At 71.9% G+C, this 56021-nt stretch carries 54 protein-coding genes (1 of these 54 only partly in view); 31 read left to right on the plus strand and 23 right to left on the minus strand.

The genetic code is table 11. The features are described from left to right. Positions 1-112: 112 nt before the first annotated feature. From AC0682_RS19280 to AC0682_RS19290, 3 genes are all read right to left on the minus strand, one after another. Positions 113-1630 carry an ABC transporter substrate-binding protein gene (locus AC0682_RS19280; protein ID WP_478534114.1) on the minus strand — a complete coding sequence of 506 codons (1518 nt, stop codon included), beginning with the start codon at positions 1628-1630 and terminating at the stop codon, positions 113-115. Positions 1631-1713: 83 nt separating this feature from the next. Next, positions 1714-2988, minus strand: coding sequence for an ATP-grasp domain-containing protein (locus AC0682_RS19285; protein ID WP_478534116.1), 1275 nt, complete (start codon positions 2986-2988; stop codon positions 1714-1716). After that, a complete protein-coding gene (locus AC0682_RS19290) occupies positions 2988-4316 on the minus strand; it encodes an ATP-grasp domain-containing protein (protein WP_478534118.1) in 1329 nt (442 codons plus the stop codon). Before AC0682_RS19290 ends, AC0682_RS19285 begins: the two co-directional genes overlap by 1 nt. A 230-nt stretch (positions 4317-4546) precedes the next feature. Between AC0682_RS19290 and AC0682_RS19295 the strand changes: the two genes are divergently transcribed. The 6 genes from AC0682_RS19295 (at position 4547) to AC0682_RS19320 (ending at position 9100) form a co-directional block, all read left to right on the plus strand. Continuing rightward, positions 4547-5845: an MDR family MFS transporter gene (locus tag AC0682_RS19295; RefSeq protein WP_478534120.1), complete on the plus strand. Its 1299-nt coding sequence runs from the start codon at positions 4547-4549 to the stop codon at positions 5843-5845. A gap of 105 nt (positions 5846-5950) precedes the next feature. Beyond that, positions 5951-6580, plus strand: a complete 630-nt coding sequence (locus AC0682_RS19300) for a DinB family protein (protein WP_478534122.1) — start codon at positions 5951-5953, stop codon at positions 6578-6580. 90 nt (positions 6581-6670) lie between these two features. Continuing rightward, entirely contained in the window at positions 6671-7444 is a 774-nt protein-coding gene (locus AC0682_RS19305) for a 2OG-Fe dioxygenase family protein (protein ID WP_478534124.1), read from the plus strand. Then, the gene (locus tag AC0682_RS19310; RefSeq protein WP_478534126.1) at positions 7444-7947 is read left to right on the plus strand and encodes a GNAT family N-acetyltransferase; all 504 of its coding nucleotides are present in this window, start codon (positions 7444-7446) and stop codon (positions 7945-7947) included. The genes AC0682_RS19305 and AC0682_RS19310 overlap by 1 nt, the downstream gene beginning before the upstream one ends. Further along, positions 7935-8777 (plus strand): AzlC family ABC transporter permease, encoded by an 843-nt coding sequence (locus tag AC0682_RS19315; RefSeq protein WP_478534127.1) that lies wholly within the window; start codon positions 7935-7937, stop codon positions 8775-8777. The genes AC0682_RS19310 and AC0682_RS19315 overlap by 13 nt, the downstream gene beginning before the upstream one ends. Then, on the plus strand, positions 8774-9100 hold the full coding sequence (locus AC0682_RS19320; protein ID WP_478534129.1) for an AzlD domain-containing protein: 327 nt from the start codon (positions 8774-8776) through the stop codon (positions 9098-9100). Before AC0682_RS19315 ends, AC0682_RS19320 begins: the two co-directional genes overlap by 4 nt. Here AC0682_RS19320 and AC0682_RS19325 read toward each other — a convergent pair. The 5 genes from AC0682_RS19325 to AC0682_RS19345 all read right to left on the minus strand — a co-directional run bounded on the left by AC0682_RS19325 (position 9090) and on the right by AC0682_RS19345 (position 12825). Further along, positions 9090-9470, minus strand: a complete 381-nt coding sequence (locus AC0682_RS19325; RefSeq protein WP_478534131.1) for a hypothetical protein — start codon at positions 9468-9470, stop codon at positions 9090-9092. The two genes, AC0682_RS19320 and AC0682_RS19325, sit on opposite strands and share 11 nt — an antisense overlap. Before the next feature lie 117 nt (positions 9471-9587). Further along, positions 9588-10199 carry a PspA-associated protein PspAB gene (gene pspAB / locus AC0682_RS19330; RefSeq protein WP_478534133.1) on the minus strand — a complete coding sequence of 204 codons (612 nt, stop codon included), beginning with the start codon at positions 10197-10199 and terminating at the stop codon, positions 9588-9590. A 23-nt stretch (positions 10200-10222) separates the two neighbouring features. Beyond that, positions 10223-11131, minus strand: coding sequence for a zinc metalloprotease HtpX (htpX, locus tag AC0682_RS19335; RefSeq protein WP_478534135.1), 909 nt, complete (start codon positions 11129-11131; stop codon positions 10223-10225). An 80-nt stretch (positions 11132-11211) separates the two neighbouring features. Next, on the minus strand, positions 11212-11919 hold the full coding sequence (locus tag AC0682_RS19340; protein WP_478534137.1) for a pyridoxine/pyridoxamine 5'-phosphate oxidase: 708 nt from the start codon (positions 11917-11919) through the stop codon (positions 11212-11214). A 258-nt stretch (positions 11920-12177) separates the two neighbouring features. Further along, positions 12178-12825, minus strand: a complete 648-nt coding sequence (locus AC0682_RS19345) for a TetR family transcriptional regulator (RefSeq protein WP_254811957.1) — start codon at positions 12823-12825, stop codon at positions 12178-12180. Between the two features lie 431 nt (positions 12826-13256). On the opposite strand from AC0682_RS19345, the gene AC0682_RS19350 reads away from it, so the two are divergent. Together AC0682_RS19350 and afsK are read left to right on the plus strand one after the other, a co-directional pair. Continuing rightward, positions 13257-14066, plus strand: coding sequence for a VOC family protein (locus AC0682_RS19350; RefSeq protein WP_478534139.1), 810 nt, complete (start codon positions 13257-13259; stop codon positions 14064-14066). A gap of 240 nt (positions 14067-14306) precedes the next feature. Further along, complete coding sequence (gene afsK / locus AC0682_RS19355; protein ID WP_478534141.1) at positions 14307-16790, plus strand: protein serine/threonine kinase AfsK; 2484 nt, start codon at positions 14307-14309, stop codon at positions 16788-16790. Positions 16791-16935: 145 nt separating this feature from the next. Here the strand turns inward: afsK and AC0682_RS19360 are convergent, their stop codons facing one another. The 5 genes from AC0682_RS19360 to AC0682_RS19380 form a co-directional block, all read right to left on the minus strand. Next, a complete protein-coding gene (locus AC0682_RS19360) occupies positions 16936-17634 on the minus strand; it encodes a hypothetical protein (protein WP_478534143.1) in 699 nt (232 codons plus the stop codon). Between the two features lie 566 nt (positions 17635-18200). Then, positions 18201-18380, minus strand: a complete 180-nt coding sequence (locus AC0682_RS19365; RefSeq protein WP_478534144.1) for a hypothetical protein — start codon at positions 18378-18380, stop codon at positions 18201-18203. A gap of 266 nt (positions 18381-18646) precedes the next feature. Then, positions 18647-21604, minus strand: a complete 2958-nt coding sequence (gene afsR / locus AC0682_RS19370) for an SARP-family global regulator AfsR (protein ID WP_478534146.1) — start codon at positions 21602-21604, stop codon at positions 18647-18649. Positions 21605-21978: 374 nt separating this feature from the next. Next, on the minus strand, positions 21979-22806 hold the full coding sequence (locus tag AC0682_RS19375; RefSeq protein WP_478534148.1) for a MerR family transcriptional regulator: 828 nt from the start codon (positions 22804-22806) through the stop codon (positions 21979-21981). Between the two features lie 160 nt (positions 22807-22966). After that, on the minus strand, positions 22967-23170 hold the full coding sequence (locus AC0682_RS19380) for a cold-shock protein (protein WP_023587141.1): 204 nt from the start codon (positions 23168-23170) through the stop codon (positions 22967-22969). Between the two features lie 341 nt (positions 23171-23511). Between AC0682_RS19380 and AC0682_RS19385 the strand changes: the two genes are divergently transcribed. The 4 genes from AC0682_RS19385 (at position 23512) to AC0682_RS19400 (ending at position 28592) form a co-directional block, all read left to right on the plus strand. Continuing rightward, a complete protein-coding gene (locus AC0682_RS19385; RefSeq protein WP_478534151.1) occupies positions 23512-24405 on the plus strand; it encodes a menaquinone biosynthetic enzyme MqnA/MqnD family protein in 894 nt (297 codons plus the stop codon). Between the two features lie 257 nt (positions 24406-24662). Continuing rightward, positions 24663-26603 (plus strand): serine/threonine-protein kinase, encoded by a 1941-nt coding sequence (locus tag AC0682_RS19390; RefSeq protein WP_478534153.1) that lies wholly within the window; start codon positions 24663-24665, stop codon positions 26601-26603. Positions 26604-26674: 71 nt separating this feature from the next. Next, the gene (gene mqnC / locus AC0682_RS19395; RefSeq protein ID WP_478534155.1) at positions 26675-27874 is read left to right on the plus strand and encodes a cyclic dehypoxanthinyl futalosine synthase; all 1200 of its coding nucleotides are present in this window, start codon (positions 26675-26677) and stop codon (positions 27872-27874) included. Between the two features lie 7 nt (positions 27875-27881). Continuing rightward, the gene (locus AC0682_RS19400) at positions 27882-28592 is read left to right on the plus strand and encodes an imidazolonepropionase-like domain-containing protein (protein WP_478534157.1); all 711 of its coding nucleotides are present in this window, start codon (positions 27882-27884) and stop codon (positions 28590-28592) included. A gap of 47 nt (positions 28593-28639) precedes the next feature. Here AC0682_RS19400 and AC0682_RS19405 read toward each other — a convergent pair whose 3' ends face one another. From AC0682_RS19405 to AC0682_RS19415, 3 genes are read right to left on the minus strand one after another with little or no spacing between them, the layout of a single operon-like run. Beyond that, entirely contained in the window at positions 28640-29629 is a 990-nt protein-coding gene (locus AC0682_RS19405) for a DUF3152 domain-containing protein (RefSeq protein ID WP_478534159.1), read from the minus strand. Beyond that, positions 29626-30243 carry a hypothetical protein gene (locus AC0682_RS19410; RefSeq protein WP_478534161.1) on the minus strand — a complete coding sequence of 206 codons (618 nt, stop codon included), beginning with the start codon at positions 30241-30243 and terminating at the stop codon, positions 29626-29628. Before AC0682_RS19410 ends, AC0682_RS19405 begins: the two co-directional genes overlap by 4 nt. A 9-nt stretch (positions 30244-30252) precedes the next feature. After that, a complete protein-coding gene (locus AC0682_RS19415; protein WP_478534163.1) occupies positions 30253-30792 on the minus strand; it encodes a SigE family RNA polymerase sigma factor in 540 nt (179 codons plus the stop codon). 403 nt (positions 30793-31195) lie between these two features. Between AC0682_RS19415 and AC0682_RS19420 the strand changes: the two genes are divergently transcribed. After that, the gene (locus tag AC0682_RS19420; RefSeq protein WP_478534165.1) at positions 31196-31888 is read left to right on the plus strand and encodes a demethylmenaquinone methyltransferase; all 693 of its coding nucleotides are present in this window, start codon (positions 31196-31198) and stop codon (positions 31886-31888) included. A gap of 106 nt (positions 31889-31994) precedes the next feature. On the opposite strand, the gene AC0682_RS19425 is transcribed toward AC0682_RS19420, so the two are convergent. Next, positions 31995-32528 (minus strand): GNAT family N-acetyltransferase, encoded by a 534-nt coding sequence (locus tag AC0682_RS19425; RefSeq protein ID WP_478534167.1) that lies wholly within the window; start codon positions 32526-32528, stop codon positions 31995-31997. Between the two features lie 97 nt (positions 32529-32625). Between AC0682_RS19425 and AC0682_RS19430 the strand changes: the two genes are divergently transcribed. Further along, positions 32626-33909: a geranylgeranyl reductase family protein gene (locus AC0682_RS19430; RefSeq protein ID WP_478534169.1), complete on the plus strand. Its 1284-nt coding sequence runs from the start codon at positions 32626-32628 to the stop codon at positions 33907-33909. A gap of 51 nt (positions 33910-33960) precedes the next feature. Here AC0682_RS19430 and AC0682_RS19435 read toward each other — a convergent pair whose 3' ends face one another. Then, on the minus strand, positions 33961-34551 hold the full coding sequence (locus AC0682_RS19435; RefSeq protein WP_478534247.1) for a CGNR zinc finger domain-containing protein: 591 nt from the start codon (positions 34549-34551) through the stop codon (positions 33961-33963). A 140-nt stretch (positions 34552-34691) separates the two neighbouring features. On the opposite strand from AC0682_RS19435, the gene AC0682_RS19440 reads away from it, so the two are divergent. The 3 genes from AC0682_RS19440 (at position 34692) to AC0682_RS19450 (ending at position 37477) form a co-directional block, all read left to right on the plus strand. Further along, entirely contained in the window at positions 34692-35429 is a 738-nt protein-coding gene (locus AC0682_RS19440) for a metallophosphoesterase (protein ID WP_478534171.1), read from the plus strand. Positions 35430-35602: 173 nt separating this feature from the next. Then, positions 35603-35809 (plus strand): hypothetical protein, encoded by a 207-nt coding sequence (locus AC0682_RS19445; protein WP_478534173.1) that lies wholly within the window; start codon positions 35603-35605, stop codon positions 35807-35809. A 423-nt stretch (positions 35810-36232) separates the two neighbouring features. After that, positions 36233-37477: a Cmx/CmrA family chloramphenicol efflux MFS transporter gene (locus tag AC0682_RS19450; RefSeq protein WP_478534249.1), complete on the plus strand. Its 1245-nt coding sequence runs from the start codon at positions 36233-36235 to the stop codon at positions 37475-37477. Here AC0682_RS19450 and AC0682_RS19455 read toward each other — a convergent pair. The 3 genes from AC0682_RS19455 to AC0682_RS19465 form a co-directional block, all read right to left on the minus strand. Next, positions 37404-37829: a hypothetical protein gene (locus AC0682_RS19455; protein WP_478534174.1), complete on the minus strand. Its 426-nt coding sequence runs from the start codon at positions 37827-37829 to the stop codon at positions 37404-37406. The two genes, AC0682_RS19450 and AC0682_RS19455, sit on opposite strands and share 74 nt — an antisense overlap. Before the next feature lie 192 nt (positions 37830-38021). Beyond that, entirely contained in the window at positions 38022-38219 is a 198-nt protein-coding gene (locus AC0682_RS19460; protein WP_112490581.1) for a DUF397 domain-containing protein, read from the minus strand. 11 nt (positions 38220-38230) lie between these two features. Continuing rightward, positions 38231-39085 (minus strand): helix-turn-helix domain-containing protein, encoded by an 855-nt coding sequence (locus AC0682_RS19465; protein WP_478534175.1) that lies wholly within the window; start codon positions 39083-39085, stop codon positions 38231-38233. Between the two features lie 268 nt (positions 39086-39353). On the opposite strand from AC0682_RS19465, the gene AC0682_RS19470 reads away from it, so the two are divergent. Then, positions 39354-39842: an ATP-binding protein gene (locus AC0682_RS19470; RefSeq protein WP_478534176.1), complete on the plus strand. Its 489-nt coding sequence runs from the start codon at positions 39354-39356 to the stop codon at positions 39840-39842. An 84-nt stretch (positions 39843-39926) separates the two neighbouring features. On the opposite strand, the gene AC0682_RS19475 is transcribed toward AC0682_RS19470, so the two are convergent. Continuing rightward, entirely contained in the window at positions 39927-40412 is a 486-nt protein-coding gene (locus AC0682_RS19475; RefSeq protein ID WP_478534178.1) for a MarR family winged helix-turn-helix transcriptional regulator, read from the minus strand. A gap of 740 nt (positions 40413-41152) precedes the next feature. Continuing rightward, positions 41153-42031: a C40 family peptidase gene (locus AC0682_RS19480; RefSeq protein ID WP_478534180.1), complete on the minus strand. Its 879-nt coding sequence runs from the start codon at positions 42029-42031 to the stop codon at positions 41153-41155. Between the two features lie 830 nt (positions 42032-42861). On the opposite strand from AC0682_RS19480, the gene AC0682_RS19485 reads away from it, so the two are divergent. The 13 genes in view from AC0682_RS19485 to AC0682_RS19545 are tightly spaced (at most 29 nt apart) and all read left to right on the plus strand, a layout consistent with a single transcriptional unit that may run on beyond the window. After that, positions 42862-43221: an NADH-quinone oxidoreductase subunit A gene (locus AC0682_RS19485; protein ID WP_018490714.1), complete on the plus strand. Its 360-nt coding sequence runs from the start codon at positions 42862-42864 to the stop codon at positions 43219-43221. A gap of 18 nt (positions 43222-43239) precedes the next feature. Beyond that, on the plus strand, positions 43240-43794 hold the full coding sequence (locus AC0682_RS19490) for a NuoB/complex I 20 kDa subunit family protein (RefSeq protein WP_018490715.1): 555 nt from the start codon (positions 43240-43242) through the stop codon (positions 43792-43794). Beyond that, on the plus strand, positions 43791-44522 hold the full coding sequence (locus AC0682_RS19495) for an NADH-quinone oxidoreductase subunit C (RefSeq protein WP_478534182.1): 732 nt from the start codon (positions 43791-43793) through the stop codon (positions 44520-44522). Before AC0682_RS19490 ends, AC0682_RS19495 begins: the two co-directional genes overlap by 4 nt. Next, positions 44522-45844 carry an NADH-quinone oxidoreductase subunit D gene (locus AC0682_RS19500; RefSeq protein ID WP_478534184.1) on the plus strand — a complete coding sequence of 441 codons (1323 nt, stop codon included), beginning with the start codon at positions 44522-44524 and terminating at the stop codon, positions 45842-45844. Before AC0682_RS19495 ends, AC0682_RS19500 begins: the two co-directional genes overlap by 1 nt. A gap of 29 nt (positions 45845-45873) precedes the next feature. Next, positions 45874-46698: an NADH-quinone oxidoreductase subunit NuoE gene (gene nuoE, locus AC0682_RS19505; RefSeq protein ID WP_478534251.1), complete on the plus strand. Its 825-nt coding sequence runs from the start codon at positions 45874-45876 to the stop codon at positions 46696-46698. Continuing rightward, a complete protein-coding gene (nuoF, locus tag AC0682_RS19510) occupies positions 46695-48068 on the plus strand; it encodes an NADH-quinone oxidoreductase subunit NuoF (RefSeq protein ID WP_254811950.1) in 1374 nt (457 codons plus the stop codon). The genes nuoE and nuoF overlap by 4 nt, the downstream gene beginning before the upstream one ends. Beyond that, positions 48065-50575 (plus strand): NADH-quinone oxidoreductase subunit G, encoded by a 2511-nt coding sequence (locus AC0682_RS19515; protein ID WP_254811949.1) that lies wholly within the window; start codon positions 48065-48067, stop codon positions 50573-50575. Before nuoF ends, AC0682_RS19515 begins: the two co-directional genes overlap by 4 nt. Next, positions 50575-51975, plus strand: coding sequence for an NADH-quinone oxidoreductase subunit NuoH (nuoH, locus tag AC0682_RS19520; RefSeq protein ID WP_254811948.1), 1401 nt, complete (start codon positions 50575-50577; stop codon positions 51973-51975). Before AC0682_RS19515 ends, nuoH begins: the two co-directional genes overlap by 1 nt. Continuing rightward, a complete protein-coding gene (nuoI, locus tag AC0682_RS19525) occupies positions 51968-52678 on the plus strand; it encodes an NADH-quinone oxidoreductase subunit NuoI (RefSeq protein ID WP_478534186.1) in 711 nt (236 codons plus the stop codon). Before nuoH ends, nuoI begins: the two co-directional genes overlap by 8 nt. Then, a complete protein-coding gene (locus AC0682_RS19530; protein ID WP_254811946.1) occupies positions 52675-53544 on the plus strand; it encodes an NADH-quinone oxidoreductase subunit J in 870 nt (289 codons plus the stop codon). Before nuoI ends, AC0682_RS19530 begins: the two co-directional genes overlap by 4 nt. Then, positions 53541-53840: an NADH-quinone oxidoreductase subunit NuoK gene (nuoK, locus tag AC0682_RS19535; protein ID WP_018490724.1), complete on the plus strand. Its 300-nt coding sequence runs from the start codon at positions 53541-53543 to the stop codon at positions 53838-53840. The genes AC0682_RS19530 and nuoK overlap by 4 nt, the downstream gene beginning before the upstream one ends. A gap of 13 nt (positions 53841-53853) precedes the next feature. After that, complete coding sequence (gene nuoL, locus AC0682_RS19540) at positions 53854-55749, plus strand: NADH-quinone oxidoreductase subunit L (RefSeq protein WP_254811945.1); 1896 nt, start codon at positions 53854-53856, stop codon at positions 55747-55749. 4 nt (positions 55750-55753) lie between these two features. Continuing rightward, positions 55754-56021: the beginning of an NADH-quinone oxidoreductase subunit M gene (locus tag AC0682_RS19545; RefSeq protein ID WP_254811944.1), read on the plus strand. Its footprint extends 1304 nt past the window's final position; 268 of the gene's 1572 nt are visible here — the first part of the coding sequence; its start codon is at positions 55754-55756; its stop codon lies off the right edge, out of view.

Consider the following 56021-nt stretch of genomic DNA (forward strand, 5'->3'; position numbering starts at 1 on the left):
CCATACCCACCCTCCCCACCCCCCCCCCCCCCCCCCCCCCCCCCCCCCCCCCCCCCCCCCCCCCCCCCCCCCCCCCCCCCCCCCCCCCCGGGCCCTGCGGCCTTCGGCGAGGTCAGCCCGCCGGCCGGGGCCTGACGGTGGTGAGGGTGGGGTTGCCGTCGAAGTCGACGCGCAGGCCCTCGATCCGGTCGACGGCGTGCACGCGCTGGTCGGTGCGGTACCAGAGCGGGATCAGCGCCAGGTCGGCCATGGCCGCGAGGTCGGCGCTCCGCCAGGCGTCGCAGCGCTCCGCCGGATCGGCACTGGCCCGCGCGCGTGCCACCTGGGCGTCGAACTCCGCGTTCGCGTAACGGCCTTCGTTGTCGCCGTGCGCCGTGCCCCGTTCGTCCGGAGCGGTGCACGAGGAGTGCAGCAGCGGGAAGAGCATGTTGTCGGGGGTCGGATAGTCGCAGGCCCAGCCGGCCCGGCACAGGCCGGCGGCCGCGAGCGATGTGCGATGGTCCACCAGACCGCGGGCATCGGTGCGCAGCGGTGCCACGTCCCAGCCCAGGACGTCCTCCAAGCCGCGAGCCAGAGCGCGTACCCAGTCGTCGTGCCCCGCCCCGGTGTTGTACGCGAGCTCCACGCGGCTCCCCGGGCCCAGACCGGCGCGCAGCGCCGCGGCCCTGGCCCGCTCCGGCGCGTAGGCCGTCCAGTCCTCGCCGATGGCGGCGGCCAGTTCGCCGCGCCCGGTGTGCGCCTTGCCGAACCAGGGGGACAGCAGCGAGTGCGCGGCGGTGCGCCGCCCCTGGAAGTACGTGTCGATCAGCGCCTGCCGGTCGATGGCGGCGGACACGGCGCGGCGGGCGTCGACGGAGTCCATCGGCGCCTGGTGGCAGAACGGGATCAGATAGAAGAGGCCCGCCCCCTCCCGCTCCAGGAAGCCGGGCATGGCGGCGGCCTCCGCGGTGCGGCCCGGGGGGATGCGCGCGTAGTCGTAGTCGCCGGCCAGGAACCGCTCGTACTCGTCGTCGAGCGCGGTGACCGGGTCGAGGATGTCGATGTGCACCTCGCGCACCTCGGGCGCCGGGCCGAACCAGCGGTCGTTGCGCACCAGGCGGATCGACTCGCCGTGCCGCCAGGGGCCGGCCATCGCGAACGGGCCGTTGCCGACGGGGCGGTCGTTGTACGCGGGGTCGAGCGCCGGGCCCGCGACGACGGGCACCGGGCTGAAGATGGGTTGCAGCGTCTTGAGATGGAACTCGACGTCGGGTTCGGTGAGTTCGACGACCAGGGTCGCGTCGTCGGCGGCGGTGAAGGAGCGTACGCCCGCGAGATGGTAGGCGGTCTCCGTGTTCGCCCCGGGGTCCAGCGCCCGGGACCAGCCGCGTACGAAGCTGTGCGCGGTGACCGGCTCGCCGTCGCTGAACACGGTGTCGGTGCGCAGCCTGAACGTCCATGTCGTGGCCGTGTCGTCGCTGTGCCAGGAGACGGCGGTGGCCGGGGCGGGCGAGCCGTCGTCGGCCAGCGTGAGCAGCCCGGTGAACAGCGCCTTGCAGACCAGTATCCCCTCGCTCTCCTGGGCCTTGTAGGGGTCGATGGCGGTGGGCTCCGTGATGCCCATGCGAAACACGGGGTCGGCAGCGTCCACGTGGGGGTTCCTCTTCTGTCTCTGTCTTTCCGGTTCCGTCCTCGCGGACGGATGGGCGGGTCGGGTGCCGGGCCGGGACGCCCTCAGGGGGTGACGACCACGTCGAGGCGCTCGTCGAGGTCGGCGGCGATGCCCTCCACCCGGTCGATGTCCGCGGGCTCCCGGTAGGGGGCGGCCACCGCGAGCGAGCCGGCGATCTCGTACCAGCCCTCGGGCGCGCGCCGCAGCCGGGCGCCGGGCGTGGCCGCGGGGATGTAGGACCGGAAGTACGGGGAGTCGAAGACCTCTCCCACCTGGTTGCGGACCAGGGTCCCCGTCCGGTAGGCGAACTTGATGCAGGTGGCGGCGCGGGGCACGGCGCTCCGGGGCACCTCGCCGGTCAGGATCCCGGCACGGGCCGCCGGGTCGTCGCCGGCGAGGACGGCCTTGGCGTACAGGCGCACCGGGTCGATGCCGTGGACCTCGCGGAGATTGCGGTAGTTCTGGCCACCGCTCATCCGGGTGGCGAACTCCACGACACGGTAGCGGCCGTCGGCGTCCTGCCGGAACTCGGCGTTGAACAGGCAGTGTTCGACCCCGAGCCCCGCCACGATGCCCTCGGCGACCGCCACGAGTTCCGGTTCCTCCTCGGGGGTGCGGAACGGCAGCGTGTAGAAGTCCTCCTCGAAGTACGGCCCCGGCATCTGCATCTTGTTGGTGACGCCCACCAGGTGGAACCGGCCGGAGAGGACCACGCCGTCGAGGGTGACCTCCTTGCCCGGCAGGAACTCCTCCAGGAGCGCGATCTCGGGGCTGTCGCTGGGGAAGTAGCCGCCCCACTCGCCCACCAGCCGCGTCACGTCGTGCAGCGCGCGCTCCAGCTCCGCGCGGTCGTGGACCAGGGTCACCCCCATGCTCGCGGCCAGGGCGCTGGGCTTGACGATGAACGGATAGTCGAAGCTCTCGGCGGCGGCGAGGCCCGAGGCGACCCCGCCGACGGCGACCGCGCGCGGCCCGGGAAGCCCCTGCCGCTCCAGGAAGGCCCGCTGCAGCTGCTTGTCGCGCGTGATCTCGTCGGCCTCGGGGCATGGCCAGCGGTGCCCCAGCTGCTGGTTGACCAACGCGGCGACGACGATGTCACTGTCGTAGAAGGTGAGGGCGCTGGCGATGCCGAGCCGCCGCGCGGCGGCCGCGCAGACGTCGGCCAGCTCCTTCGTGTCCAAGCCCTTCCCGAGCCGGACGACGGAGGCGAACCGGGCGTCGCGCTCGGCCTCGGCGACCTGGGTGGCCAGATGGATCTCCAGACCCATGCGCTCCAGCGTCTCGATGTGCTCGGAGTGCCACGCGTAGGTGTTCCGCATGATCAGCAGGATCTTCATCACGCGGTGTCCTCGCTCGTGGCGGTGGCCGGGGAGGCGGCCGGGGCGGTGGAGCCGGCCGCCGGCGCCGCGGGGGCGGGAGCCGTGGCCCGGGTGACGACGGTGATCTTCCCGGTCAGCCGCTCGGCGGCGGCGACGGCGGCCGTGGTGTCGGCTCCGGTGGTGAGCACCTGGCCCACCCGGTCCCAGTTGCCGCGCAGTTCGCCCACCGTGGAGCCGACCGCGACGGTGGTCTCCACATCGAGGGTGTCCGCGAGCTCCCTGGCCTCGGACACGCCCTGGATCTCCACGACGGTGCCCGGCTCGGCGGACAGGAAGCGCGTCGCGGCGGAGCGGTGCGGGACCGGGCGCTCGGTCAGCGCCGGAACGAGCCCGAACTGCCAGGCCACGATCCACTCCTCCACGTCGATGCCGTACGCCGCGTCGAGCAGGTCGAAGATCCGGTCACCGCCCATCCGGTTGTGGCTCTCGATGATCTGCGGCCCCGACGGCGACAGGCGCAGCTCGGTGTGGGCGGCGCCGTCGGTGAGCCCGATCGCGTCGAGGAAGCGGCCGACGCACTCTTCGATCCGGCTCTCGTCGGCCGCCTCCAGGCGGGCCGGAAGCGCGTGCCCGAGCTCGATGAAGCCCCCGTCGCCGGTGAGCTTCTCGGTGACGGCCAGCACGATGTGCCGGCCCGCGAACGAGAAGGTCTCGACGCTGAATTCGGGCCCGGAGATGTACTGCTCCGCGAGGAAGCGGCCGATCGTGAAGAACGAGCCCCACTGCAGGTCCGTGCGTGCCCGCAGCGCCTCGACGTCCGCCCAGGCGGCGGTGGCCTGCTCGGGCCCCTCGATACGCACGACCCCCAGACTCGCCGTCGCGTCCGCGGGCTTGAGGACGAACGGGTAGCCGTGTGCCGTGCCGAAGGCGACCAGGTCCTCGGCGCCCTCCACCTCGGCGGCGGCCACGGACAGCGCCCGCACCGCGGGGTCGGGGTGCGCGGCGAGATGGCCGCGCATCGCGTGCTTGTCCCGCAGGAGTTCACCCACCCGCTCGGAGGTGCCGCCGAGCCGCAGGTGGTCGCTGATCCGCGCGGCGGGCACCAGGCCCGGCTCGGTGATGGAGACGACGCGGGTGAATCCGTACGCCTCGTGGGCCGCCTCGACGAGCGGCCGCGTGGTGGTCCAGTCGGTGTAGTCGGCGATGAGAACGGCCTCGGCGAGCCGGGCGGCCTCCGGCACGAACTGGTCCTTGTGCTGGATCAGTACGAAACGGATTCCCAGGGCCGCCGCCTTGCGCAGCGTCTGTATCCGGCCGCCGACGACGAGAAGCATGTGATCGGTCATGGCGGGGACTCTGCCCCATGTGTTCCGGGCCCCGGAACGGACAGCGGGTGGCACAGAGATGCCCTGGCACATACGGGCAGCCGCCGCGGGTCGGCAGGATCGTGCCAGGACAGTCTGTGCCAGCCGGGTCACCTGGTCGCGGGTGTGCCGTCCGGGTTTCATCGCTGTGGGGAAGACACCGTGCGATCCGTCCCCGCAACCGAAAGAGACCGAAAGAGAAGGAGCCCTTCATGCCCGGCGAGGAAAGCATGCGCAGCCGATTGCGTGGACTCCCCAGGAGCGCCTGGGTGATCTTCGCCGGAATGTTCCTCGTCAAGTTCGGCAACTTTCTCAATGTGTTCCTGATGCTCTTCCTGGTCGCCCAGGGGTTCTCCGCGTTCCAGGCGGGCGTCGCCCTCGGGATGGTCGGTGTCGGGGCGTTCATCGGGAACGCGGTCGGCGGGACGGTCGCCGACCGCTACGGCCGGCGCACCGCGATCGTCGTGTCGATGTTCGGCAGCAGCGCCGCGACGGCCTGCGTCCCGTTCACGGACGGCCTCGTGTCGACCACCGCCCTGGTCACCCTGGTCGGTGTCTTCGCGCAGCTGTACCGCCCGGCCGCGGGAGCGCTCCTGGTGGATGTCGTTCCCGAGCAGCAGCGGGTGGTCGCCTTCGCCGTACTGCGCCTGGCGATCAACGTCGGCATGGCCGTCGGCCCGCTCGTCGGCGCTCTGCTCAGCGACCACTCGTACACCTACGTCTTCCTCGGCGACGCCCTGTTCGCCTTCTCCTTCGGTGTGCTGGCGCTGTTCACGCTGCCCGGCGGGCTCCCGAAGCCCGGACCGGCGGCCGACGGCGAGGAGCCGGCCGAGCGCCCCAAGGGCGGCTACCGCGAGGTCTTCGCGGACCGGCCCTACCTCCTCTTCCTGGGCTCGATGGTGGCGGCGACCTTCGTGTACGGACAGTCCACCGTGACCCTGCCGCTCCATGTGAAGGACGCCGGCTTCGGCAACAGCGTCTACGGTCTGCTGCTCGGCCTGAACGCGCTGTTGTGCATCGTGATCGAGCTCCCGCTCACCAAACGTACGGAGCGCCGCGACCCGCGCCGCGTGATCGCCCTCGGCCTCCTCCTCCTCGGTGTCGGCATGGCCCTCACCGGCGCCGCGCACGTGGTGTGGTTCCTCGCCCTGACCGTGGTGGTCTGGACGGTGGCCGAGACCGTGTACACGCCGATCGCCAACGCCTACCCGGCGGAGTTCTCCCCGGCCCACCTGCGCGGCCGCTACCAGGGCGCGGAGGGGCTGGCCCACACGCTCGGCGCCTCGCTCGGCCCGGCCGTCGGCGGTCTTCTCTACGGCATGTCGGCCCCGCTGCACTGGGTCGTCTGCGCCGTCGTCGCGAGCTTCGGGGCGCTCCTCGTCCTCGGCGCGAAACCGCGCGGGACGGCGCGGGACACGGAGACGGTCCCGGCGGCCGACCCCGTCGCCGGGGCCCCGGGAGTCGAGGCCCCGGGAGCCGGGGCCGCGGCGCAGCCCGCCGCCGCGAAGTGACCCACCGTTCCACCGCATTCCATTCCGACCGGGCCGGTGCGCCCTGCCACGGCGCCCCGACAGCCCGTACGACCCCGCTGACCGATACCGACGAAAGGCACTCGCATGACCACGCACTCCTCGCCCCGGACCCCTGTCGCCGACACCGAGGTGCACCGCATCGACATCCCCTCGGCCACCGAGGACCCCGCGGCCTACGTCGACGCGCTCCTCGAAGTGGCGGGTGACCGCGACGCGTTCGACATCCTGCCCAGGACGCCGGTCTGGGCCAAGCAGCTCTTCGGCGACCTGTCGGCCGAGCTCGCCGAGACCGTGCCCGAGCCGGATGAGTGGCCCGCCGCCTTCGTCTGCGGCCACCTCTTCGATGTCGACGTCGTCTACGGCTTCCGCTGGCGCCTCGTGGCCACCGAGGACAACCCGGTCTACCCCGGCTACGACGAGCAGCTGTGGGCCCCGCTGCCCCGCCTGCCCTTCCGGCGGATGCTCGACGCCTGGGAGGGGCTGCGCGCCTCCAACGTGGCGCTGCTCGCCGCGCTGCCGAAGGAGGACTGGCAGCGCACCGGCCGCCACGGCGAGCAGGGCGGCGAAACGATGGAGGTCATGATCCGCAAGGTCATCGGCCACGACATCGCGCACATCAACCAGATCTACCGGGCCATCCGCCTGGTACGCCAGGCCAACGGGATGGATGTGGCCGAACTCGACGCCACGTACGACTCCTTCGGTCTCAAGTAGCCGAACGGCACGCGGTCTCCACACCCGCTACCCGCACGCGTACCCGCACCCGTACTCGCACGCGTACCGACTCAAGGAGAGGAACCCGACATGACCGTCACTCAGACACCGGTGCCCGAGACCATCGCCGCCGTGGGCCCCGACCTGCGCGAGGAACTGCGCGAGAAGCGCTATGCCCTGGTGTCGGCCTCCGACCTGACGCTCGGCCCCGAACTCGCCGCCGCCTTCGACGACCTCCAGGCGTCCTGGGGCCGGCTCACCCCGGACGAGCACTTCGGCGGCGAGGACCGTGCCGTGCGCACACGCCGCTACAGCGACTTCACCTATGTGCCGGCCACCGGCGAGCTGTCGCCGCTCGACCACGTGGCGTACCTCCAGAGCAAGGAGATGAACTCCTTCGTCGGCGGAATCGAACGACACTTCGGTGATGTGGAGGAGCAGACCTTCCTCAACCCGCTCTTCCGGGCCCTCGTGCGCTACGACTTCGAGAACCTGCCGATCGAGGACGAGTTCCGCGACCGCGCCTGGCAGTGCCAGATCCACCAGATCCGCATCGAGATAGCGCCGGGCAAGTACAACGAGCTGGTGCCCGAGGGAATCCACTCCGACGGCTACCCGTGGGCGGGGCTGCACCTGATCTCCCGCGTGGACGTCGAGGGCGGCCACAGCACCGTCTTCACCTGGGAGGAGGAGCCGCTCGCCAAGGCCACGTTCCTGAACCCGCTGGACTCGCTCCTGTTCGAGGACCGCCGGATGAAGCACCACGTGACCGGGCTCAGCGCCGCCGAGGACCGCGGCGGTTACCGGGACGTCCTGGCGATCTCCTTCTCGCTGCCCGGCTCCCCGTACGAGACCCTCGTCTGATGAGCGCCGCCGTTCTCGCGCTCCGCACCGGGGCCGGGCCCGAGGCCGCCGCCGTCGCGGTGGCCTCGGGGGCCGCCGGGCCTCCCGTGACCTCCGCCCCCATGGCGCCCGCGGATGTCGACCAGGTGATCGAGCTGCTCAGGGCCGCCCCGCAGACGGCCTACTGCGAGTGGGAGGACGCGGCGCTGCTGCGCGGCCACCTCACGCACTCGGCCGAGCTGTGCCGCGTCGTCCACGACGGTACGGGCCGGGTCGTGGCCGCGCTGATAGCCGGCTCGTTCGGGGTGCGCGGCAGCATCAGCCACGCCGTGGTCGCCCCGGACCACCGGCGCGGCGGTCTGGCCCGCGTCATGGCAGCCGACGCGCTCGCCGCCTTCCGCCGCAGGGGGGTGCGGCGCATCTCCCTCGCCGTCCTCGACGGCAACACTGCCGCCGCCGCCCTGTGGACGGGCGCGGGCTTCGACCCGGCCGACGGCGAAAGGACCTATGAATGCGATCTGTAGCAGCCGACTCTCCCGGGCGGCAGACCGACCCGGCCGGCCGGCCGGCGCGGGAGAAGCCGGCCGCGCGGGCGCCGTGGACCGTCGGCTTCGGCCTCGCCGTGCCGGTGATGCTCGGATACGTGCCGGTCGCCTTCGCGTTCGGGGTTCTCGGACACACCGCGGGGCTGCCGTGGTGGGCCATGGCGGCCATGTCCCTCTTCGTGTACGGAGGTTCGTCGCAGTTCGCGGCGCTCCAGCTCATCACCGTGGGCGCGGCACCCTATGCCGTGGTCCTCACCACCTTCGTCGTCAACCTCCGCCACCTGCTGCTCGCGGCCTCCGTCGCACCACGCCTGGCGCGGTGGCGCCGCCACGAACAGGCATTGTTCTCCTACGAGTTGACCGACGAGGCGTTCGCCGTCCACTCCGCGCAGTACGCCGAGCGCGCGGACCGCCCCAAGGCCGAGGTCTTCACCTTCAACGCGGCCGTGCACGCGTCCTGGGTGGCCGGGACCGTACTCGGCATCCTGGCGGGCGACCTGGTGCGCAACGTGGAGGCCCTGGGCCTCGACTACGCCTTGCCGGCCATGTTCATGGCGCTGCTGGCCGCCGGCGTCATCGCGGACCTGCGCGGCCTCGCGGTCGCCCTGGTCGCCGGCGTCGGCGCGGTGGCGCTGACCCTGCTCGGCCTGCAGTACTGGTCGGTCCTGCTGGCCGCGGCCGTGGCCGCGACCTTCGGCCTGGTCATCGCAGCCCGGGACGGACAGGACGGCGACGGACCCGGGACCGAACCCCCGAACACCCCGGCCCGGCCGTCCGGGCCCCCGCTGGAAGGAGACAGGAGACGATGAGCGACCTGGCCCTCGCCCTGACCATCGCCGGTATGGCCGCCGTCACCTTCGGGCCACGGCTGCTGCCCACCCTGTTCCTCGCGGCGGCCGGACTGCCCCAGCCCGTCGTGATCTGGCTCCGGCAGGTTCCGCCCGCGGTGATCGCCGCGCTGCTCGCCCCGTCCCTCTTCGCCCCCGAGGGGCACCTGGACCTGAGCCTCGGCAACTACGGACTCTGGCTCGCCGTCCCGACCCTCCTCCTCGCCTGGCGCACCCGGAACTTCTACCTCACGATCGCCTTCGGTATCGGCTCACTCGCCCTGCTCCGCTTCTTCACGGGCTGACGCCGCCGGGCTTGTCCTTCAGCTCCGGGGAGTCGACGTAGGAGAGGTACGCCTGGAGGGCGCTTCGGTTGCCGCCGGGGCTCAGCGAGCGGGCGAAGACGCGCGCCGGACCGGCCGACGGCGGGGTGAGCTTGACGGTGACGCTGCCGTCCACCGCCGCGGGCTTGGCGGTCCTGACCGTCGGCGCCCACTCCGTCCAGTACTCGTACGAGGCGACGCCGGTGGCCCTGCCGCGCGAGAGGGTGAAGGAGCCCTCGGTGCGGGCCTTGCCGGTCACGTCGGGCTTGCCGTCCGAGCCGTCGGGGAACTGCGGCGAGACGATGTCCGGGGTGATGCGGTGGTGGGGGCCTTCACGGCTCTCGTCCCACATGAGGCAGGGCCTCTGCCGTCACCGGCCGACAGGGCTTCTTCAGGCCTCGTGCGTCGGGCGCTCGGTGTGCGCTGGGCCGACGGCGGTCGGATCACCGCCCCGGCGCGCCCGGCGCGGTCACAGCCCGGGCGCGCCCCACACCGGGAACCAGCGGGACAGGTCCCGCTCCACCCGGAGGTCGTCGCCGAGGGCGCCGCGCGCCTGGAGCTCCAGCTGGTTGTCCCGCTTCTCGGCGGTGCCGGGGAGCGGGGCGAACGGGTAGAACGTGCCGCGCTTGTAGAGGTAGACGAGCGCCAGCGACCGCCCTTCAGCGCCTCCGGCGCCCTCCGCCTCCTTCCCGTCCCGGAAGCCGATCAAGGAGCAGAGCAGATGCGGGCCGAAACCGCCGTCCTGGAGCAGGGTGTTCACCGCGTGCAGATCGTTGACCAGGGCCGCCGTGTCGTCGGCCGGGTGGCGGGCGAGCAGCCAGGTGTAGCCGTACGGGTCCCGGCTGAACTCCACCGGGATGCCGCCGCGCCCGGTGTCCGCGTCGAGCAGCTCCCGAACGTCCTCCTGGAGCCGGGCGAAGCCCCCGCCCTCCACCCCCGCGAAGCACACCGAGCCCCGGCCCGTCGGTGTGAAACCGGTGGCGGCCTGGAGGGTGAGGGCGGCGGAGGGGACGGCGAAGAGCTGGTCGAGGTCGGGACGGACGGGTTTGCTGCGGCCGAGGATGGCGTCGAGCAGGCCCACGGACGGCACTCCTTCGAACGGGCTCAGCGGGACAGGTCGGTGGAGATACGGGACAGCTGGTCCAGGCGCTGTTCCAGGGTCGGGTGCGTGGAGAAGATCCGCCCGATGGACTCCTTCGCGGAGAAGGCGGGCAGGAAGTAGAACGCGTTGTACGGCTCCGCCTTGCGCAGGTCCTCGGTCGGGATGCGGGCCATCTGCCCGCTGACCTTGGTGAGGGCCGAGGCGAGAGCGGAGGGCCTGCCGGTGAGCAGGGCGGCGGCGCGGTCGGCGGAGAGTTCCCGGTAGCGGGAGAGCAGGCGGGTGAGCAGGAAGCTGATCGCGTACACGACGGCGCTGACCAGGGGGATCAGGAGCAGCAGGATGCCCGCCGGGTCGTTGCCGGGGCGGCTGCGCGCGAACCCGCCCCACAGGGCGATCCGGGTGACGATGCCCGCCAGGACGCCGAGGAAGGAGGCGATGGTCATGACGGCCACGTCCCGGTGGGCGACGTGCGACATCTCGTGGGCGAGGACGCCCTCCAGCTCCTCCGGCTCCAGTCTGCGGAGCAGGCCCGTCGTGGCGCAGACGAGGGCGGTCTTCTCGCTGCGACCGGTGGCGAACGCGTTCGGTACGTCACTCTCGGCGATGGCCACCTTGGGCTTCGGCATGTCCGCCAGCGCGCAGATCCGGTCGATGGTGCCGTGCAGCTCGGGGGCCTGCTCGGGGGTGACCTCGCGGGCGCCCATGCCGTACGCCGCGATGCGGTCGCTGAACCAGAACTGGGCGATGAACAGGCCGCCGGTGATGATCAGGATGATCGGCCAGGAACCGCGCAGGGCCGCGAGGAGCACGCCCACGAAGACGACGTACAGCAGACCGATCAGGAACATGGTGGTGACCATGCGCCCGGTCAGGCCCCGGTCCGGGGCGTAGCGGGAACGGGCTCGTGGCATCGGAACCTCCAGCGACTCGCCTCCCTCCCATAGTGCCCCCTTCTCGTCGAAACCGGGTCGAGGAGACCGGCGGGGCCGCCTCAGGGCCAGAGCAGCTCGCGGGCCCAGCCGCCGGTCTGCGAAGCGGTCTGCGAACCCATCTCCGTGTCGGCCTCCGTACGGCGGTAGCGGAGCCGGATGTGCCGGCGCCGGGCGTCGCCCTGGAAGAACTCCACCTCGGTCGGCTCGACCACGTACCGGGTCCAGGTCGAGGCCTCGGCGTCCGGTTCCGCCCGGGCCCGCTCCCAGGCCGCGTCCGACGCCCGGTGGAGGGCGGCCACCGACTCCACGACCTCGCTCTGGGATCCGGTCAGGGCGGCGGCGAGGGCCCCGGTGGACCGGGCATGCAGGTCGGCGTGGCTCTCTGCCGGGGTGCAGCGGGCGACGGGGCCCCGGACCCGCACCTGCCGCCCCAGGCACGGCCAGTAGAAGCCGAGCGCGGCGTACGGGCGGGCGGCGAGCTGGTGGCCCTTGGCGCTGGTGGCGTGCGAGGCGAAGTGGAAGCCGCGCTCGTCGGCGTCATGGAGGAGCAGGGTGCGTACGTCGGGGAGGCCGTCGGTGTCCGCCGTGGCCAGCGTCATCGCGTGCGGCTCGGTCTGCCCGGCCGCCACGGCGTCGGCGAACCACGCGTGGAAGAGGGGGAGAGGGGCGGGCGGGGCGGTGGTCGGGTCGAAGTCCGGCAGCTCGGTGTCCCAGACGCGCTGGGCGTGCAGGAGGGCGGAGAAGGGGCGCGGGGTGGGTGCGTTCATAGTGCCTATGTGATCGCATGCTGCTCGCCCTCGCGGCGTTCCGTCCCGGTCCGGGCACGGCGGCTGGAGGGGGGCGCGGAAGGAGGTGTGGCGGGTGGTGCCGGCGTTCCGGCCGCCGCACGCGGCGTACCGGGCGCGGGTGGAGCGGCGGATCCGGCTCCTGAGCCTGGAGCGGGTCGCGTCCGGGTACGCCGACGGCGGACCACCGGCCGAGGTGCGTGGTGGTCCGCCGTCGGTGAGACAGGACGTGCCGGTGGGCTACTTGGTGGGCTTCTTGCCGGTGATGCCCAGATGTACCAACAGAGCCAGGTTCGGGCGCAGTTCGGCCTGCTTCACGCCCCAGGTGGTGAACCCCTTCTGGTGCGAGGCGACCGCGGCCATCATCGCGACCAGGGAGCCCGCCATCGCGGCGGCGCTGACCTCCTTGTCGACCTTGCCCTTGGCCTGAAGCTCCTTCACCGAATCGGTGAGGGAGTTGGTGACCGAGTTCAGGATCTTCATGCGGATCTTGTAGAACCGCTTGTCCCCTTCGGCCGCCCCGAGGTCGATCACGCGGAGGATCGCGTCGTTGCGTCGCCAGAAGTCGAGGAATCCGTCGACGAGTTCCTCGGCCGTGTGCCAGCCGGCCTTGCCGACCCAGGGGCGTCCGGCGACCAGTTCGGTCAGTCCGGCGCCCTCCTTGGCGACCTCCTCGGCGATCTCGAGGACGGCGCCCTCCACATCGGGGAAGTACTGGTAGAAAGTCGCGGGTGAAGTCCCGGCCTTCCGGGCGACGTCGATGACTTTGACGTCCCGGTACGGCGAGGAGCTGAGCATCTCGCTGAGGCAGTCGAGCAGCTTCTGCCGCGTCGCCTGACCGCGTCGACCGGCCACGCGGCCGTCGACGGTACGTACTTGTCCTGTCATGCCGTCAGCTTACCGAGGGGCGATGGGAGCGCTATTCGGCCGACTGCAAATGGGGAACGCCGCAGGACCGGCGGGGTGCGAGGGGGTGGGGGCGAACGTTTTCGGCCATCGGGGCGGCTGCTGGGGCGAGGCCCGCACGGCCCCCTGGCCGGGACTCGATTCCGGCCAGGGGGCCGCACTGTCCATGTCGCGCGACGGTGTTGTCAACAGCCTGTGGACAACCTCGGTGGGCACCTTGCGTCCGTAGGGCGCACCGGCCTTCACTGTTCGGGCAGACGTTCCTTTCGGTGGTGTTCGGGTCGTGCGCGGACCGCGTTCGGCGGGCGTCGGGGCGCGCCGGGCCGGGCGCGACGCTACGTTGACTGTGACGGGCGTCACTGCAAGGTCGCCGAAGCGACCCCGCAGAACCGCGACGGAAGGGACCAGGCCCCATGGCCGCATTCGCGCACTCGGCGCCGTGCTGGGTGGACGTGCAGCTCTCCGACCTCGAAGCGGGCAAGCGCTTCTACGGCGGCCTCTTCGGCTGGACCTTCCGCGCGGGCGACGGCATGCCCTTCGCGGACGCCCTGAGCGGTGGCAGGCTCGTCGCCGCGCTCGCCGCCAAGAAGGACGGACGGATGCCCACCGCCTGGGGCGTCCACTTCGCCACCGACGACATCCGGGCCACCGTCGCCGCCATCCGCGAACACGGCGGCCAGATCATCACCGATCCCGTACGGGCCGGGCAGGCCGGGATCGTGGCGCAGGCGGCCGACCCCGGAGGCGCGGTCTTCGGCCTCTGGCAGGCCGGGGAGCGCGCCGGTTTCGAGAAGCAGAACGAACCCGGCTCCTTCTGCTGGACCGAGGTCCACACCCGGCGGCCGGAGCTGGTCGATCCCTTCTACGAGAAGGTCTTCGGCTTCCGGGGCACCGACCTGGACGAGGCCGGCAACGACGTCTCCGGCGACGCGGAGGCGCTGGTCGACTTCCGGATGTGGTCGCCCGAGGGCGCCGAACCCGGCCCGGACACCGCCGTCGGCGGCCGCAGCGTCATCACGGACGCGTTCCCCGCCGAGCTGCCCAGCTACTTCCTCACCTACTTCGCCGTCGCCGACTGCGACGCGGCGGCCGAACTCGCCGTACGGCTCGGCGGCCGGGTCTCCGCACCGCCCTTCGACATCCCGTACGGGCGGATGGCGGTCCTCCACGACGACCAGGGCGCGCTCTTCGCCGTACTGCAGCCGAGCGAGCTGATTCCGTAACCTCGCCGTGCCCCCGTCCCGTACACCTTGTGGGTGAGAATCGGCCGAAGTGGCATGAGACACCCACATCCGCCCCCGGGTTCGCCAGCGGCGCCCGAGCCAGGAAGAATCAGGGTGCGCACCGCCAGGTGGTGCCCAGCGGTGAGACGCTGCGGAGGCCGGGAATCGCACCGGGCGGTGACGGGCGGTAATTCGCGGGCTTCGTTCCTGAGGTCCGTACGGGGAGGTGGCAGGCACGTGATGGAGCAGCTGACGCAGCACGACCCGAGACGGATCGGCCCGTTCGAGGTGCTGGGACGGCTCGGGGCCGGCGGCATGGGGCTGGTCTATCTCGCCCGGTCGGCGTCGGGCCGGCGGGTGGCGATCAAGACGGTACGGACCGAGCTGGCCGAGGACCAGCTCTTCCGGGTCCGCTTCACGCGCGAGGTGGAGGCCGCCCGCGCGGTCAGCGGCTTCTACACCGCCGCCGTGGTCGATGCCGACCCCCGCGCCGCCGTGCCGTGGCTGGCCACCGCCTATGTGCCCGCGCCCTCGCTCGAAGAGATCGTCAACGAGTGCGGCCCCATGCCCACCCAGGCCGTTCGCTGGCTGGCCGCCGGGATCGCCGAGGCCCTCCAGTCCATCCACGGTGCCGGGCTCGTCCACCGCGACCTGAAGCCGTCCAACGTGCTCGTCGTCGAGGACGGCCCCCGGGTCATCGACTTCGGCATCGCCTCCGGGGTCTCCAACACCCGGCTGACCATGACGAACGTGGCCGTCGGCACCCCCGCCTACATGTCGCCCGAGCAGGCCCGGGACTCCCGCAGCGTCACCGGGGCCAGCGACATCTTCTCGCTGGGCTCCACCCTCGTCTTCGCCGCCACCGGCCACGCCCCCTACCACGGGGCGAACCCGGTCGAGACGGTCTTCATGCTGCTGCGCGAGGGGCCGGACCTGGAGGGGCTGCCGGACGACCTGCGGCCACTGATCGAGTCCTGCATGCAGCTGGACGCCTCCCGTCGGCCCACCCCCGCCGACCTCCAGGCCCAGCTGGCCCCGCACCTCTTCGCCTCCGGCAGCGACGACAGCGGTACGGCGTCGGCCTGGCTGCCGTCCCAGGCCACGGCCATGATCGAACGGCGCAGGGGAGGCGGCCGCACCGCACCGCCCGCGCCCTCCGCACCCCCGCCGCGCCCCCCGCAGCCGCCGCGCGCCCCGGAGCACGCGCCGGACCACGCGCCGGGCCGGGGGCCGGGGCACGGCCCCGGTCACAGCCCGGGCGGGGGCCCCGGTCACGCCCCGAACCGGGGGCCCGGCTGGCGCGGCAACGGTGACCTGCGCTCGCCCTCGCCGCTCTCCTCGCCCTCCCCGGTCTCCTCGTCGGCCCCGGCCCCCGACGGCGGGCCCGTCCACCTGCCCGGTGCGAAGGCGCCGATCGGACCCGGCCCACGGGTAGGGGAGGTCCGGGGGGCCGCTGCGGCCCACCCCGCCGCCGCGACCGGCTGGGTCCGCCCGCCCGCGGGCCCGAACGGCTCGCCCGGGGCATCGGCGCCGACCGCTCCCGTACCGTCCCCGGGACCCGCCCCGGACCCCGCGCCCGCGGCCCCCGACCGCTGGCGGCCCTGGCGCTTCCGCATGTCCAACGACGTGTGGGGGACACCCGTCGTCTCCGGTGAGCTGCTGTACGTGACGTCCTTCGAGATCCACGCGCTGGACGTCGGCAACGGGCGCCGCCAGTTCAAGACCCGGGACGTGGCCTGGGCGATGGCCGTCGAGGGCGGCCGTATCCACGCATCGGACGGCCCCTCCCTCTACGCGCTGGACGCGGCGACCGGCGCCGAGCAGTGGCGGGTCCGCACCGACGCCTGGGTGTACGCGCTCAAGGCCGACCGGGGCACGGTGCTCACCGCGACCCGGGGCGGCGGCGTCCAGGGGTGGGAGGCGTCCAACGGCGACAAGCTGTGGGAGATCACCGGCGCGCAGACCGACTTCGAGACGGCGGAGGCCGCGCCCGTCATCCACGACGGCACGGTCTACGTCTGGCAGGACGCCCGGCTGCGCGCGCTGGACGCCCGTACGGGCCTGGAGCGCTGGTCGTACCCGATCGGTGACGCGGCCTCCTGCGGCGGCGTCCCGGTCCGGGTCACCCCGGCCGCCGACGGCTACGTCTACATCGCGGCGGGCACCCGGGTGCTGGCCGTCGACATCGCCTCCGGCCTGGTGCGCTGGCACTTCGAGGCCCCGGCGGTCTTCCTCTCCCCGCCCGCCTTCGCGCCGGGCCCGGCGGTGACCGGTGGCGGGGTCTACCTCGCGGACTACCTCGGCACGGTGTACGCGCTCGACGCGACGACCGGCAAGGACCGCTGGCGCATCGCCACCGAGGCCCGGGCGTCCCTCGAACCGGTGCTCGTCGCGGTGGGCAACGTCCACGTGGGCAGCGGCAGCGCGCTCTACACCCTGGACGCGGTCACCGGCACCCCGAAGTGGCGCTTCGCGGCGGGCGGCGACGTGGTGGGCTCCCCGGTCGTGGCGGACGGCCGCGTCCACTTCGGCTCGGCCGACCACGTCCTCTACACCCTGGACGCGGCGGGCGGCCAGCTCCGCTGGAAGCTCGCGACGGGCGGCGAGATCACGGGCTCCCCGGTGGCGGAGGCGGGTGTGGTGTACGCGTGCAGCAAGGACCGCTGCGTCTACGCCCTGGACGCCCTGAAGGGCACTGGCACAGGCAACAGGGCCCGCACCTGAGCCTCGCTTCCGGCCCGCCACCCCCGGAATCTCCCGTTCGAGGACAGAACCCTGGGAGGGGCTGGACGTCGGCCTCGTGGGGCCGGTGCGGCGGACTCCCGGCCCGTCCGGCGAGTGAGGACGGAAACCCTCGACGGGGTGACGGTCAATCCTGGTGCGGCCGGTGCGGGGGATGGGGCGGATGCACCGGATCCCGGGGATCCTCCTCGGCCTGCGGATACGACCGCGTACGGGCGTCCGGGGCGTCCCGGGGGCCCTGGGGATCCGGCCCTGTGTACGGCTCCACCTCCGGCTCCGGCCACGGCGACGTCTGCACCGACATCCCCGGCTCCTGAGTCGGCGGCCAGGTGTCCACCTGGTCGGCCGCAGGCGCGGTGTACGGCTCCTCCACCGTCCGCTTCCGGGACCGCCTCCGCCCCCACCCCGCCCCCCGCGACCGCCCCTTCATCAGCACCGCCCCGATCAGCATCAGCACCCCACCCGCCAACGCGTTGACGACCCCCACCTGGAGCCCTTCCCCGTCCCCGCCGACCGTGAGCGATCCCGCGGCCTGCCCCTGGCGGACCATCCACAGGATCGTGAAGCCCAGCACCACGACCCCCGCGACCGCGACCACGATCCGCGACCGCACCAGCACCCCCGCGATCACCAGCAGCGCCGCGAACAGGAACGGCAGCAGGATCGAGACCAGCACCCCCGACTCCGTACCGGTGATGCCCTCGAAGAGGTCCCGCACCCGGTAGTCCTGCCCGGCCCGCCCGCCGTACCAGTCACGGAACGGGCTCAGCACGGCGGAGGCGGCCCCGGCAAGGGCCACCAGGGAGCCGAGGATGGTGCGGATCATCGTCAGCCTCCAGGGGCGTACGGCGAACGGCGAACACCCCCGTACGGCCGACGCTACGCCGGGGCGATCACCCCCGCCATGCGGACGCCGCCGGACGCCGCGCGGATGGACAGCCCGCGCGAGGTCGCCCAGGTCAGCCGCTGGGAGGTCACGGCCCCACTGCTCTGATCCGGGCCTGTACCGGCGGACGCGGCCTCGCGTACGCCCTCTTCGAGGTGGGCGGCATCGTCACGATCTGCCGCCGCGCCGACCCGCCGCAGACCGTGGCCACCACCTTTGGCCACGACCGGCTGGGGGAGCTGGGCGCGTGGATGCGGACGGAGCGCGGCCGGGCGGTCGTCTTCACCTCCGACGCCGACGACCTGACCAAGCCGTGCGCACCCCGGGTCCAGGTCCGCGCCCTGGCGGCCCACACGCCCGAGAGGCCCGAGCCCATCCCCAGGCTCGGGCCTCTCGGTGTACGGCAGCCGCGGCGGCTCCCCCTCCGCGTCGCCGCGGCTGCTCCCCCGTACGTACCCCCGTCCCCCCCGTTCCCCGTATCCCCCGACGTCCCCCGTCGTGAAGGTCTAGTTGGCGGGCTCGCTCGTGGCGTGCATGTCGCCGTTGGTGGTGTCGCCGCCGGTGGCGTGCATGTCCTTGGCCTTGAGCGGGCTGCCGGTGGCGTGCATGTCGCCGTCGGTCGCCTCGCCGCCCGTGGCGTGCATGTCCTGCGGCTTGATGGCCGGGTTCTTCTTCGCGTCAGCCATATCGCTGTTCTCCCCTAGGCAGTTGGGCGGTGCTTCTTCTCCGGTTGACGGGGCCCGCCCGGCTGTTCCCCCGTGGACGGCCGGGCGGGCCCCTCAGGGCCGCTCACCTTACGTCGCGGCCTCACCGTCAGCCCGTCTGCCCCCCGACGCGACGGATCAACAGGCATGAGACTGGCCGGTCGCGATAAACGAATGATGAACACCCCGGGCGGGAAGGGCGGGGCGAGCGCGGGGAAGGGGCCGGGCGGCCACGCCGACCTGCGGCGTTACGGCGCCGGCGCCGTCGACGCGAGCAGTGAGCGGACCTCGGCCGCCTCCTGCGAGCCGAGGGCGTCGTAGATGCCCAGCGCCTCGCGCCAGCAGACCTCAGCCCGGCCGAACTGGCCGATCCGGACGAGGGAACGACCCAGCACCGTGAGGATGTTGCCCCGGCGCCACTCGCCGCCGATGCCCCGCAGCGCGGTGAGGGCCTGCTCCGCCTTGACCGCCGCGTCCGTCGCGTTCCCCGCCGCCAGGTCCACCTCCGCGAGCCGGAAGTGGGTCATCCCCTCCCACAGCCGCTGCCGGCTGGCCCGGAAGACGTCCAGCGCCTCCAGCAGCCGGTCCGACGCCTCCGCGAACCTGCCGCTCTGCGTGAGCGCCATCCCCAGCGCATAGCGGCCGTTGGCGCTGCGCAGGGCATGGCCCATGCTGTCGTAGACGGCCGTGCCCTCCTCGGCCAGGGCCACCGCGCTCTCGGTGCGGCCGGTCGCCAGGTGGATCCGCGAGAGGTTGCACAGGGCGCTGGCCTCGCCCGGCCGGTCCTGGATGGAGCGGAAGTCGTCTATGGCCCGGTTGAAGTACCGCTCCCCGTCCTCGTGGCGGGACTGGTAGAGCGCCATGATGCCCCGGGCGTTCGCCGCCCAGCACACGGGCAGCGGGTCCCGGTCGGTCTCGGCCAGGCGCATCACGTTCTCCGCCTCCTGCTCGGCCTGGTCGAACCGGCCCGAGGTGTGGTGCACGTCGGCCAGCGTCACCAGGGCCCGCACCTCCGAGCGCCGGTCCCCGCCCGCCCGGGCCGCCTCCAGCAGGGCCAGGGCGACGGTCTCGTACTGCTTCGCGTTCGCCCCCGACTCGCCCAGGTCCAGGGCCGCCCAGAGCAGGTCCACGCCTCGGCGCAGGGTGGCGGGGCCGTGGGACTGGCGTACGCAGGCGAGCAGGTTGCCCGCCTCCGTGTACAGCCAGTCCAGCGCCGCGTGCCGGTCCGCGAACGTGCGCCCGGCCCTCTCCGTCCGCTCCAGGTGGTCCACCAGCCGGTCCCCCGGCCGCTCCAGCGCGTACACTCCCGCCGCCGTCGCCAGGTAGAAGTCCAGCAGCCGGGAGAGAGCCGCCTCGCGCTCGGCGGACCGCTCGTCGCGCTCGGCGCAGGCGCGGGCGTAGAGGCGGACCAGGTCGTGGAAGCGGTAGCGGCCCGCGGCGGCCGACTCCAGGAGGGAGGTGTCGACCAGGGCCTCCAGCAGGTCCTCCGCCGTGTGCGGATCCAGGTCCAGCAGGGCCGCCGCGGCGGAGAGGGAGATGTCCGGGCCGTCCGCGAGGCCCAGCAGGCGGAAGGCGCGGGCCTGGCCCGGCTCCAGTTGGCCGTAGCCGAGTTCGAAGGTGGCCTTGACCGCCAGGTCGCCCGCCTGGAGCTCGTCCAGCCGGCGCCGCTCGTCCGCCAGCTTGGCGGCCAGCACGGAGACCGTCCAGGTGCGGCGGGCGGCCAGCCGGGAGGCGGCGATCCGGATGGCCAGGGGCAGGAAACCGCAGGCGGCCACCACGTCGAGCGCCGCCTCCCGCTCAGCGCCGACCCGCTCCGGCCCCACGATCCGGGTGAAGAGCTGGAGCGCCTCGTCCGGCGACATCACATCCAGGTCCACCAGATGGGCCCCGGCCAGGTCGACCATCCGCACCCGGCTCGTCACCAGCGCCGCACACCCCGGCGTCCCCGGCAGCAGCGGGCGGACCTGGGCCGCGTCATGGGCGTTGTCCAGCAGGACCAGGACCCGGCGGCCGTCCAGCGTCGAGCGGAAGAGCGCGGCCCGCTCGTCCAGCGAGTCCGGGATCGCCGAGTCCGCCGTGCCGAGCGCCCGCAGGAACGAGCCGAGGACCGTCTCCGGTTCGGCCGCCCGCGCCCCCGCGCCCTGGAGGTCGACGTAGAGCTGCCCGTCCGGGAAGTGCGGTCGTGCCTGGTGGGCCACATGGACGGCCAGCGTGGTCTTGCCGACCCCGCCGATCCCGGCCAGCGCGGAGACGGCCATCACCGAACCCTCGGCGGTGGCGAGCTGGGCGCCCAGATCCCGTACGAAGGAGTCCCGGCCGGTGAAGTCGGGGACCGTCGCAGGAAGCTGCGCCGGGCGCAGGGGCGCGGGCGCCGGGGCGGGCTCGTCCGTCGGGCGGGCCAGCTCCTCGTCGGCCCGCAGGATGCGCTGCTGGAGCTGGGCCAGTTCGGGCCGCGGGTCCACCCCCAGCTCCTCCGAGAGCAGCCGCCGGGTGTCCGCGTACACCGCCAGCGCCTCCGCCTGCCGGCCGCTGCGGTACAGCGCCACCATCAGCAGCTCCCGCAGCCGCTCGCGCAGCGGGTGGGCAGCGGTGAGCGCGGTCAGCTCGGAGACGGCCTCCGCGTGGCTGCCCACCTCCAGGTCCAGATCGAGCCGGGCCTCGATGAGCGAGAGGCGCCACTCCTCCAGCCGGGTGCGCTGGTTCTCCGCGTAGGGACCCGGCACCGACGCCAGTGCCTCGCCGTCCCAGAGCCCCAGCACCTTGTTGATCAGCGTGCGGGCCTGGACGCGGTCGCCGCTCGCACGGGCCTTCTCCGCCTCGGTGGCCAGATCCTGCGCCAGGGTGAGGTCGAGGGTGCCCCGGCCGATGCGGAGCGCGTAGCCTCCGGCCTCGCTGACCAGCGTCTCCTGCCCCAGGATCTTGCGGAGCCGGGAGGCGTACGTACGGATCGTGGCCAGCGCCTGCGAGGGCGGGTCCTCGCCCCAGAACGCGTCGATCAGCTCGCCCGCCGTGGCCGTCCGCCCCTCGCGCAGCAGCAGGGCCGCGAGGAGCGCGCGCTGCTGCGGGGAGCCGGAGGGGAGCGGTTCCCCGCCGCGCCATACCCGTACGGGACCGAGGACGGTGAACCTGAGGGAGTCGGCGGCCCCCGGTTCCTCCGGGGCGCGCTGCCCCGGTACGCGCACGCGTGGCCCGCGGTCACGGTCCATTGATGCCCCCTGTCCTGCTCGCCTGCCGGCCCTGCTCTTCAGCGGGCTCCGCCGGTGGTGCCGGTCTCCGAGCGTCCGCGTCCGCGCCCCGTCTGCCCGCCCCTTGTCCGCCCGTGCGTCGAAGTGCGGCGTGCATCCGGATTGCTCGGTACCGCTGGTACCGCGCTCAACAGTCTGCCTTGTCGCGGGCGGGCTCGTCAGCAGTGGGTGACGCTCTGCACAACCCCTCGACAACGATCGGGGAACCGCGTGCGGGCCCGCGCCCGGCGCCGGTGCGCGCATGTCGGCTGACAGCTCGTCAGTCAAGGAGGGAAAGGGCACCCCTCCCCCTCCGTGTACCGGGGGAGAGGGGTGCCCTTCGTGCACCGCGGCCGTTACGCCTTCGTCACCGGCTCCTGCAGCTCCGTCACCCACCGACTCCGGTCCGGCGGGCACTCCAGGTTGACCTCGCGGGCGTACCCCGTGGAGCGGTAGCCGTGGGCGTCCAGCCAGCGGGCCAGGGTCTGCGCGGTCGACAGCACGTCGTCCATGGCGCCCCGGTGCACGATCGTCGCGGCCTCGAACGGAGGCAGCTCCACGACCCGTACCCCGGTCCCACCCACCGGCCCCACCGGTGCCGAGACCGTCACCCCCGCGTGCACGACGACCGCCCCGCCGCCCTCGGGGGCGTCCTCGTAGCGGGCGATCCCGGGGCCGGCGGGCCGGATGCCGGCCGCTTCCAGGAGCGGGAACAGCTTCTCGTACAGCGGACCGATCACCGGCCCGATGTGGTGCGGCTCGTAGTCGGCGGCCGTCCCGGTCAGCTCGGCCACCCGGACCGCCGGAACGGTCTTGATCACGACGTCGTCTGCAGGCATGTGCCCCTCACTCTCGATCGACCGGAGCCTCACCTCGACCTGGGCCAGCCGCGAGGCCGCGGCCGCCACCGCTTCCGCCAGCTCCGCCCGGCGCAGCCGCAGCATCTCGCGCAGCTCCTCCGGGCCCACCTGCTCGTCCAGGACGGCCGCCACCTGCTGGAGCGTGAAGCCGAGGTCCTTGAGCACGATGATCCGGTTGAGCCGGGCGAGCTGGGCGGCGCCGTAGAAGCGGTAGCCGGTGGTGGGGTCGGTGCGGTCCGGGCGCAGCAGCCCGATGGCGTCGTAGTGACGCAGCATCCGGGGCGACACCCGTCCGTACCTGGCGAAGTCTCCGATGGTGAACATGATGGCTCCCACTGCACGGCTTCACACGGTGTGAAGGTCAAGCCCGGCCCGGTACCGGCCCCGGACCGTATACAGGCAGGAGCCCCGCTCCTCCGCCGAAGCGGGTGAGCGGGGCTCCTTGGGTACTGCTGGTGCGACCGCGATCGGCCGACCCGGGCAACTAGGCCGGGGTGACGTTCTCAGCCTGCGGGCCCTTGGGACCCTGAGTGACGTCGAAGTTCACGGCCTGGTTCTCCTCGAGGGAGCGGAACCCGGACGCGTTGATCGCGGAGTAGTGAACGAAGACATCCGGGCCGCCGCCGTCCTGGGCGATGAAGCCGAAGCCCTTTTCAGCGTTGAACCACTTGACGGTTCCGGTAGCCATAAGCCCTCCTTGGGCCAAAGGGTTGCCCTGCTCCAGAACCTGCAAACAAGTCTGAAAACTACAAAAGCCTGCGGGTTACATGCTCCGCAGGCTCTGTACTGCAAGGGAAACCAAACTGCAACTTGCGGGCGAGCCTAGCACGCAGCCTCTGGAGAGCGGTAGAGGGAAAGATCACTTCACTCGAATGTTTGATTGCCCCGCCGGAGAGGTGACGGGCCCTGGTCCCCGGGCCCCGGAGATACCCCGAACGAGGCCCCGGGGGCGTTCCCGGAGACCTCCCGGAGACGCCCCGCCGGTGCCCCGGTGGTGCCCGCCGTCCGAGCCGGGTCTAGCCTCGCGATGTGGACCATTCAACCGTCTCAGCCCGCGAGATCCCGGCCGGTGAGGGCGACGACCGTCGCAGCCGCCCTCGCGTCGGCCACATCCAGTTCCTGAACTGCCTGCCCCTCTACTGGGGCCTGGCGCGTACGGGGACCCTGCTCGACCTGGAGCTGTCGAAGGACACCCCGGAGCGGCTCAGCGAGCAGCTGATCAGGGGCGACCTGGACATCGGCCCGGTCACCCTCGTGGAGTACCTGCGCAACGCCGACGGCCTGGTGGCCTTCCCGGACATCGCGGTCGGCTGCGACGGGCCCGTGATGTCCTGCGTGATCGTCTCGCAGCTTCCGCTCGAGCAGCTCGACCGGGCGCGGGTGGCGCTCGGCTCCACCTCGCGCACCTCCGTACGCCTGGCCCAGCTGCTGCTGGCCGAGCGGTACGGGGTCCGGCCCGACTACTACACCTGCCCGCCCGACCTCGGGCTGATGATGCGGGAGGCGGACGCGGCCGTCCTGATCGGTGACGCCGCCCTGCGGGCCAATCTGCACGACGCCCCGCGTCTCGGCCTCCAGGTCCACGACCTGGGCGCGATGTGGAAGGAGTGGACGGGGCTGCCGTTCGTCTTCGCCGTCTGGGCGGCCCGCAAGGACTTCCTCGCCGCGCACCCCGAGACGGCCGCCAAGGTGCACGAGGCGTTCCTCGCCTCCCGGGACCTCTCCCTGGAGGAGGTCACCAAGGTCGCGGAGCAGGCGGCCCGCTGGGAGGCCTTCGACGCCGAGGTGCTGGAGCGGTACTTCACGACCCTGGACTTCCGCTTCGGCCCGGACCAGTTGGCAGGCGTCCGTGAGTTCGCCCGCCGTACCGGAGCGGACACCGGATACCCGGCGGATGTCCATGTGGAGCTGCTCGGCGGCTGAGCCGGGAATGGTCCGTCCGGTTCGCATTCGCTTTCCGCTTCCCGGACGGGGAAAGGGGAGGGGAACAAGCGGGACAACGGACCGGACAACGCATTCACGCCTTTCCCCGGGGCGAAAACGCCCCTTCCTGCCCGGAGAAGGGGGAATGGTCCGGCCGTTTCCCGGTGACCGCGGCGGTGGCGCCCCCTAGGCTTCGGTCCGGGTCCGGACCGTCACAGGGTCAGCCGGACCGCGTCACAGGATCGGGGGGAGTCCCTATGCAGCCGCTGGAGGCGGGTGAACCGCGCACCATCGGTGCCTACCGGCTGCTCGGCAGGCTCGGTGCGGGCGGCATGGGCCGGGTCTATCTGGGGCGCAGCGCCGGCGGTCGCACGGTCGCGGTGAAGGTGGTCCACCCGCACTTCGCGCTGGACGAGCAGTTCCGCGCCCGGTTCCGGCGCGAGGTGGAGTCCGCGCGGCGCATCGGCGCGCAGTGGACGGCCCCGGTCCTGGACGCCGACCCGGACGCGCCGGTGCCGTGGGTCGCCACCGGCTACGTCGCCGGGCCGCCGCTCTCCCAGGCGATCACCGAGCACGGCCCGCTGCCGGAGCACGCGGTCCGCACCCTCGGCGCCGGCCTGGCCGAGGCCCTCCACGCCGTCCACGGCCAGGGCATCGTCCACCGCGATGTGAAGCCCTCCAACGTGCTGCTGGCCCTGGACGGCCCCCGCCTCATCGACTTCGGCATCGCCCGGGCCCTCGGCGCGACCGTCTCGCTCACCTCCACCGGCGTCTCCGTCGGCTCCCCCGGCTACATGGCGCCCGAGCAGATCCGCGGCCGGGACGTCTCGGGTGCGGCGGACGTCTTCTCGTTGGGCGCGGTCCTGGCGTACGCGGCGACCGGCCGGGCCCCCTTCTCCGGCGACTCCTCCGCCGTACTCCTCTACAAGGTGGTGCACGAGGAGCCCGAACTGGGCGACCTGGAGGGCGACCTGCGGGAGGTGGTCGCCGGGTGCCTGTCCAAGGACCCGGACGAGCGGCCCGCCCCGGCCGACCTCGCCCGCACGCTGGCGCCGGACGGGGCGGCGCCGATGGTCGCGGCGGGGTGGCTGCCGGGCCGGCTGGTGGGCGAGGTGAGCCGGTCGGCGGTGGCTCTGCTGGACCTGGAACCGCAGGACGCGCCGGTGGGGTCGGGCCCGGTGCCGTTCAGCAGCGCGTCACTGGGAGCGGGCTTCGGGGCGGGCCCCGGCGGCGGCCCGGGTTCCGGTACGCGCCCGCACGAGGGGCCGGGAGCCGAGGCCCGTACGGGCTCCGATTCCCCCGCGGGCTCCGGCACGGAGCCGGGACCCCCTTCCCGTACCGGCTCCGGTGCCTCGGGGCGGGAGGGTTCCGGGTCGCTCGGGCGCTTCGGCCCGCCGCTCGTTCCCGCACCGCACGGCGGTACTCCGCCCGGCACCCCGCCCCCGCCCGGCACACCCCCGGAAGCCGGGCTCCCCGGCCAGCGGGCCCGCGACCCCCGGTTCTCCGTCTCCGTCACCGCCGACTCACAGACGAGCACGCGTACGAGCACGGGCGCGGGCCCCGCCCCCGACGCGGGCGCCGGAGCACGCCGGAGCCGCCGGGTGAGCTGCACGGTGGCGCTGGCCGTGGCGGGCGCGTTCGCGGTCGTCGCCCTGGGCTCGGGCCTGCTCGACGGCTTCTTCCCGGGCGACGCGGACCGGCGCGGGGGGAACGACACAGGGGCCGAACGGCCGTCCCCGACCGCGTCCGGTTCGGCCCCCGCGTCCGAGGGCCCGGCACCGGCCACGTCCGCCCCCGACGACGCCGAGGACGGTTCGGTGACCGAGCTGCCGAAGGCGTTCGTCGGCACCTGGAGGGGCCCCCTCACCGAAAGGACGAGCGGGCAGCCGCACGGCACCCTCACCGCCGTCTTCACCGAGGGCAGGAAGGGCGCCCAGGTCGTCCGGATGTCCACCACCATCTCCCAGCTCGGCATCACCGTCACCTGCAACAGCGTCGGCACCCTCACCTCCGGCACCACCGAGGAGCTGAAGGTCCGCGAGCGCACCGACCCGGACCGCCCGAGCACCCCGGGCTTCTGCACCACCACCGAGGCCGACCTCGTCTTCAGGCTCACCGGTGACGGCGCCCTGGACTACCAGTCGAAGGAGCGCGGCGCGGGTCTTCCGTACGGAACCCTCACCAGGTCCGGCGGCTGACGGCACAAGGGGCTGGCGTACGCTGGACCGGTCCGAGGATCCTCAGAAAACCGCCGAAAGGTGACAGCCCGGTGACCGAGAAGGCCGACCTCCAGCCCGTCCTCGACCGAGCCGCCGAGGGCGGTCGGATCACCCCGGAGGAGGCGCTCGACCTCTACCGCCGGGCCCCGCTGCACGCGCTGGGCGCGGCGGCCGACGCCGTACGCCGTCGCCGTTACGCCGGTACCGAGCACATCGCGACGTACATCATCGAGCGCAACATCAACTACACCAACGTGTGTGTGACGGCCTGCAAGTTCTGCGCCTTCTACGCGCCGCCGAAGGCCAAGGACAAGGGCTGGACCCGGGACATCGAGGACATCCTGCGCCGCTGCGCGGAGACGGTCGAGCTGGGCGGCACCCAGATCATGTTCCAGGGCGGCCACCACCCGGACTTCGGCGTGGAGTACTACGAGGAGCACTTCTCCGCGATCAAGAAGGCCTTCCCGCAGCTGGTCATCCACTCGCTCGGCGCCTCCGAGATCGAGCACATGGCCCGGATCTCCAAGGTCTCCGCCGAGGAGGCCATCCGCCGTATCCACGCCGCCGGGCTCGACTCCTTCGCGGGTGCGGGCGCCGAGCTGCTGCCCGCCCGGCCGCGCACCGCCATCGCCCCGCTCAAGGAGTCCGGCGAGCGGTGGCTGGAGATCATGGAGATCGCGCACGGGCTGGGCGTCGAGTCCACCTCCACCATGCTGATGGGCACCGGCGAGACCAACGCCGAGCGGATCGAGCACCTGCGGATGATCCGGGACGTCCAGGACCGTACGGGCGGCTTCCGCGCCTTCATCCCGTACACCTACCAGCCGGAGAACAACAAGCTGAAGGGCCGCACGCAGGCCACCCTCTTCGAGTACCTGCGGATGATCGCCATCGCCCGGCTCTTCCTCGACAACGTGGCCCACATCCAGGGCTCCTGGCTCACCACCGGCAAGGAGGTCGGCCAGCTCTCCCTGCACTACGGGGCCGACGACCTCGGCTCGATCATGCTGGAGGAGAACGTCGTCTCCTCCGCCGGTGCCAAGCACCGCTCCAACCGACTGGAGATCATCGACCTGATCCGCAAGGCGGACCGCGTCCCGGCGCAGCGCGCCACGACGTACGAGCACCTCGTCGTGCACGACGACCCGGCGATGGACCCGGTCGACGAGCGGGTGGTCTCGCACATCTCCTCCACCGCGATCGAGGGCGGCACGGCCCACCCGGAGCTGAAGCTCCTCAACGCCAACTAGCCCCCCGGTGCTGACGATTCACGCCGCGCCGCTGGTCCTGCCGGTCGGCGCGGTGGCGGTGGCGGAGGGGGCTGTGGCCGTGGACGGCGACCGGATCGCGGCCATCGGTCCGTACGAAGAGGTCGCCGCCGCGCACCCGGCCGCCCGGGTCCGCCGCTGGCCCGGTCTCCTCACCCCCGGCCTCCGCCAGGACCGGGCCGGCGCGCTGCTCACCCGCTGCTACCACCCGGACCCGCGCGAAGCCGACGAGCTGGGCGAACAGCCGCTGTGGGGCGGGGAGTTCGAGCAGATCGCGGCGACCATGGACACGGCCCGGCGGGCCGGCAGCGTACGGCGGGGGCTCCAGCGGATGCTGCGGCACGGGACCACGCATGTGGTGGGCCCGTTCGGCGCGGCGGAGCCCGCCCTGCGGACGGCGCTGGCCCGGTCCGGGCTGACCGAGGCGGGGCCGAGCACCTCCGCCGCCCCTTCCGGCACGGCCGACCCGGACCCCGTCGCGTACGGCGGCGGCTCGGGCCCCTTCGCGTACGGCGCTGACCTGGATCCCTTTGCCTACGGCGGTGACCTGGCCGCCACCGCCCACGGCCCGCTGACCGTGGGCGGCCGCGCCGACCTCGCCGTCTTCGACGTGCCCGACGAGGAGGCCCTGCGCGCGGGCGGGGCGAGGCGGTGCGTGGCGACGGTGCTGGCGGGCCGCCTCGTCCACCGCGCCCGCTGACGCGGGCGAAGTCCACCAGGGGCATCGACCAGGCGGCGGCCCGGGGCTCACGGCACCGAAGGCCCGCCCAGATAGCGCCCCTCGGTGTCGTAGGGCCAGGCGTTGGCGACGCACCCCTTCAGTCCGTCGATCTGCTGCATCATCGCGGGGGCCGGGCGCCCCTTCCCCGGGCAGGTCTCGTGGCCGCGTCCCAGCCAGTGGCCGACCTCGTGGTTGATGATCAGGGCCCGGTACTCGGTGACGGGCCCGTCGAACCGCGGTGAACCCAGCTGCCAGCGCTTGAGGTTGACCATCACCTGTTCGCCGCCCCGGCAGTTGACCTCGCCGCGGGTCTTGAGGCCGTACGCACCGCAGAGCCGGTCCGTGGTCTCCGGGGTCGCTATCCTGACCACCAACCCAGCCGCCCCGTCCGCGACCTGGCGGAACGAGCGCTCGCCGCCGCGGCTCCAGCCGCGCGGGTGGGCCAGGATCGCGGCGATCTCCTCGGCGGCCCGGTCGGGGTCGACGCCGATGCCGTCCTCCACCTCCACCCGATAGGGCTCGCCCTTGCCGGACCCGGTCACGCCCGCGCGGGCGACGGTGAACGTACCGGGGCCGGAGGCGGGCACATCGGAGGCCCGGGAGGAGCGGTCGGCGTCGTTCTCGGAGAGGGAGGGGGAGGGGGTGGGCTCGGCCTCGGGGGGCGGTGCCGGGGCGACCGGGGTCTCGGCGTTGTCGTCCCCGGGCCCGGCGGCGCGGTCGCTCGCGGGGTCCGCGGCGGCGGCGACGGACGGGTCACGGCTCTGCCAGGGCGGGTCGACGAGTGCCGCCACCAGGGCCACGGCCGCCAGGGCGAGCACGGCCAGCCCCACCGTCCGCCGCCGGTTCCGCCGTCTGCGCCGCTCACGGGAGCGAGACCGGGGCCGGGGGCCTCCTCCCGGTGCGCGCCGGGAGCCGCCGGCTCCCGGGCGGTCGCCCGGGCGGGCCCGCGGCCCCGACGCCGCGCCACGGGCCGGTTCGTCACGCGGCAGGGTGCCCGCTCCGCGGCGGCCCGTCATGACGCGGCCCCGGGGTCCGGTATCGCGGCGTGCGGCTCGGCGCCGGGCCGTCCCGGGCCGGGCGGAGGGGAGGAGGGCGGGGTCCCGTGCGGGAACGAGGACGAGGGGGTGGGGGTCGGCATGCCGGTCAGGGGCTCCGTCGGGTCGGGGAAGGGGTCCGGCGCGGGCCGGGTGAACGAGGGCGCAGGACTGGCTGAAGGCTCGGATGTGGCGGAAGGGTCGGGTGGGTCCGAAGGCTCCGACGTGGGTGAGGGGGTCGACGTGGCGGAGGGCTGTGGTGGGGAGGAGGGGCCCGCCGTGGGCGTGGGCTCCTGCGCGGGCCGGGTGACGGACGGGCCCGAGGGCGGGGCGGCGGGTTCGGCGTCGGGCGCGTGCCGCGACAGGGATCCCAGCAGGGCGATGCCGAGCGTCACGGAGGTCACCGCGACGAAGGCGCCCGCCACCGCGAGCCCCCGCCTCCGGGCCCGCCGCCGCTGCCCCTCCCGTACGGCGTGGGGGACCAGGTCGGGCAGCGGAGGCAGGCCGTCGGCGGTCCGGAGCAGCGCGTCCCGGAACAGCTCCTCGTCGGCCGGGGCCGGTCTTGCCGGGTGCCCCGGCTGTGGTTCTGCGGTCATGACCGGCCCTCAGCTTCCGGTGGAGTAGAGCTGGACATCGCCCAGACGGGCGCGCAGCCGGACGAGCGAACGCGAGCACTGGCTCTTCACCGTCGACTCGCTGCACCGCAGCAGCGATGCGACGCGCTCCACGCTCAGGTCCTCCCAGTACCGCAGGACGACCATCGCCCGTGCCCGGGGCGGGAGTTCGTCGAGCAGGGCGAGCAGGGTGACGCGGAGGTCGGCGCCGGACGCCACATCGGCCTGCGGGCGCGGTGCGTTGGACCGGTGGGCGAGCAAGTCACGTACGATACGCCGCCGTTCCACCACATAGGTTCGGACGAGGACGGTCCTGGCGTACGCGTCGAGGTTGTCGGCCCGGCTCGCCCGCCGCCAGTGCTGGAACAGCTTGGCCAGGGTGGTCTGCGTCAGGTCCTTGGCGCCTTCCGCGTTGCCGCAGAGCAGGTAGGCCGTGCGGTACAGCCGCCGCTGCCCGTCCCGCGCGTACGCCTCGAACGCGGCGCTCCCGCCGTCCGCCGCCGCCCCCTCGGGCTCCGCCCCTGCCGGCATCCGCCCTCCTTCTCCTCGTTCCACCCCTTACAGAGCTCGCGGGCACGGAAAAGGTTGAAGGCGGATCACCACCGATGCGTGATTCCGGACGGCGGGACGGAACGTCCCATTCCTCGGCACGAGCCCGGTGGAGCGCGGAGCGCCTGTGCTGAGGCGGCTGCCGTGAGGGCCGATCGCTTGCCGGAGGGGGCCTCCACGCCGATCTCGCCGAGTGTCCGGCGCTGCCCGTCGCTCAAGCCTGTCGCGACATCTTCAGAGATCTATCCGCATATCTGATGATTATTTCCCGGTCCTTCCGTGCTGGGCGGTCACGACCACACCCGCACCGCCGGGTCCGGGACGGGTCGCCGTCGCCGGGGACCGCCCCCACCGGTCCGTACGGCCGGGCTGCTTGAATGGAGTGGTGACCCGAGCCTCCCTGGACAAGCAGCCGCACGAAGTCGCCTCGATGTTCGACGGTGTGGCGGCCAACTACGACCTGACCAACGACGTGATCTCGCTGGGCCAGGCCCGGCTGTGGCGCAAGGCGGTCGCGTCGGCGGTCGACGCCCGCCCCGCGCAGAAGATCCTCGACCTGGCGGCGGGCACCGCGACCTCCTCGCAGCCCTTCGCCCGGGCCGGCGCCTACGTCGTCCCGTGCGACTTCTCGCTCGGCATGCTGGAGGTCGGCAAGCGGCGCCACCCGTGGATGCCTTTCACGGCGGGTGACGGGATGCGGCTGCCGTTCAAGGACGAGGTGTTCGACACCGTCACGATCTCCTTCGGCCTGCGCAACATCCAGGACACCGAGACCGCGCTGCGCGAGCTGTACCGGGTGACGAAGCCGGGCGGCAAGGTGGTGATCTGCGAGTTCTCGCAGCCGACCTGGGCGCCGTTCCGCACGGTCTACACCGAGTACCTGATGCGCGCGCTCCCGCCCACCGCCCGGGCTGTCTCCTCCAACCCGGACGCGTACGTCTATCTCGCCGAGTCCATCCGCGCCTGGCCCGACCAGCCCGGCCTCGCCGCACTCCTTCAGAGGGCGGGCTGGTCGAAGGTGGCGTGGCGCAACCTCACAGGCGGCGTGGTGGCCCTGCACCGGGCCACCCGCGCCTGACGGCTCCGTACGAGGCGTACGAGGCCCGACGGCTCACTCCCTACGGGCCCTGCCTGACGGCTCCGTACGAGGCGTACGGGCCCCGACGGCTCACTCCGTACGGGCCCTACAGCTCCAACCGGAAGCAGTACCCCACCTGCCCGGCGCCTGGGGTGGTGAAGGTCTCCGCGTTCCGCATCCCGAGCCGTTCCGCCACCGCGATGGAGCGGGCGTTACGGGAGTCGATCATCGCGACGACGTCCGGCACCCCCGCCGCCCGCAGCCGCTCCAGCGTGGTGCGGGCGGCGGCGGTGGCGTACCCGCGCCCCCACGCCGTACGCGCCAGCCGCCACCCGATCTCGATGGCGCCGACCGGACCGAAGTGGGTGTGCGGCCAGGGCTGGGCGCCGGTGAAGCCGAGCACGGTGCCGTCCTCGTCGGTGAGCGTCCACAGGCAGAAGCCCAGCTCCGCGTCGTGCCGCCGCTGGCGGGCGGTGAGCTCCTCGTAGACGGAGAACTCCGCGCTCCGGCCGCCGTGGAACTCCATCACCTCGGGGTCGTCGAAGATCCGGTGCCAGATCAGGGCGTCCTCGTCGGTCGGTACGCGCAGGCGTACGCCGGGCGCCGGGGCGGTGGGCGGCGGAACAGGTGCTATCGACATGAGGGAGCCCTTCGGAGGGTTGTTCTGCAGGCCCCCATAGACTGCACGGGACCTGTGCCGCGCGGCACGCGAATTCGAGTCTTCGGGAGATCCGACCGTGACCGAGCCCCTCTCCGAGCACAGCGCGGACGTGATCGTCGTCGGAGCGGGCCCAGCCGGCTCCACGACCGCGTACTACCTCGCCAAGGCCGGACTTGACGTCCTGCTGCTGGAAAAGACCGCTTTTCCCCGGGAGAAGGTCTGCGGCGACGGCCTCACGCCCCGCGCCACGAAACAGCTGGTCTCCATGGGGATCGACATCTCCGAGGAGGCCGGCTGGCTGCGCAACAAGGGCCTGCGCATCATCGGCGGCGGCGTCCGGCTCCAGCTGGACTGGCCGGAACTCGCCTCCTACCCGGACTACGGACTGGTCCGCAAGCGCGACGACTTCGACGAGCAGCTGGCCCGGCAGGCGCAGAAGGCCGGAGCCCGCCTCTACGAGCGCTGCAACGTGGGCGCCCCCCTCCGGGACGAGCGCACCGGCCGGATCACCGGCGTCGAGGCGAAGATCGGTGAGGAGAAGACCCCGGTCACCTTCCACGCCCCGCTCGTGGTCGCCGCCGACGGCAACTCCACCCGCCTCTCCCTCGCGATGGGCCTGCACCGCCGCGAGGACCGCCCGATGGGCGTCGCCGTCCGTACGTACTTCACCTCGCCCCGCCACGACGACGACTACCTGGAGTCCTGGCTGGAGCTGTGGGACCGCCGGGGCGCCGAGGACCGGCTGCTGCCCGGCTACGGCTGGATCTTCGGCATGGGCGACGGCACCTCCAACGTCGGCCTCGGCATCCTCAACTCCTCCTCCGCCTTCAAGGAGCTGGACTGGCGCGAGGTCCTCAAGGCCTGGTGCGCCTCGATGCCCGAGGAGTGGGGGTACACCCCGGACAACATGACGATCCCGATCCGGGGCGCGGCCCTCCCCATGGCCTTCAACCGCCAGCCGCACTACACCAAGGGCCTTCTCCTCGTCGGTGACGCGGGCGGCATGGTCAACCCGTTCAACGGCGAGGGCATCGCCTACGCCATGGAGTCCGGCCAGATCGCCGCCGACGTCATCGTCCAGGCCCACGCCCGCGCCACCCCCGCCCAGCGCGAACTGGCCCTGAACAACTACCCGAAGGTCCTCAAGGAGACCTACGGCGGCTATTACACGATGGGCCGCGCCTTCGTGAAGCTGATCGGCAACCCGAAGGTCATGAAGGTCGCCACCCAGCGCGGCCTGACCCACCCCCTGCTGATGAAGTTCACCCTCAAGATGCTCGCCAACCTCACCGACCCGACGGGTGGCGACGCGATGGACCGCATCATCAACGGGCTCTCCAAGGTTGCTCCCAAGGCCTAGCGCCTCAGGGCCCCGGCCCCGCGGGGCTGACGTCCTCCGTCGCGGGCACCCTCACGGAGCGGCCGTCGTCCCCCGCGTACGTTCGTAGTGGCGGGCCACCCGTGCCCGGTTGCCGCAGGACGGCTTGCACCACTCCTGGCGGCCGTGGCTCCTGAGGAAGTACCGCACGCAGCGCGGCGCGTGGCAGGCCCGCAGCTGTTCGCGCTCGGGCCCGCTCAGGAAGTCGACGGCGTCGCGCGCGAGGGCGGCGACGAGCCGTACGCGCGGGTCGGTCTCGGCCGACAGCAGGCGCGCCACCGGGCCCCCTTCGGCGGGCCAGTCCAGCTGCGGGGCGACGGGCTCCCGGGCGGCGGTCGCGTTGAGGTGGGCGAGGGCCTCGTCGGCGGGCATCAGGCGGTGGGCGTCGGCCGGACTGGGCGGCGCCGGGCTGACCACCCGCGCGAACAGGGCCCGCACAGCCCTCCGTACGCCGATGATCCCGTCCCGCAACTCCTCGTCGGCCACGAGGCCTTCGGGGGCCAGGCCGTCGACGGCCAGGCTCCCGCTCTGCTGCTGGAGCCACCGCGCCACCCCCCGGACCGTGTCCAGGTCGTCGACGATGCCGTCGTCCCCGCCGTGGTGGATCGTGCTGGCCAGCGCCATGACGGGCCGCTCTGCCACCGGTCGCCCCCTTCACCGCCCTCGGCCGCCGGTCGTCGAAGGCGGCTTGAAGTCTGTCCGGTCCCCACTCTAGAGTCCTAATGGAAGATCAGGAAATAACGTTAGACAGGGGATGGTCCGACATGCTGCTCGCCCAGATCAGCGATCTCCACCTGGACGGCAGTGAACGCGCGACGCGCAGAGCCGCCCGCACCATGGAGTACCTGCGTGCCCTGCCCCGCCCCGTCGACGCCCTCCTCGTCACCGGGGACATCGCCGACCACGCGACGGAGGCCGAGTACGAGGAGGCGGCTCGCATCCTGACCGCCCCGTTCCCCGTACTGCCCTGCCCCGGCAACCACGATGCCCGCCCCGCCTATCGCAAGGCCTTCCTCGGCGAGGCCCCCGCCGAAGGCCCCGTCAACCGCGTGCACCGGATCGCCGGAACCGCCGTCCTGATGTGCGACTCCACCATCCCCGGCCGCGACGAAGGTCGCCTCGACACGGAGACGCTGGCCTGGATCGACGCCACCCTGACCGCGCTCCCGGACGGGAGCCCCGCCCTCATCGCCTTCCACCAGCCGCCCGTCGAACTCCACCACCCCCTGCCCGACGCCCACCGCCTGGAGGAGCCGGAACACCTCGCCGCCCTCCTCGCCGCCCACCCCCAGGTCGTCGCCGTCCTCACCGGCCACGCCCACACGGCCGCCGCCTCCACCTTCGCCGGGCGGCCCCTGATCGTCGGGCCCGCCGTGACCTGGACCCTGCGCATGCCCTGGGAGGGGGACCGCCCGGCCGACCGCGACCAGCCCCCGGGGCTCGCGTTCCACGTCCTGGGCGAGGACCGGCGGCTGACCACGCACTTCCGTACCGTGCTCTGAGCCGGCGCATATTGCCGGGCCGTCCGCGCGCCCATGTGCAATGATTCACAGGCCGGGCGTACGCGCACTCTTCATGACGCACGCTCAGGCCTCCCCCTCACCTCCCATCGAACGCAGGCCGGCGGGGTACGGAACAAGCCGACACAGCGCTGCTCGACCCCTAGGACAGAGCCATGACCACCGCATCCCTGCCCCGGAAGACCTCCCGCACGGAATCGGCCGCCGCCGCGCCCGCCGCCGCGCCCCAGCACCACGGCCTCTTCCTGGAACCGCACTTCGCCCCGGGCTCGCGCCCGGTCGAGGACGACGAGTACGAGGACGGGTACGAGGGCGGCGCCCTGCCCGCCATGGAACCGGCGCGACCGGCCCGCCGCCGCTGACGGGACGGTAGCCTCGATCCCATGCCCGGCATGTCCAGCCCCGAGTCCGACAGAGTCCGCCCACCGGTGACACCGGTGGGCCGACTGCCGTTGAACGTCTAGGAGCCCGAGCGCCGCCGGACGCCCCCAGGGCCTCCGGCGCCCCTAGCCTCCTCTTCACGGCCGCGCCCCGCCGGTTCACCGCGGGTACGGGCTGTTCCCACCCCGCGTACGCGTCGGCTCCCCGCCGTACGCACGTCGGGTTCGTGCGTGCCCCGGCCGGTGTTCCCTGTCCCGCGCCCCGGCCGGCACTCCTCGGCAACGCCCCGCATCCCCGCACTTCGGTACGTCTGTCCACCGACGGTTCCGTCAAGGGGTCTGCCACTCATGCCATTCACGCTCAAGTCACAGCCGCAGTCGCAGCCGCAGTCCCGGCTGCGGCCACTGCCGTTCGCTGTCTACGCCCTCGGGCTCGCGGTCTTCGCCCAGGGCACCTCCGAGTTCATGCTCTCCGGCCTCGTCTCGGCCATCGCCGCCGATCTGGGCGTCTCCCTCCCCGCCGCCGGACTCCTCACCTCCGCCTTCGCCGTGGGGATGGTCATCGGCGCACCGCTGATGGCCCTCTTCAGCCGTAGGTGGCCCCGGCGCCGGGCCCTCCTGCTCTTCCTGGCCGTGTTCATCGCGGTGCACATCGCGGGTGCGCTGACCCCGGGTTACGGAGTCCTTCTCGCCGCCCGCTTCGTCGGCGCCCTCGCCAACGCGGGCTTCTGGGCGGTCGCCCTGGCGGCGGCGGTCGCGATGGTCCCCGACGGGCTGAGGGGCCGGGCCGCGGCGGTGGTGATCGGCGGGGTGACGATCGCCTGCGTCGTGGGCGTACCGGCCGGAGCGGTGCTGGGGGAGCGGTGGGGATGGCGAGCGGCGTTCTGGGCGGTCGCGGTGGTGTCCTTGCCGGCGCTCTGGGCGATCGCGCGGTCGGTCCCGGGCGGCATCCCGGGCGGCCGGGGGCGCGGGACCACCCGTGCGGGCCGAGTACCCGACAGGGCCCCGGCTCCCGTCCCGGCCCCCATCCCCGTACGGGACGAACTCGGCCTCCTCCTCACCGGCCGCCGCCTCCGCCTCACCCTCCTCACCATGGCTCTCGTCCAGGGCGCCACCTTCTGCGCGTTCTCCTACCTGGAACCGCTCCTCACCCGCACGACCGGCCTCACCACCACCTGGGTGCCCGTCGCCCTCGCGCTCTTCGGGGCGGGGGCGTTCCTCGGGGTGGGGGCGGCGGGACGGTACGCCGAACGCCGGCCCACGGCCTTCGTCGCGTACGGGATGGCCGCCCTGGCCCTCGGCTGGAGCACCCTGGCCCTGACGGCGGGCCGCCCGCTCGCCGCCCTCGCCCTGATCCCGCTCCTCGGAATGCTCGCCTTCGGCACGGGAACGGCCCTGATCACCCGGGTCCTCGGCCTGGCCGGCCGGTCGTCGACGCTGGCGGGGGCCTTCGGTACGAGCGCGTTCAACCTCGGGGCGGTGCTGGGCCCGTGGGCGGGTGGCCTGGCGCTGGAGGCGGGAGCGGGCTACCGGTCGCCGGTCTGGGTGAGCGCCGCGCTGATGGCCCTGGCGCTGCTCATCGACGGAGCGCGGAGGTTGCGGGGACGTGCGCGTGGCCGGTCCCGGGAGCGTGAGGGGGCATCGGACTGAGCGTCAGGTACGTGAGGGGCCGCACATGCCACTCCATGTGCTGCCCCTTGCGGAGCATCAGGGTGAACCCGCAGCCCTCCCCCCGGTGCAGTGCCGCGAGGGCCTGCACCCAACCGCCCTGGTCGGCCCAGTAGAGGGCCCGTCCGGCTTCGCGCGGGGTCAGCCCGAGGACGTGGCTGGAGCGGAGCTGGACGCGCAGGATACGGATGGCGTCACGGGGACTGGCGAGGAGCCGGAGATCGACCGGCTCGGGGACGAACCCGTTGGCGGACCCGTACCGCAGGACTTCGAACCGGAACCCGCGCTGGATCAGGGCCTGTACGGGGGCGGTGGTACGGGGAGAAGTGCGCATGGTCGACCGTCCGATCGCAGCGTCCGGGACGCCGGGCACCTCGACAGGGCGGCCCGGTCCAACTGCGGTGACCGTAACGTCACGCGTCGCTACGGCGCAACCATGTTCCGGAACAAAAATGCTGGCTCATACGTGCGAAGGCCCTCCACCGTGCGGTGGAGGGCCTTCGCGGCGCGGAGAGTCCGGGACGCCCTACTGGGCGAAGTGGTCGAACTCGCCTGCCTTGACGCCCTTGATGAACGCGGCGAACTTCTCGCGGGAGGTGATGGCCACGGTGCCGGGATCGTCGCTTTCGCGCATGAGGATCTGACCGGCGTGCTCGGTGATCTCCACGCACTGCTCCTGCGTGCTGGAGAAGGTGGACTTCTGCCACTCAAGCGCTGAGTTCATGCAGGGAATTCTCACATATCCCGTGCGAGGTGTTGGATGAAGCTCAGTGACTCCGCAGGGTCCAGCGATGCTGTCCGGCCCAGATCGAGCAACAGCCGGAAGCGATGCAACTCCGCCTCCGCGTCCAGGTAAGGGCTGCGAGTGGGGGCGTCGATGTGCACCGTGTCGAGCTGGGGCACCACGCCACCCGCGTACAGAACGGTGTGGGTCATGTCCACGTGCAGCTCGCTGGCGAATGGGATGACCCGCAGGGACACGTTGGGCCGGTCCGTCGCTTCCAGCAGATACTCCAACTGGGCGCGGGCGACCTTGCGTCCGCCGACCCGTACCCGCAGCGCCGCCTCGTGGACGATGGACGCGAACTCCGGCGGCTCGTCCCGGTCGAAAACGGTCGCTCTCCGCATGCGGTGCTCCACCCGGGCCTCCACTTCGTCCTCGGGCAGCCTGGGCAGGGCTGCGCTGAACAGCGCTCGCGCGTACTCGGGTGTCTGGAGCAAACCGGGCATCGTCACCGGCTGAAAGCTGTGCATGTAGCGCGCATGGTGCTCCAGCTCCGCGATGTCCAGGAAGCCGGGCGCGAGCACCCCGCGGTACTCGTCCCACCAGAACTGCCCCCGGTGCTCACGGGATATGGCGCACAGGGCGTCGATCAGGGCCTCGTCGTCACAGGCGTAGAAGCTCGCCAGCCGACGGATGCGCTCCTCGCCGATGCCGCTGCGTCCGGCCTCGATGTTGCTGATCCTGGCCTGATCGGTCGAGATGCGCCCGGCTGCTTCCCGGGCGGTCTTGCCCGCACGCTCCCGGAGCTTCCTCAGCTCGGCGCCCAGGCGGACCTGGCGGGCGGTCGGGTTGTCCCTTGGCGGCATGTCACCTTCCCCTGTCTGCCTGTGCAGTGTCGCAGGGCTCTGGGCGGTCGGCGACGAGTTCACCCATGCGAGTGAATGGATGGAGCGCATTCTTGTACCGGGTCATCTATTGACCCTAGCTTGTCCCGGAGACCGACGCGCCGGACATGAACGCCGAAGTGCAGCCGTACGCAGGGGCCTTGACCGGTACCTGTATGCAGCCGGAGCCACGGCAGCCGAACACGGAAATGGCGCGCTCACCGACTCTGGCTCATGTAGGGAGACCCCCATGCCGGCCGTCATCGCGCCACCCGCCCCCTTCCCGAACGTCCCCCGCCCCTTCGAGGGCTACCAGCTCGCGATGCCCAACTCGCTCGCCGCCGCGAAAATCGCGCGGGACTTCGTCGGGACGCTCCTGCGGGCCGGTGCGCACTGCGCACTCGCGGACGACGCCCGGCTCTGCGTCAGCGAGGTGGTGGCCAACGTGTACTGCCATACGAGTTCGCAGCTGGTCCGGGTCGAGGTCATGGTGGACCGGGACCAGGTGGCGATCCACGTCACCGACGACGGCCCCGGCCCCCTGCCGGATCCGCCGGAGCGCCCCGAGGGCGAAGGCGGGCGCGGCCTGCTCGTCGTCGACGGCCTGGCCACCAGCTGGGGAAGCAGCATGCGCCAGGTGAACACCCGCCGAACCAACACAGTCTGGTTTATTCTCACGCCCCCCGGCCGGGCCACCGAGGCGGACACTGCCTCCGCTACCGTCACCCCCGACGCCTAGAGCCTGACCGGCGGGCCATGCTGGACAGGCACCGGTCCGGGGAGCCGGGCGGCGCGAGCGGTGAACCAGGGCCGCCCGCACGGATCAGTGGTGCCATGCGTCACCCTTCACGTTGTGGATCATGCGCTGGAGGACCTTGAGGGCGCGGGCGTACTCCTCGTCCGGAATGCCCTCGTGTACCTGGCGGCGCAGCTCCGACTGCCGCGCCGCCGCACGGGAGTACAGCTCCGCGCCCGACTCGGTCCGCAGCAGGTGCCCGTCCTCGTCCTGGGAGACCAGGCCCCGGGCGACGAGGCTGTCGATGTCGCCCGGCAGGTCGTCCTCGGGGCCCGGGTAATAGCGGAGGAATTCGGTCAGTTCCGCGCGGCCCCAGCCCTTCGGGCGCTCGCTGAGGTGGTGCAGGACCCACCAGGCGGGCTGGGTCAGGCCGAGGACGCCGAGCGCGGACCGGATGTTCTGGACGACGGTCTGGCCGGCCGTGTTGGCCCAGTATCCGATGGGCTGGGCGATGAGCTCGGCGTCGTCAGGGGAGGGGGCGAAGGGGGCTGAGGTGCTGCTCGAAGTGGTCATGGGAAGAACATAGGAACTCAACTTGACTTGAGGTCAAGCCTCTTGGGGCGACGAGCCGGGCCGGACGGCCGACGGGCGGAGTTGTCCGGTCGCTCATGCTCGGAGCCAGACAGTGAGGGCTGCGGCTGCTGCGGTGCCGGGGAAGACGTAACCGCGCTTGTCGTATCTGGTCGCGACGGCTCGGCGTGGTTTGGGCCGGTTGAACGCTCGTTCGACGGTGTTGTTTCTTGTAGCGCTCTTCGTCGAAGCCGGGTGGCTGTCCGCGCGTGAACCCTTTGCGCAGGCGGGCGGCCTGGCTGTCGGTCGTCTTCGGGATGGTGTGCGGGATGCCGCGTCGTCGCGGGTGCTCGCGGCAGGGTCCGTTGCCGTGTGCCTCGTGTGCCTCGTGTGCCGCGATGCTGTCGGGCTTCTTGCGGGGCCGGCCCGGGCCCCGCCTGAGGACGCGGATCCTCTCCAGCACGGGCTCGAACCCGTTGCTGACCGGCAGGAACGGCCGCAGCCGTTCCCACACGGCATCACCCGGATCACCCCGCCCCCTGTCCACCTCACCGACCCGGTCATGAGGTAGCCGCATGATCGACCGGACGAGCCCCAGATGGGCGACGCGCGCCCCGGAGGCGGCCCCACCCGCCCCCGACCGCACCGTGGCGACGGCTGAGGGCCGCCACTCCCGAGCGGGGAGTGGCGGCCCTCAGCCGTGCACGGCCGGGCGCGCCCGAACCGCTGGTGCTGCTGGTGGATCAGAGAACGCGGACCGCGCCGGTCGGCCGGTCGTAGTCCATGGAGCGCTGCACCGTACCGGTGCTGGAGTTCTGCGCGCCGACGAACTGGCCGCCGCCCACGTAGATCGCCACGTGGTACGCGCTGCCCGCGGCGCCCCAGTACAGGATGTCCCCGGGCTGGAGGTTGCTCAGCGAGACCTGGGTGCCGGCGGTCGACTGGGCCTGCGAGACGCGCGGCAGGCTGATGCCCACCGAGCGGTACGCGGCCTGGACCAGGCCGGAGCAGTCCCACGCGTTGGGGCCGGTGCCACCGGAGACGTACGCGTCGCCGACCTGGGCCTTGGCGAACGCGACGATGGAGGCCGCGGAGCCCGTGGCGTTCGACGAGGTGGAAGGGGCGGGCGCGGAGGCCGTGGTGGAGGCCGAATTGCCCGAGGAGGAGCGGGAGGGGGCGCTGAGCGTGGTGCGCTCGGTGGTGCGGGAGGCGCGCGCGGCGCGCTCCTCGGCCTGCGCCTTGGCCTCTGCCTCGGCCTTCGCCTTTGCCTTGGCGGCGGCTTCGGCCTTCTTCTCGGCCTCCGCCTTGCGGACGGCCTCGGCCTTGGCCTTCTTCGCGGCCTTCGCGGCGCTCTCCGCCGCTGCGTCCTCGTGGGCCTGGGCCTCCAGGTCGAGGGCGATCTGCTGCGTGGCCTGCGCGGAGGCGGCGACGGCGGTGGAGAGCCCGGAGGTGATGGTGGGCATCTCGATCGTCTGGGTCACCGGCTCGGCCTGGGCCGGACCGGCCGCACCCGCGACCGCGACGGTGCTGAGGACGCCACCGGCAACTCCGGCTCGCAGCGCCGACTTCGAGGCGCGACGGCGGGGCTTCCGGTGGCTGGGTATGTGAGCGGTGTGGGACATGAGTACTAGCGCTATCAGGGCTGTAGGGGTCCCATCAAGAAACGTGTGTTGCGACACAGTTACGTCCGGAATCTGTGAATCCGCTTCCCGGAGGCCCTTATTGACGCCGTAACGGGCAAAACGGGCACGCGTGATCAAGGTCGTGATCACGGGCTTTCGGTAATACGCCCGAATTGCCCGCCACCTACCATCCGTTCGTGCCCATGGCCAAGCCCGGCTTCCGTGCGGGTCGGCCGCCGTGGCGCAGGTCACAGGGTGAGTGGCCGGTGGCGGGCAACCCCCGGCGGGTGCCGTCGGGGGTTGCCGGTCGGCGTGCGATCGGGGTGCGCCGGTCCGGCGGGTGCGGCCCGCGGTCGGCCCCGGTCGCCCTCCCTCCCCCCGGGGGTCGCCCGTCCGTGATCCGGGAAGTTCGTGAATGCGTGCACACGTCCTCTTCGGTCCTCGCCGCCCCTCGTCCGGGTGAGGGGTGATGAAGATCCGCTCGCATATCACTCCACCGCCGTCCACCGCCAATTTGCTTGTAGTGGCTGTCTATTGATAGCGCCATACCTCTTTGACCAGGGGTAACACCGGCGAATGTCACGTCTCGTGATCACTTCGCCGCTTCGCGTATGAAGATCACCGCTCATACGACTTCATGATCCTTCGTCAGGTGGTGGAGATCACAAAGACGTTGTCGTACCCCGTGTCGCAGATCACAGGGCGACGGGCATAGGATGCGGGGCAGTCGGGCTTGTGAACTGCCTCACATGTGCACGATCTTGGTGAGGTGGCGAGCCGGTCGCCCGATGCGGTCCAACGGTCAAGGACGACTGGAAGGAGCGAGGAGCGTGAATGCCTACGCGCCCATCCTCGTGCTCGGCGCCCTGGGGGCAGGGTTTGCGATCTTCTCCGTGGTCATGGCCACGCTTATCGGCCCCAGGCGGTACAACCGGGCAAAGCTCGAAGCGTACGAGTGCGGCATCGAACCCACGCCGACACCGGCCGGAGGCGGCCGCTTCCCCATCAAGTACTACCTGACGGCGATGCTTTTCATCGTCTTCGACATCGAGATCGTCTTCCTCTATCCCTGGGCCGTCTCCTTCGACGCCCTGGGGATCTTCGGGCTCGTGGAGATGCTGCTCTTCGTGCTCACCGTCTTCGTCGCCTATGCGTATGTCTGGCGTCGCGGCGGCCTGGAATGGGACTGAGGGGCTGAGGAGCACACCATGGGACTCGAAGAGAAGCTGCCCAGCGGCTTCGTGCTGACCACGGTCGAACAGGCCGCCGGCTGGGTGCGGAAGTCCTCCGTCTTCCCGGCCACGTTCGGCCTCGCCTGCTGCGCCATCGAGATGATGACGACCGGCGCCGGCCGCTACGACCTGGCCCGGTTCGGGATGGAGGTCTTCCGCGGATCGCCGCGCCAGGCCGACCTGATGATCGTCGCCGGACGGGTCAGCCAGAAGATGGCGCCCGTGCTGCGGCAGGTCTACGACCAGATGCCGAACCCCAAGTGGGTGATCTCCATGGGAGTTTGCGCATCATCGGGCGGTATGTTCAACAATTACGCAATTGTTCAGGGTGTTGACCATATTGTCCCGGTTGATATTTATCTCCCGGGGTGTCCCCCACGCCCCGAAATGCTGCTGGACGCCATCCTCAAGCTCCACCAGAAGATCCAGGACGGCAAGCTCGGGGTCAACGCGGAGGAGGCCGCCCGTGAGGCCGAGGAAGCGGCCCTCAAGGCGCTGCCCCTGATCGAGATGAAGGGGCTCCTGCGGTGACCGAGAACCCGAACGCGAACGGCGGCGAGCAGAACGGCAGCGCCGTACCCGCCCCGCGCGACACCGGTGGCGAGGTCATCCGCGTCCGCAGGGGCATGTTCGGCGCCAACAACGGCGGCGACACCTCCGGTTACGGCGGCCTCATCCGCACCATCACCCTGCCCGGCCCCGCCTCCCGCCCCTACGGCGGATGGTTCGACGAGGTGGCCGACGAACTCGAAGGGGCCCTGGAGGAGCAGGAGCTGCTCCCCGAGAACGCCATCGAGCGCACCGTCGTCGACCGCGGCGAGCTGACCTTCCACATCGCCCGCGAGCACCTGGTCCAGGTAGCACGCACCCTGCGCGACGACCCCGCCCTGCGCTTCGAGCTCTGTACGGGTGTCAGCGGCGTCCACTTCCCCGGGGACAAGGGACGCGAGCTGCACGCCGTCTACCACCTGCGGTCCCTCACCCACGGCCGGATCATCCGGCTGGAGGTCTCCGCCCCGGACAGCGACCCGCACATCCCGTCCCTCGTCGAGGTCTACCCGACCAACGACTGGCACGAGCGCGAGGCGTACGACTTCTTCGGCATCGTCTTCGACGGGCACCCCGCCCTCACCCGGATCATGATGCCGGACGACTGGCAGGGCTTCCCGCAGCGCAAGGACTACCCGCTCGGCGGCATCGCCGTCGAGTACAAGGGCGCCCAGATCCCGGCTCCGGACCAGCGGAGGTCGTACTCCTGATGACCACTCCCCACGCAACGCCCCGTGCCACGACCGAGGGGACTGTCTACACAGTCACCGGCGGAGACTGGGACGAGGTCGTCGAATCCGCCGCCAAGTCCGACGACGAACGCATCATCGTCAACATGGGCCCCCAGCACCCGTCCACGCACGGTGTGCTGCGGCTGATCCTGGAGATCGACGGCGAGACCGTCACCGAGGCCCGCTGCGGCATCGGCTACCTCCACACCGGGATCGAGAAGAACCTCGAATTCCGCAACTGGACCCAGGGCACCACCTTCGTCACGCGGATGGACTACCTGACGCCGTTCTTCAACGAGACGGCGTACTGCCTGGGCGTCGAGAAGCTCCTCGGCATCGAGGACCAGATCCCCGACCGGGCCACGATCCTGCGCGTGCTCCTGATGGAGCTGAACCGGATCTCCTCGCACATGGTCTGCATCGCCACCGGCGGTATGGAGCTGGGCGCGACCACGATCATGGTCTACGGCCTCCGCGATCGTGAACTGGTTCTCGACCTCTTCGAGCTGATCACCGGGCTCCGGATGAACCACGCGTTCATCCGCCCCGGCGGCCTCGCCCAGGACCTGCCCCCGGGCGCGGTCGACGCGCTGCGCGAGTTCATCAGGACGATGAAGAAGAACCTGCCGGAGTACGACAAGCTCGCCACCGGCAGCCCCATCTTCAAGGCCCGCATGAAGGACGTCGGCTACCTCGACCTCACCGCCTGCATGGCGCTGGGCGCCACCGGACCGATCCTGCGCTCCGCCGGGCTCCCGCACGACCTGCGCAAGAGCGACCCCTACTGCGGCTACGACACCTACGACTTCGAGGTGCCGACCGCGGACACCTGCGACTCCTACGGACGCTTCCTGATCCGGATGGACGAGATGCGCGAGTCGCTCCGCATCATCGAGCAGTGCCTGGACCGCCTGGAGCCGGGCCCGGTCATGGTCGCGGACAAGAAGATCGCCTGGCCCGCCCAGCTCGCCCTCGGCGCGGACGGCCTCGGCAACTCGCTCGACCACATCAGGAACATCATGGGCACCTCCATGGAGGCCCTGATCCACCACTTCAAGCTGGTGACCGAGGGTTTCCGGGTCCCGGCCGGACAGGCGTACGCCGGGGTCGAGTCCCCCAAGGGCGAACTCGGCGCACACGTCGTCTCCGACGGAGGCACCCGCCCCTACCGGGTCCACTTCCGGGACCCGTCCTTCACCAATCTGCAAGCCATGGCGGCGATGTGCGAGGGCGGCCAGGTCGCCGACGTGATCGTCGCCGTCGCGTCCATCGACCCCGTGATGGGAGGCGTCGACCGGTGACCGCAGCAAATCAAGAGGTCAGTCTGGGGATGCCGCAGCTCCCCGCCACCCCCTACCCGGCCGACGTGCGCGCCCGGCTCGACGCGGACGCGAAGGAGGTGATCGCCCGCTACCCGGGAAGCCGCTCCGCACTGCTGCCGCTCCTCCACCTCGTCCAGTCCGAGGAGGGGTACGTCTCCCGTACGGGCATGGCCTTCTGCGCCGAGACGCTGGGCCTCACCACCGCCGAGGTCACGGCCGTCGCCACCTTCTACTCCATGTACCGGCGCAAGCCGAGCGGTGACTACCAGGTAGGGGTCTGCACCAACACCCTGTGCGCGGTCATGGGGGGCGACGCGATCTTCGACACGCTCAAGGAGCACCTCGGCGTCGGCAACAACGAGACGACCGAGGACGGCAAGGTCACCCTCGAGCACATCGAGTGCAACGCAGCCTGCGACTTCGCCCCCGTCGTGATGGTGAACTGGGAGTTCTTCGACAACCAGACGCCCGAGAGCGCCACGCAGCTCGTCGACGACCTGATCGCCGGGCGGACCGTCGAACCGACTCGGGGCGCCCCGCTCTGCTCGTACAAGGAGACCGCCCGCATCCTGGCCGGCTTCCCCGACGAGCGCCCCGGCGCCGTCGAGGCCACCGGCGGCGCCGGGCCCGCCTCCCTCGTCGGACTCCGGCTCTCCAAGGGCGAGGCGCTGCCCAAGGCCCGGGTCGTCGCCCCGCGCGACGGCCGGCCCAAGGACGGGCAGCCGCACGACCCTTCGCCGTCCGAGCACCTCAGCTCGCACGACGCACCGCAGCAGACCTCGGCCGCCGACCCGGAGCACCCGGCCGGGCCCATCGCCGAGGAGGGGGAGTGATGACCTTGGCCGCCGAGATCGACCACAACGGGACGAGCCCCGAGAAGCTGCTCGCCCCCGTCCTCTCCGCCTTCTGGGACCAGCCCGAGTCCTGGACCCTGGAGACCTACCGCCGCCACGAGGGGTACGAGGGGCTGCGCAAGGCCCTCGCCATGGACCCCGACGACCTCATCGCGTACGTCAAGGACTCCGGTCTGCGCGGACGCGGCGGGGCCGGCTTCCCCACCGGGATGAAGTGGCAGTTCATCCCGCAGGGAGACGGCAAACCGCACTATCTCGTTGTCAACGCCGACGAGTCGGAGCCGGGGACCTGCAAGGACATCCCGCTCCTCTTCGCCAACCCGCACAGCCTCATCGAGGGCATCGTGATCGCCTGCTACGCGATCCGTTCGTCGCACGCGTTCATCTACTTGCGCGGTGAGGTCGTCCCCGTGCTGCGACGACTGCACGAGGCCGTACGGGAGGCGTACGAGGCGGGTTATCTGGGGACGAACATCCTGGGTTCAGGGCTCGATCTGGAACTCACGGTGCACGCGGGCGCCGGTGCGTACATCTGTGGTGAGGAAACCGCGCTGCTCGACTCTCTCGAAGGACGGCGTGGCCAGCCCCGGCTGCGGCCCCCCTTTCCTGCGGTCGCCGGTCTGTACGCCTGCCCCACTGTGGTGAACAACGTCGAGTCCATCGCCTCGGTTCCCGCGATCCTGAACAAGGGCAAGGACTGGTTCACGTCGATGGGCAGCGAGAAGTCCCCGGGCTTCACGCTCTACTCGCTCAGCGGCCACGTCGCCAGCCCCGGCCAGTACGAGGCCCCGCTCGGCATCACGCTCCGCCAACTGCTCGACATGAGCGGCGGGATGCGCCCCGGTCACCGTCTCAAGTTCTGGACCCCCGGCGGCTCCTCCACCCCCATGCTCACCGACGAGCACCTCGACGTCCCCCTCGACTACGAGGGCGTCGGCGCCGCCGGCTCCATGCTCGGCACCAAGGCGCTCCAGTGCTTCGACGAGACGACCTGCGTGGTGCGGGCCGTCACCCGCTGGACCGAGTTCTACGCCCACGAGTCCTGCGGCAAGTGCACTCCCTGCCGCGAAGGGACGTACTGGCTGGTCCAGTTGATGCGCGACCTCGAAGCGGGCAGGGGCGAGATGTCCGACCTGGACAAGCTCAACGACATCGCCGACAACATCAACGGCAAGTCGTTCTGCGCGCTCGGCGACGGCGCCGCCGCCCCGATCTTCTCCTCGCTCAAGTACTTCCGCGAGGAGTACGAACAGCACATCACGGGCAAGGGCTGCCCCTTCGACCCCGCGAAATCCACGGCCTGGGCCGACGACAAGACCGCACACGCTCACCGGGGGGTGAACGCATGACAGTCACCACGAGTGCGCCCTCCGGGGGCGGCGAGGCGGCCATCCCGCCCGAGGACCTGGTCACGCTGACCATCGACGGCATCGAGATCAGCGTCCCGAAGGGGACCCTGGTCATCCGCGCCGCCGAACTCCTCGGCATCGAGATCCCGCGCTTCTGCGACCACCCGCTCCTCGACCCGGCCGGCGCCTGCCGCCAGTGCATCGTCGAGGTCGAGGGCCAGCGGAAGCCGATGGCCTCCTGCACCATCACCTGCACCGACGGCATGGTCGTCAAGTCGCAGATCACCTCTCCTGTCGCCGAGAAGGCGCAGAAGGGCGTGATGGAGCTGCTGCTGATCAACCACCCGCTGGACTGCCCGGTCTGCGACAAGGGCGGCGAGTGCCCGCTGCAGAACCAGGCGATGTCCCACGGCGACGCCGAATCCCGCTTCGAGGGCAGGAAGCGGACCTTCGAGAAGCCCGTCCCCATCTCCACCCAGGTGCTGCTGGACCGTGAGCGGTGCGTGCTCTGCGCGCGCTGCACCCGGTTCTCCAACCAGGTGGCGGGCGACCCGATGATCGAGCTGATCGAGCGGGGCGCCCTCCAGCAGGTCGGCACCGGCGAGGGCGACCCCTTCGAGTCGTACTTCTCCGGCAACACCATCCAGATCTGCCCGGTCGGCGCGCTGACCTCGGCGGCGTACCGCTTCCGCTCCCGCCCCTTCGACCTGGTCTCCACCCCCTCGGTGTGCGAGCAGTGCGCGGGCGGCTGCGGGATGCGCACCGACCACCGGCGCGGCAAGGTCATGCGGCGCCTCGCGGCCAACGAGCCCGAGGTGAACGAGGAGTGGATCTGCGACAAGGGGAGGTTCGGCTTCCGCTACGCCCAGCAGCGCGACCGCCTCACCACCCCGCTGGTCCGCAACGCCGACGGCGTCCTGGAGCCGACGAGCTGGCCCGAGGCGCTGGAGGTCGCGGCGGCCGGACTGCTCGCCGCCCGGGGCCGTACCGGCGTCCTGACCGGCGGCCGGCTGACCGTCGAGGACTCCTACGCGTACAGCAAGTTCGCCCGGGTCGCCCTCGACACCAACGACATCGACTTCCGCTCCCGCGTCCACAGCGCCGAGGAGGCCGACTTCCTGGCCGCCCGCGTCGCCGGGCACGGCCGGGACCTGGACGGCGAGGGGGTCACGTACACCGCGCTGGAGAAGGCCCCCGCGGTCCTGCTCGTCGGGTTCGAGTCCGAGGAGGAGGCCCCCGGCGTCTTCCTCAGGCTCCGCAAGGCCCACCGCAAGAGCGGCCAGAAGACCTTCGCCCTCGCCTCGCACGCCACGCGCGGCCTGGTGAAGGCGGGCGGCACCCTGCTGCCCGCCGCCCCCGGCACCGAGACCGAGTGGCTGGACGCGCTCGCGGGCGGGGTCGGCCTGGACGCCGAAGGGGCGGCTGCCGCAGAGGCGTTGCGCGGCGAGCACTCCCTGATCATCGTCGGGGAGCGGCTGGCGGGGGTGCCCGGCGCACTTTCCGCTGCTATTCGTACCGCCACCGCGACCGGCGCGCGCCTGGTGTGGATTCCGCGCCGGGCGGGCGACCGGGGCGCGGTGGAGACCGGCGCGCTCCCGTCGCTGCTCCCCGGCGGCCGTCCGGCCACCGACCCGCGGGCCCGGGAGGAGGTGGCCGCCGTCTGGCGCGTCGCCGAACTCCCCTCCCGTCACGGCCGCGACACCGGCCAGATCATCGAGGCCGCGGCCACCGGCGAACTGGGCGCTCTCCTCGTCGCCGGGGTCGGCGTCGAGGACCTTCCCGACCCGGCCCGGGCGATGGAGGCCCTGGACCAGGTCGGATTCCTGGTCTCGCTGGAGCTGCGGCCGAGCGCGGTCACCGAGCGGGCGGACGTGGTCCTCCCGGTCGCCGCCGTCGCGGAGAAGTCCGGCACCTTCCTCAACTGGGAGGGCCGGGTGCGGATGTTCCAGGCGGCGCTGAAGCCCGAGCAGATGCCCCGTACGCTCTGCCCGACCGACTCCCGCGTGCTGCACATGCTGGCCGACGCCATGGACGTGCACTTCGCGCTGCCCGACCTGACCGCCGCCCGCCGCGAGCTGGACCGGCTCGGCGGCTGGGACGGCGGCCACGCGGACGACCCGCGCGAGTCGGCGCAGCCACTGCCCCGGCCGGGCGACGGAGAGGCGATCCTCGCCGGCCACCGGATGCTGCTCGACCTCGGCCGGCTCCAGGAGGGTGACACCGCGCTCGCCGGGACCCGGCACGCGGCGCTCGCCCGGCTCTCGCCCGCCACCGCGGCCGAGACCGGCGTCAAGGACGGCGACCTGCTCGCCGTCACCGGCCCCACCGGAACCGTCGAACTCCCCCTCCAGGTCACCGACATGCCGGACCACGTGGTCTGGGTGCCGCTGAACTCGGTGGGACGCGGCATCCCCGCCGACACCGGTGCGAACCCCGGCGGCCTGGTGCGCATCGGCCCCGCCGCCGCACCGGGCGCTCCCGTCGAACCATCGGAGGTACGAGCGTGATGGGCCTCACCGCACTCACGACGGCGCCCGGGGGTGCCGTCCTCGCCGCCGAGGATCTCTCGATGTTCGGCACCGATCCCTGGTGGCTGGTGCTGCTCAAGGCGGTCTTCTGCTTCGCGTTCCTGATGCTGATCGTGCTCTTCTCCATCGTGTGGGAGCGCAAGGTCGTCGCCTGGATGCAGCGGCGCATCGGCCCCAACCGGCACGGCCCCTGGGGACTGCTCCAGTCGCTCGCCGACGGCGTCAAGCTGATGCTGAAGGAAGACGTCGTCGTCAAGCGCGCGGACAAGGCGGTCTACGTCCTCGCGCCGATCCTCGCGGCGATCCCCGCCTTCATGGCGGTCGCGGTCATCCCGTTCGGGCCCGCGGGCAACGAGATCTCGATCTTCGGCACCCGTACGACGATGCAGCTCACCGACCTGCCGATCGCCGCGCTCTACATCCTCGCCGTCGGCGCGGTCGGGGTGTACGGGTTCGTGCTCGGCGGCTGGTCCTCCGGCTCGACGTACCCGCTGCTCGGCGGGATCCGCTCGTGTGCCCAGATGATCAGTTACGAGATCGCCATGGGCGCCGCGTTCGCCTCCGTCTTCCTCTACTCCGGGTCGATGTCGACCTCCGCCATCGTGGAGGCGCAGGCGGACCGCTGGTATCTGATCCTGCTGCCGATGTCCTTCATCATCTACATGGTGACGATGGTCGGTGAGGCCAGCCGGGCACCGTTCGACATGCCGGAGTCCGAGGGCGACCTCGTCGGCGGCTTCAACACCGAGTACAGCTCCATCAAGTTCGCGATGTTCATGCTCGCCGAGTACATCCACATGGTGACCGTGTCGATGATCGCGGTGACGCTGTTCCTCGGCGGCTGGCGCGCCCCGTACCCGATCTCCGCGTTCTGGGAGGGGGCGAACCACGGCTGGTGGCCGATGCTCTGGTTCTTCCTCAAGCTCCAGCTGCTGATCTTCTTCTTCATCTGGCTGCGCGGCACCCTGCCACGCGTCCGCTACGACCAGCTGATGAAGCTCGGCTGGAAGGTCCTGATCCCGGTCTCGGTGGGCTGGCTGATGCTGGTCGCCACCGTCCGCGCGCTGCGCAACGAGGGGTACGACTTCTCCCGGATCGTCCTGTACGTCGGCGGGGCCGTGCTCGCGGTCCTACTGATCTCCCTGGTCGTCGACATGTTCCGGGACCGCAGGGCCAGGGCCCAGGAGGCCGCGGCCGGACCGGAGCCGGCCTTCGACCCGATGGCGGGCGGATATCCGGTGCCGCCGCTGCCCGGGCAGACCCTGCCGCCGGTGCCCAGGCGGGTGCCGAGGCGCGAGCGGGAGCTCGTTGTCAGTGGTGGACCCGATACTCAGAGTGACGGAAACGCGAGTGACGGAAAGGAGGCCGGCGGTGTCTGAGAAACCAGAGCTCACGGGCTCATCGGGATCCGCTGGGTCCTCGGGCGAATCGGGTTCGGCGGGGGAGAAGTTCCAGAACCCCGTGGCCGGCTTCGGCGTGACCTTCAAGGCCATGTTCAAGAAGCGGCTGACCGAGCAGTATCCCGAGACGCCCAAGGTGACGGCGCCCCGCTTCCACGGCCGCCACCAGCTCAACCGCCACCCGGACGGCCTGGAGAAGTGCGTCGGCTGCGAGCTGTGCGCCTGGGCGTGCCCGGCGGACGCCATCTACGTGGAGGGCGCGGACAACACCGAGGAGGAGCGCTACTCCCCGGGAGAGCGCTACGGCCGCGTCTACCAGATCAACTACGCGCGCTGCATCCTCTGCGGACTCTGCATCGAGGCCTGCCCCACCCGGGCGCTGACGATGACCAACGAGTTCGAGCTGGCCAACACCAGCCGCGAGAGCCTCATCTACACCAAGGACGAGCTGCTCGCGGGGCTGGAGGAGGGCATGGTCGACAGCCCGCACGCGATCTACCCCGGCATGGACGAACAGGACTACTACCGGGGCCTGGTCACCGAGGCCGCCCCCGGCACGGTGGTGCAGCCGACGCTCTCCAGGGGCGAGCGGGAGAAGCCCGACGAGTCCGCCGACCCCGACCCCGACTCCCAGTCCGCGGCCACGGGCGGCGTACGGCAGGGCAGGGGGGCGGGCGCATGAACGCGATCGCCGCGGCCACCACCACCTCCACCGGTGAGGCCGTCCAGTTCTGGATCCTGGGGACCGTCGCCGTGATCGGCGCCTTCTCCACGATCCTGCTGAAGAAGTCCGTGCACAGCGCACTGGCGCTCGCCGGGACCATGGTCGTCCTGGCCGTCTTCTACCTCGCCAACGGCGCCTATTTCCTCGGCATCGTCCAGATCATCGTCTACACCGGCGCGATCATGATGCTGTTCCTCTTCGTCGTCATGCTCGTCGGCGTCACCGCCGCGGACTCCCTCAAGGAGACCCTGAAGGGGCAGCGCTGGCTGGCCGTCGGCTGCGGGCTCGGCTTCGGCATCCTGCTGATCGGGGGCATCGGCAACGCGTCGCTGTCCACGTTCAACGGGCTCGGTGCCGCCAACGCCCTGCACGGCGGCAACGTGGAGGGGCTCGCCAACCTCATCTTCACCAAGTACGTCTTCGCCTTCGAGATCACCGGTGCCCTGCTGATCACCGCGACCGTCGGAGCCATGGTGCTCACGCACCGCGAGCGCACCGAGCGGGCCCGGACCCAGCGGGAGCTGTCCGAGCAGCGCGTGCGCGAGGGCAAGCACCTCCCGCCGCTGCCCGCCCCCGGCGTCTACGCCCGGCACAACGCGGTGGACATCGCCGGTCTGCTCCCCGACGGCACCCCGTCCGACCTGACGGTCATGAAGACGCTGCGCGACCGCGGCCAGATCCGCGATGTCTCGCAGGAGGCGCTCGCCGATCTCAAGGCGCTGGAGCAGCGCTCCGGCGAGCGGCTCGGACGTGAGGACGCGGACGCCGCGGCCCGCGGGGCCAACCCCGCCTCGGCGGCGGAGAATTCGGAGGCCGCCAAGTGAACCCGGTGTACTACCTCTACCTCGCGGCCCTGCTCTTCGCGATCGGCGCCTGCGGAGTGCTGATCCGGCGGAACGTGATCGTGCTGTTCATGTGCATCGAGCTGATGCTCAACGCGTGCAACCTGGCGCTCGTCACGTTCTCCCGGATGCACGGAAACCTCGACGGACAGATCGTCGCGTTCTTCGTGATGGTCGTCGCCGCCGCGGAAGTCGTCGTCGGGCTCGCGATCATCGTGTCGCTGTTCCGCTCCCGCCACTCGGCCTCGGTCGACGACGCCAGCCTGATGAAGCTGTAAGGGGACCGGAATCGTGGAGAACCTGATCGCGCTGCTCGTCGCGGCGCCCCTGCTCGGAGCGGCGGTCCTGCTCTGCGGCGGCCGACGGCTGGACAAGACCGGGCACTGGCTCGGCACCGCGCTCGCCGCCGCCTCGTTCGTCGTCGGTGTCGTCCTCTTCACCGACATGCTGGGGAAGGGCGCCGACGACCGGGCCCTGCACCAGCACCTGTTCAGCTGGATTCCGGTGGAGGGCTTCCAGGCCGACATCGCCTTCCAGCTCGACCAGCTGTCGATGACGTTCGTCCTGCTCATCACCGGTGTGGGCACGCTGATCCACATCTACTCCATCGGCTACATGGAGCACGACGAGCGCAGGCGCCGCTTCTTCGGCTATCTCAACCTGTTCCTCGCGGCGATGCTGATCCTCGTCATCGCCGACAACTACCTGCTGCTGTACGTCGGGTGGGAGGGCGTCGGTCTGGCGTCGTACCTGCTCATCGGCTTCTGGCAGCACAAGCCCAGCGCGGCCACCGCCGCGAAGAAGGCCTTCCTGGTCAACCGCGTCGGTGACGTGGGGCTCTCGATCGCGATCATGCTGATGTTCACCACCTTCGGCACCTTCGCCTTCGGGCCGGTGCTGGAGGCGACCGGCGAGACCGGCCAGGGCAAGCTGACCGCGATCGGCCTGATGCTGCTGCTTGCCGCGTGCGGCAAGTCGGCCCAGGTGCCGCTGCAGTCCTGGCTCGGTGACGCGATGGAGGGCCCGACCCCGGTCTCCGCCCTCATCCACGCCGCGACCATGGTCACCGCCGGTGTCTATCTGATCGTCCGCTCCGGCGCCATCTTCAACGCCGCCCCGGACGCCCAGCTGGTCGTCGTCATCGTCGGTGCGGTCACACTGATCTTCGGTGCGATCGTCGGTTGCGCCAAGGACGACATCAAGAAGGCGCTCGCCGGCTCCACGATGTCCCAGATCGGCTACATGATCCTCGCCGCGGGCCTCGGCCCGATCGGGTACGCCTTCGCGATCATGCACCTGGTGACGCACGGCTTCTTCAAGGCCGGGCTCTTCCTGGGGGCCGGTTCGGTGATGCACGGCATGAACGACGAGGTCGACATGCGCAAGTACGGCGGCCTGCGGAAGTACATGCCGGTCACCTTCATCACCTTCGGCCTCGGCTATCTCGCCATCATCGGCTTCCCGGGCCTCTCCGGCTTCTTCTCCAAGGACAAGATCATCGAGGCGGCCTTCGCCAAGGGCGGCACCGAGGGCTGGATCCTCGGCTCCGTGGCCCTCCTGGGCGCCGCGATCACCGCGTTCTACATGACGCGCGTGATGCTGATGACCTTCTTCGGCGAGAAGCGCTGGCAGCCCGACGCCGAGGGCCGTGAGCCGCATCCGCACGAGTCCCCGAAGTCCATGACGATCCCGATGATCGTGCTGGCGGTCGGATCGGTCTTCGCCGGTGGCTTCTTCGCCATCGGGGACCGCTTCGTCAACTGGCTCCAGCCCGTCACCGGCTACGACCACGGCCACTCCCCGTTGAGCGCGGCCACCGTCACCGCGGCCACCGTCGTCGCCCTGCTCGTCGGGGTCGGTATCGCCTGGGGGATGTACGGGCGCAAGCCCGTGCCCGTGCTCGCCCCGCGCGGCTCGCTGCTCACCCGCGCGGCCCGCCGCGACCTGCTCCAGGACGACTTCAACCACGTGGTCCTGGTCCGCGGCGGCGAGCACCTCACCCGCTCGCTGGTCTACGTGGACCACTCCCTGGTCGACGGCGTCGTCAACGGCACGGCCGCCTCGGTCGGCGGGCTCTCCGGCCGACTGCGCAAGCTGCAGAACGGCTACGCCCGCTCCTACGCGGTCTCGATGTTCGGCGGTGCGGCGATCGTCATCGCCGCGACCCTGCTGATGAGGGCGGTCTGATCACATGTCCTTTCCCCTCCTGACCGCGACGGCGGCGCTCCCGGCCATCGGAGCCATCGCCACCGCCGCCGTCCCCGCCGCACAGCGCACCGTGGCCAAATGGGTCGCGCTGCTCTTCTCGCTCTCCACGCTCGTCCTGGCGGGCATCGTCTTCGCCCGCTTCGAGCCGGGCGGCGACCGCTACCAGCTCACCGAGTCCCGGGCCTGGATCGCGGACTTCGGCGTCCGGTACGAACTGGGCGTGGACGGCATCGGAGTGGCCCTCCTCGGGC

Source organism: Streptomyces sp. NPDC043746, from assembly GCF_056436485.1.

Bases quoted from the DNA above. Each gene is read 5' to 3' on its own strand.
- AC0682_RS19285 (WP_478534116.1), bottom strand. From the start codon at position 2,988: ATGAAGATCCTGCTGATCATGCGGAACACCTACGCGTGGCACTCCGAG.
- AC0682_RS19290 (WP_478534118.1), bottom strand. From the start codon at position 4,316: ATGACCGATCACATGCTTCTCGTCGTCGGCGGCCGGATACAGACGCTG.
- AC0682_RS19295 (WP_478534120.1), top strand. From the start codon at position 4,547: ATGCCCGGCGAGGAAAGCATGCGCAGCCGATTGCGTGGACTCCCCAGG.
- AC0682_RS19300 (WP_478534122.1), top strand. From the start codon at position 5,951: ATGACCACGCACTCCTCGCCCCGGACCCCTGTCGCCGACACCGAGGTG.
- AC0682_RS19305 (WP_478534124.1), top strand. From the start codon at position 6,671: ATGACCGTCACTCAGACACCGGTGCCCGAGACCATCGCCGCCGTGGGC.
- AC0682_RS19310 (WP_478534126.1), top strand. From the start codon at position 7,444: ATGAGCGCCGCCGTTCTCGCGCTCCGCACCGGGGCCGGGCCCGAGGCC.
- AC0682_RS19315 (WP_478534127.1), top strand. From the start codon at position 7,935: ATGCGATCTGTAGCAGCCGACTCTCCCGGGCGGCAGACCGACCCGGCC.
- AC0682_RS19320 (WP_478534129.1), top strand. From the start codon at position 8,774: ATGAGCGACCTGGCCCTCGCCCTGACCATCGCCGGTATGGCCGCCGTC.
- AC0682_RS19325 (WP_478534131.1), bottom strand. From the start codon at position 9,470: ATGTGGGACGAGAGCCGTGAAGGCCCCCACCACCGCATCACCCCGGAC.
- htpX (WP_478534135.1), bottom strand. From the start codon at position 11,131: ATGCCACGAGCCCGTTCCCGCTACGCCCCGGACCGGGGCCTGACCGGG.
- AC0682_RS19340 (WP_478534137.1), bottom strand. From the start codon at position 11,919: ATGAACGCACCCACCCCGCGCCCCTTCTCCGCCCTCCTGCACGCCCAG.
- AC0682_RS19345 (WP_254811957.1), bottom strand. From the start codon at position 12,825: ATGACAGGACAAGTACGTACCGTCGACGGCCGCGTGGCCGGTCGACGC.
- AC0682_RS19350 (WP_478534139.1), top strand. From the start codon at position 13,257: ATGGCCGCATTCGCGCACTCGGCGCCGTGCTGGGTGGACGTGCAGCTC.
- afsK (WP_478534141.1), top strand. From the start codon at position 14,307: ATGGAGCAGCTGACGCAGCACGACCCGAGACGGATCGGCCCGTTCGAG.
- AC0682_RS19360 (WP_478534143.1), bottom strand. From the start codon at position 17,634: ATGATCCGCACCATCCTCGGCTCCCTGGTGGCCCTTGCCGGGGCCGCC.
- AC0682_RS19365 (WP_478534144.1), bottom strand. From the start codon at position 18,380: ATGGCTGACGCGAAGAAGAACCCGGCCATCAAGCCGCAGGACATGCAC.
- afsR (WP_478534146.1), bottom strand. From the start codon at position 21,604: ATGGACCGTGACCGCGGGCCACGCGTGCGCGTACCGGGGCAGCGCGCC.
- AC0682_RS19375 (WP_478534148.1), bottom strand. From the start codon at position 22,806: ATGTTCACCATCGGAGACTTCGCCAGGTACGGACGGGTGTCGCCCCGG.
- AC0682_RS19380 (WP_023587141.1), bottom strand. From the start codon at position 23,170: ATGGCTACCGGAACCGTCAAGTGGTTCAACGCTGAAAAGGGCTTCGGC.
- AC0682_RS19390 (WP_478534153.1), top strand. From the start codon at position 24,663: ATGCAGCCGCTGGAGGCGGGTGAACCGCGCACCATCGGTGCCTACCGG.
- AC0682_RS19405 (WP_478534159.1), bottom strand. From the start codon at position 29,629: ATGACGGGCCGCCGCGGAGCGGGCACCCTGCCGCGTGACGAACCGGCC.
- AC0682_RS19410 (WP_478534161.1), bottom strand. From the start codon at position 30,243: ATGACCGCAGAACCACAGCCGGGGCACCCGGCAAGACCGGCCCCGGCC.
- AC0682_RS19415 (WP_478534163.1), bottom strand. From the start codon at position 30,792: ATGCCGGCAGGGGCGGAGCCCGAGGGGGCGGCGGCGGACGGCGGGAGC.
- AC0682_RS19425 (WP_478534167.1), bottom strand. From the start codon at position 32,528: ATGTCGATAGCACCTGTTCCGCCGCCCACCGCCCCGGCGCCCGGCGTA.
- AC0682_RS19435 (WP_478534247.1), bottom strand. From the start codon at position 34,551: ATGGCGCTGGCCAGCACGATCCACCACGGCGGGGACGACGGCATCGTC.
- AC0682_RS19440 (WP_478534171.1), top strand. From the start codon at position 34,692: ATGCTGCTCGCCCAGATCAGCGATCTCCACCTGGACGGCAGTGAACGC.
- AC0682_RS19445 (WP_478534173.1), top strand. From the start codon at position 35,603: ATGACCACCGCATCCCTGCCCCGGAAGACCTCCCGCACGGAATCGGCC.
- AC0682_RS19455 (WP_478534174.1), bottom strand. From the start codon at position 37,829: ATGCGCACTTCTCCCCGTACCACCGCCCCCGTACAGGCCCTGATCCAG.
- AC0682_RS19460 (WP_112490581.1), bottom strand. From the start codon at position 38,219: ATGAACTCAGCGCTTGAGTGGCAGAAGTCCACCTTCTCCAGCACGCAG.
- AC0682_RS19465 (WP_478534175.1), bottom strand. From the start codon at position 39,085: ATGCCGCCAAGGGACAACCCGACCGCCCGCCAGGTCCGCCTGGGCGCC.
- AC0682_RS19470 (WP_478534176.1), top strand. From the start codon at position 39,354: ATGCCGGCCGTCATCGCGCCACCCGCCCCCTTCCCGAACGTCCCCCGC.
- AC0682_RS19475 (WP_478534178.1), bottom strand. From the start codon at position 40,412: ATGACCACTTCGAGCAGCACCTCAGCCCCCTTCGCCCCCTCCCCTGAC.
- AC0682_RS19480 (WP_478534180.1), bottom strand. From the start codon at position 42,031: ATGTCCCACACCGCTCACATACCCAGCCACCGGAAGCCCCGCCGTCGC.
- AC0682_RS19490 (WP_018490715.1), top strand. From the start codon at position 43,240: ATGGGACTCGAAGAGAAGCTGCCCAGCGGCTTCGTGCTGACCACGGTC.
- AC0682_RS19500 (WP_478534184.1), top strand. From the start codon at position 44,522: ATGACCACTCCCCACGCAACGCCCCGTGCCACGACCGAGGGGACTGTC.
- nuoE (WP_478534251.1), top strand. From the start codon at position 45,874: ATGCCGCAGCTCCCCGCCACCCCCTACCCGGCCGACGTGCGCGCCCGG.
- AC0682_RS19515 (WP_254811949.1), top strand. From the start codon at position 48,065: ATGACAGTCACCACGAGTGCGCCCTCCGGGGGCGGCGAGGCGGCCATC.
- nuoH (WP_254811948.1), top strand. From the start codon at position 50,575: ATGGGCCTCACCGCACTCACGACGGCGCCCGGGGGTGCCGTCCTCGCC.
- AC0682_RS19530 (WP_254811946.1), top strand. From the start codon at position 52,675: ATGAACGCGATCGCCGCGGCCACCACCACCTCCACCGGTGAGGCCGTC.